Below are 57,671 nucleotides of genomic sequence, written 5' to 3' on the forward strand. Positions count from 1 at the left end.
AGCGGAACTGATTAACTTGTCGGTCTGGACATCCCAAAGCTCCAAGGTGAACTCTGGAATGTAGGTACTGGTATCGGTCGGATAGTAAATGTCCACATACAGACCGTCCGTTACAACCCCTTGACTATTGTCAGTCAACTGCTCGGGTTGAGTGGGTAGACTGGACTCACTAGTCGGAGTGGGATTGGTGGGAACTGTGGTCTCTGTGTTTCCGGTTGACTCAGCGGCGAAAGCTGAAGCTGAGAACAGCGAGAAACATAGAGCCAGTGAAGCCATGATGGTAAACAACTTCCTCATTCTCTCTTCTCCTCCTTGGGAAATCTTAGATTGGATCGGGATGCCTTGATGGTTGGCATTCAATCTCCCTGATAGATGTAAAATTGATTGGGATTTAGATCGAAAACGTGAATGAACTCCGTAAGAAATGTTGGGAATTGAAAAAGACGGTGCCGGGTGGGACACCGTCTCGGGATGCGGAGTAAAGTGTTTCTTCAGCAATATTCATTTTGCAAAATCCACTGAGTGCAATATCCTAAAATCTGGTGGGTATACCCCCAGTAAATATTGGTTCACGATTACGTTTAAAGTCTCAACCTGTTTATCAAGTCCGTTGTTCGCACTACTGAATATTAATCAGTCCTATCGTTACTACTTGTATTTTTTCTTAATTTCCATGTCCAAAAGAAGAAAAGATCTCTGAAAAAAATTTTCGGAAAATACTAAGGCGATGTCGCTCAAGACATCGCCTTAGTACTCACTATCCTATTCAAATAGAGTTCCAAAAGTGGGCTGCGAAATAACATATGATCCGTTGGATATGGCTTTTTTAGGATCTGCTTTCCTAAATGCCCCCGAACCCGTTTCCCACCATTCTCCGTTGATTTGAATCAACACTTCTGCGTGGTTGTTTCCACCAATAATCATGGTGTTAAAGCCTAGACTGTCGAAAACGGCTGAATACGTCTCGGCTATTGGATCACAATCAATTCTGTTCAAAATTAGTGCATCATAGAGAGAACGAGGTGTCCCGTCAAGCGGATCAGTCTTACCTTGGAGCAAGTCAATTGCAACTGTTGATGCCTTACTTACTGTTCTGATCACATCCTTACTGACACCCGCTTTAACAAGTTCACCGATACTTCCTTCAGCAATTTTAAGACCAATATTTCGTTCGGATCGATCCCTCCGGTCTCCTGACCATCTCTCACCTTCAAGAAATAACTCGTAATACTCGTTGTACATTCCACCAAAGACAACATCGTCAAACCCCTTTAAAGCGTCCTCTACAATCGCGAGAGACTGGTCATATTCAGATTGAGTTGATACTCCATACGTATGACGACCATACTTTACCTTAATTCCGTTAATTACCTGTTGTGAAGCTTGATCGGTATTTCCTGCACTTTCAATGTAAGCGGTCATTGTTGACCCATCCCATTTTACCGCTGCGCCAAGGGCTTCGCTGACGAAACGTAATGGAACCATCGTATTCCCGTTGATGGATTGTGCCTTGGCGGTCAGTTTCACCGGACTACCATTGATATAAGCAATGTCTCTATCTAACGTTAATCTTATTACGGTATTGCCCTTGGTTGCGGTGACTGTTCGGGTTTCCCCGTCCCATTTGATCTCGGCTCCCAATTTCTCAAAGATTGCTCTCATTGGAACCATCGTACTGCCCTCGATGATAACTGCAGGTTGGGGGAAGGATTGGATTTGACCGTCCATGACTACGGTGACGTTATTCTCGGCTACGGACGCGATTCGTACTTCAGCCTTTTTATAAACTGGCGGTGGGGAAGCATGATTTGAAGGAGTGGACATCCCCATTTTTGCCTCAATGCTTTGTAATGTCTCGTTGATCGAATTCCCTTTTCCCCTAAGCTCCGTCAAACCATCCCCGCCATATTGAGCAATCACTAACTTAGTGTCCAAAATGGCATCCTTCAATCCAAATGTGAACCTATAGCTGATATCGTCATTCAATTTGTCATCAATAGCATGAAGGCTATTCGATATCGCTTGCAGATTCTTGGGACTCCATCCAATGTCCTCGATGGCTTTGATCGCCATTCGTAAATTGATCACAAGCTCATCTTCTTGGACTTGGATTTGCTGTGAAGCTTGAACAGAGGTTGGGAAATTGGGTAGATCGGGTGAGGTCGCTGCAAAAGCGGATACCCCTCCCATAGCGATATTGCTCAGCATGAACGAACTTATCAGGATTCCCTTTATAACGAGATCGAATGAACGTTTCGGCTTACTATGTCGAGTATACGTAGCTTCCATCTGCAATTTAACATCCTCATTTACATATGGCTTGTTTCTCATTAGGCTGACCTCCTTCATCGAACGTGTACTTCATGTAATGTAACTTAGATCGATTTTCTTATCGAAAAATTTAGAAAAAATCCCTATCTAAAAAATATCCGCTCCTATATTACACACTTCACTCAAGATTATCTTCATCCAAGGACTTACGCTTAACCAAAAGGCAACATTCAATTATCTTCAATTATCTTCGATGATCTCGCATCGGACACTTCACCGTGATAAAGAATATACTTTTTGATCCCCTTTAAGGAGAGCAGTCCTTTGTCCATTGACCAAGTAAAGGTATCAAAGGTGGCAACGAATAGATTTGACCAAGTGATAAAACCTGTGCCATCAGAACCGAAATAAATACCTTCACCCTCCGTATGCATAAGTAACGATACCGCTTGTCCAGAAACCGATTAGATCGATCAAAAAATCTGACCACCATCAAGTTTTTCTAAAAAGGCGTGGTATCCTTAACTTACAGAAATTTTGATTATGTTTCAAGTCGGATTTTTGAAATAAATTTTTACTCGTTATAAAAAATAAATCGACCAAAAACTCAACCAACGAAAAGAAGGTGCCAATTTTTATTGCACCTTCAAATGCGAACTTCTTTTCAATCAGTCTTGAAAGGGCTGACTCCAAACCTTAACAGCATCTGGTAAAGCAGGTTTAAGGGTAACCCCATAATACTGTAGAAGTCCCCCTCAATTTTTTCAATGAATACCGCCCCAATCCCCTGTACGCCGTACGCGCCCGCCTTATCTAATGGATCGCCAGTCTTTATGTATGCTTCAATCTCTGCATCGCTCATCGGTCTAAACGTAACCTTGCTAACAGTGTGACCAACAATTATTTCCGGCTCTCCGCTTGGCGACTCAGATATGATACGATACTGACCAATGTCTCCAAGGTGCATTGTGGTGTCATAGCCCCCCGCCTTGTCCATGGGTTCCCCGGTGGCGATGTAATCATCGATCTCCGCCTCGGAGAGAGGCCGCATCTTAACCCGAGTAGAGGAGTGCCGGATCTGCTCCTTGCCGGAAGCCGCATGAACCAATGCGATGCCGGTATAGACGGTGTGAACTTTGCCCTGTAAGAAGCCCAGCATGCGAAAGGCTTCCGCCTCATCTTTCGGTTTTCCCAGCGCCTTGCCTTCCGCAACCACAAGGGTGTCGGAGCCGATCACGAGAGAGTCGGGATGGGAAGAGGCGACCTCCTTTGCCTTCATGAGAGCGAGCCTTTCCACCATCTCGCCGGGAGAAAGATGGGGATCGATCTCCTCCTCGACACGACTCGATTGTATGGTAAAATGTAGGCCCAGACCGGCTAACAGCTCCCTTCGCCGGGGCGAAGAGGAGGCGAGAAGAATGGGCAAAGCATGTGATCTTACTTCCAAGATTCATTCCTTCTCTCATATAAACCTACGTCTAGTTTGTCCAAACAGTTTCATTATATCGGATTTTGGCCGATCCACCAAGGAATTCGACATGTTTCGCGCATTTTTGGACAAAAAAAAAGAAGAAAAGGAGAGAATGTTCGTTTCCGGGGATATAGAATGTTTTATGAAGGGTTTTTATAGGCTACATTCACCCCGGCGCTGGCCAACAGTTTCCTGTACTGGTCGAAATAGGTGAGGAGGGCTTGCTGGGATTGAAGAAGGTAAGACATCTCCGGATTTTTCACATATTCCACCATCCCCGTGATGGCCGTGTTCATCTCGGTGGTCATTTTAGAGACGAAACCTTTCTGCTCCTCGGTGAGGATGGGCTCGATCTGTTTCGATTCCAGGAGGAAGAGGCGGTGGGTCTCTTTAAACTTCTTCCATTCTTCATCGGAGATGTTCGCCTTCCCGATCACCCCCTGACCGCTCCAGGAGGCGGTCTTCTCCAACAGGTAGGTGCCATGGGTGAGGAAGAGATTTAGGGTGTCCATCTCTTCCTTTTTCGCGCCTGGAAAGAGCATCTTCCCGCCGGGAACGGAATATTCCTTGAGATAGATCTCCACCCCTTTATTTTGGAAATACCCGGCCAAGTTGAGGGCATCCTCCTTCCGATAACTCATCCCAAGAAAAAGACGGAAGCTCTCGTCATCGAAGAGGAGGGCGGGAAGTCCCTTTTTCTTCGCCTCTTGGAGGGCGGCCTCTCCCGCCTTGGGATCGGTAAAGACTCCCCCCTGAATGGCGTAAAAGGTGCGATCCGCCAATTGCAACTCCCCAGCCGCCGCTATGCCGGCCTGGGAGGGATCAAGGGCAACCTGGGACGAAGGAATCACCTTGGTTCCTTCACCCCCTTGACTGCCTTGTGCCGAGTTGGCCGGGGAAGATGGGGGAATATTGGTGGTTTCCTTTAGCCAGTCCCCGGAGACGAGAATCATCAAGAGGAGATAGCCAAAGAGTGAACCGAGGAGGATCGCTCCCATGATGGACGAGACAAACTTCAACCAACCGAGATTTCTCCTCTTCCGGTAAGGAGGAATCCCCGGCGGCTTTTTCCCAATCCCCGGTTCGTCGAAAATGGGGCCCACTTCGTCGAGATCTACTTCGTTTCGGGGTATGGGATCTTTCGGGGACCGGGTCTCTTTTTTCGGCGAAAAAATCATCTCCTCTCGGGAATCCATTCCGGGAAAATCGGTGTCCTTATGCTCCGTTTTTGGATCCGCCCTCTCCTCTTCCGTCACCTTCTTCTGCAGAACCTCCCGGATCAGGGTATCTAAATCCATGTTCTCCTCGATGGGGGGAGGGTCGATGCCGATCCGAAAAGGAGGGAGCGATCCTTCGTCTCCCTTCGCTGGCTCGCCACTGTCGTTTTCCTTTACCGATGCCGGTTCTTTGAAGGATTCTACGGTCGATTCGTTCATCGATCCATGGATGGGCTGATTGGTCCCACGGCGAGGTTTACGGGAGGTTTCACGGACGAAATCGTTTAGGCTTTGATGGGAGTTTTCCCGGGTGGTTTGATGAGGCTTTTTTTCATGATCCGGATCTTTTGGCCATCTTCGAACCGCCTCTTTTTCGATGGGGCTAGCGGCTTCGTTCCATTGCCGATACGGGACTACGATTAATTTCTCCTTGGTTACGACGCGGGCATTCTCTTCATTTTGATAACGTTCGAGACGCTGCCGGGCTCCTTCCCGGGATTGGGGAGAAAAGGCAAGTTTATTTCCTGATCCGCTTTCCTCTTTTTTCGGCTGCAAAACCAATTTGGGCTTGTTCATCCTCATCCCTCCCATTGCGAAACCTTACGCCTTGGCAGGACGCAGGTTTTTTTGTACAAGTATATGGGGAGAAACGAAATTTAGAACAAGCCTGTCCCGGGACCGCCGATTTTGAAAAAAAAAGAGCCTCCATATCCAGGCTCATTCGTCAAATGATCTCCATCTTCGTCTTATGATATCCATTGGATCGGTTATAAAAGGTCTCTGTTTATTTTATGCCCGGCTCCACCTACGGCAGAGGATACTCCCGCCATTTTGGAGAAACCAGATCCCGGTTCGATGGGTCGTAGTAGGCACTTAGTTGGATCGAGGCGGTCAGCTTCGTTCCCTGGAGGAGATTTTCCCCTCCCGTCGCCGCCGTTCCGAAGTTGACGGAATTGATGATCATGAACCGGGGGGATTTTTCAATCTCCTCCAGAAAAGCGTGAATCGACGTGTAAGTGCCGGTCACCATCATGTTAACCTGTACCTCTTTCACGTTGGGGAAGAGGGGTGTTGGGGAGCCGCCGTACTCATTCAAGCGGTTGAGATCGCTGTTTTGGAATTGGACGTTGGTGAGGCTAACCCCCGTCTTTCCTTCCGATTTCTTAAATTCTAGAATCAATTGCTCCGTATTATCCCAGATCGGGAGGGCCGTCATCTCTTTCTCCAGATCGTCCTGCTTCGGCTGGGATTCCACTTTTTCCTTCACCAGCCGGTTGAGTTGCAGCACCATATCTCCCTTCTGCTTTATTTCCTGGGTAAGGCTCGCCAGTTTCTCCTCCTTTCCCTGGAAGAGAAAGAAATAGAGAAGATAAGCCCCTATGAAAAGGAGGAGAAGGAGGAGAATCAGGGGAAAGGTTTTAGTAAACCGCTCCATTGCTCTCTCCTCCTTTCAAGGTGCTCCAATTTTCTGTTTCGGACTTCTCCCCTAACGAAAGATTGCCGAAAGCATTGGGAGCATCGGAGTTCTCTCCCCCGGCGGGGATTTCTCCCTGGCCGGAACTTCCCCCTTGGACGGGAGCTCCTCCTTGGCCGGGAGTTCCACCTTGGTTGGAGGTTCCTCCCGGAGCCGCATTTTCACTCTGTGGGAGAGTTTTTGGAGCGATGGGAATCGTATAGACCGCCTGATAAAATCTCTGCCCCCCTCCGGTCGGAGAGGCCGTTCCTTCCACCCATTTGACCTCACGAAGGGAGATCCCTGACGCTGCAAAGGAGAGGTGGCGAAGTCGGTTCAGATAATAGGCCGCATCCTCCATCCTGGAAAATCCGACGGCAAGCTCAATCGCCCCGGGTCGGGCATAGGAGAGGGAAGCAATCCATCCGCCATCCGGAAGGAGGGAGAGGGTTTCGTCCAAAACCTTCGGCACACTCAGACGGGCCTTGGCAGCATAGTCAAGCACTTCCCGCGGGGTGGCTCCTTCATGTTTTTTCGCGTTACTCACTTCAATCAGCTGTGCTTTCAACCGCTCTTCCTGCTGCTTTAGGGCGGCAAGACGCGCGCCCTGATCCTCCAGGCTTCGGTCCAGCTGTTGGGATGCGTACAGGGTGTAGAGAATGAGAAGATTCCAAATGAAAAAGGCGATCAGGATGAGAAAGGGAAGAAATCTTTCTTGCCTCCTCTCTCTAGGCAGGAGATTAACGTTTCTCATGGATCTTCCCCCTTAGAACAAGGCCGAGAGGCAGGGCATAATCTTCCAATTCCCCGTCTCCCCCATTTTCCAACGTATAGGAGAGGGGAACTTCCCTCACCGTCACCCCATCAAACTCCTGACGCAATATCTGAAGAAATTCCTCTTTTCCCGAATGTCTTCCAAAAAAATAGAGATGGGTCACCCTCTTTTCTTCTTCATGCATGTTATATTGGTAGAAATTAAACATCCTCCGGATCTCCGTCAGGACATCGTTCCAGCGGAGCGCCGGATTTCCTTGGGCTAGAACGAAATTCTCTTGTTCCAAGGTAAGGCTCCGCATAAACTCAGGGATTCCCCGATCGTAGATATAGAGTTCCATTCCCTCCTGGGTGAGATAGAGAATCATCATGCCTTCCCCGGCTTCCTCCGAAGCAAACGTAAGGAAACGAAGGAGGGAGAGGGAGGGAAGGTCGATCGCGGTGACATGAAGCCCCAATTCCTCCAACACATCCAGGTAATCGTTCAGGATCTTTCCCGGGGTAATAAAGAGGATCGCCTCATCCTCCTCTCCGTTCTCCCCTTTTTCCAGCGTATAGTCGAAAACAGGGTTTTCAAAGGGAAGATAGAGGGAACCGGCAATCTCCAATTCCAGATAACGGTAAAGATCCTTCTCCTTCATGGGCGGTACCTTTAGTTTGCGTATAAAGATATGGGAGGTAGGCAGGGAGAGAATCACCTGCTTCCCTTTTAGACGCTCTTCTTTCACCCATCCCTTCATCACATCATAAAGGAGAGCGGGATCGGTTATCCCTTCTTCCCGGACCAGTTCCTTCGGGAGGGAGAGTTTCCCTACCTTTCTTACCATTTTTGTTTTTACATCCTTCAGTTGGCAGTAGCGTATGTCCTGAAGAGTGAAGCTCAGTCCTATTTGTTGCATGAATGAAAACATAGGGATCCCCCTTGCGATGTTTGATGGTCTGAGGAAGGCCGAAACTCTTCTTCTCTTTTTTCCACGGAGGGATAGAGTAATTTCTTTCTCCATTGGTGGAATGAGCGGATTGCTATAGGGAGAAGTAGAAGGAAAAGATCGCATCGCCGAACAGTTCCGCCAGCATCGCTCCCAGCGCCAGAAAAGGTCCGAAGGGGATGGGGTCTTTTCGCTTCATTTTTCCCCTCAGGATGAGGGTCCCCCCCACCAAAGCACCGGCCAGAGAAGCGAGAAAGAGGGCGAGAAAGGCGGAGAGGGGGCCAAGGGCTAGACCGTACAAGGCGAAGAGCTTCACATCTCCCATCCCCATCCCTCGTCGGCTAATGAGTGCCGCAGAGAGGAGAATTCCTCCTGCAAGCACCATCCCGAGGAGGTAAGTCCAATAAGATTCCTCCCGGATAAAGAGGCGCAAAAAGGCGAAGAGAGGGAGGAAGAAGAGAAGGACTTTGTTCGGAATGAGCAGATAGGCCAGGTCGGAGATCGTAATGATAACGGAGAGCCCGGCGAGGGCGGCTGCAACCACCGCCTCCGGGGAAAATCCATAGACCAGATAGATGGCCGCAAAAAGTAGACCTGTGCTTAGCTCCCCCAACAGGTAGAGGGGAGAAATGGGCGCTCCACAGTGGCGGCAGCGTCCCCGGCTGATGAGAAAGCTAAGAACAGGCACCAAATCCCGTACCCCCAGCTGCTTCCGGCAGTGGGGGCAATGGGAGGGTGGATATAGGATCGATTCCCCTTTCGGCACCCGTAGGGCAACCACGTTAAAGAAGGAGCCCAGGGTGAGGCCGAAGAGGAGGGAAAAGATTATTAAGAGGAAAGTCATAACTGACCCCTTTTCTCAATATCAGATTTTCTTCATTTTCAATTTCATGGGCCAATTTCTTGATTTTTAGAGTGTATCTTTCTTAAGTACCTGATGTTGATGAACCTGCGGGTTTATTAAAATCTTTATCAAAGTTTTTTGTTCCATCCGAGGTAGTGAAACTGACTGATTCTAAAGTACCATCTTTATCAAATGTAACCGTGGCTGCAGTAATTTCTTTTCCATTTCCATCTTTGATATTTGTTGGGAGATATTTTCCTTCAAGATCCGTAAGTGTAACGGTTGCATTGGAAAAATCACCATTTTTTTCAGCCGTCAGATAGAGCCTCGCCGCTTCGTAGAGCTGTTGTGCCGTAGCTTTGTCTGCATCATCCTTCGTCTTATTAATCAGCCCCCCAATGCTTGGTACCGCAATGGCAGCAATGATCCCAATGATGATGATGACGGCCAAGAGTTCGATGAGAGTAAAACCCTTTTCTTCCTTGCTTACCCGTTTCAAACCATTGAACATTTTTCCATCCTCCTTTGATTAAACTTGTCATCTGGATCTATGTGAAGGTTGATCCATTCAAGTAGGTCGGTAAAGCTCATTGCATATTGCCGATGTTTTGGTAGAGGGTGAACATGGGCAGAAGAATGGCTGCGACGATGATGCCCACCACGCCGGCGAGAAAGACGATGAGGAGAGGCTCGATGAGAGATTTTAGCCTGTCCACCGTATTCTCCACATCCCGCTCGTAGAAATCGGCCACCTTTTCCAGCATTTGGTCCAGGGAGCCGGTCTCCTCTCCCACGGCGATCATCTGGGTCACAAGCGGCGGAAAGACCCAGGAGCGCTTCAGCGGCTCCGACAGGGGCCGGCCCTGGCTGAGCGACTCCCTGGCCTTACGCAGAACTTCACCGATGACCCGGTTGTTTACCAGGTTTTCCACGATGGAGAGAGATTGAAGAACGGGAACAGAGCTGCCGTAGAGAGAGGCAAGCGTCCGGGTGAGCTGGGCGATCGCCCCTTTTTGATTCAACTTCCCGAAAACAGGAACCTTTAATTTGAGATAGTCAAACCAGTAAGCTCCCTGAGCCGTCCGTTTTAAGGCGATGAAAAGAAAGACGATGAGTGCCATACCCAGAAGCCACAGATACCATTGCCTTTCCACGCTCTGGCTCAGGGCGAGAACGAAACGGGTGACGGCGGGAAGCTCTGCGTGCATCTGTTCAAACATGCCCACAAAACGGGGGACCACGAATTTCAGCAGAAAGCCCACCACGATGATGGCGATCAGTCCCACGGCCACCGGATAGGTCATGGCCGATTTCACCTTTTCCCGGGTATCATGCTCCTTTTCGAAATAATGAGCGATCCGCTCCAACGTCTCATCCATCTTCCCCGATTCTTCCCCGGCACGGATCATATTGATAAAAAACGGAGGAAAAAATCTCTGTTCGCCTGCCGCCTGGGAGAAGGGAATTCCCTTTTTTAATTTGACGGTAATTTCCATAAGAGCCTTCTTCAAAGCGCGGCTCTCCGTCTGCTCGGCCAGGATCCGGTTGGCCTCCACGATGGGCACGCCGGCCCGGATGAGGGTGGCAAACTGCCTGCAGTAGATGACGAAATCGACATGCTTGACCGGACTTCCCAAATAAAACTCCTGATTTAGGAAAGTATTTCTCTTCTCCTCCAGGGAGAGGATGATCACCCCCCTTCGTTTTAATTCCTCCATGGCAACCGCTTTATCGGAGGCTTCAATTTTCCCTCGATACATCTTGCCGACCCGGTCTTTTGCCCGGTAGGTATACAGGGCCATCGGTTATCCCTCCGTCAGATAAAGTCCTGCCACCGCAGGGGAGATGAGGTGGGCGGCCAGTAGTTCCCGGATGTGCATTTCCATCGTATGCATGCCCATTGCCCTTCCCGTCTGCATGAGACTGCGCAGTTGATGAGACTTGCTCTGGCGAATCAGATTGGCTGCCGCCGGGGTGTTGATCAGAATCTCCGTCGCCGCCACCCTCCCTTTGCCCGTCGCCAGCGGCAAAAGGCGCATCGAAAGGATGCCGATCAAAACCTCCGCCACCTGCAGCCGGATCTGCCCCTGCTGTTCGGCGGGGAAGACGTCGATGATCCGGTCAACGGTCTGGGCCGCATCATTGGTATGCAAGGTGGCCAAAACCAAGTGTCCCGTCTCCGCGGCGGTGATGGCGGTGGAAATGGTCTCCAGATCCCGCATCTCCCCCACCAGAATCACATCGGGATCCTGCCGCAGGGAGGCCCGAAGACCTGAAGCGAAGCTCATCGTATCGTTTCCGATCTCCCGTTGCTCAACAATGGAACGCTTATGGGGGCGAAGATACTCGATCGGGTCTTCCAGGGTGATGATGTGCTTCGCCTGGGTTTCGTTAATATGATTAATCATGGCGGCCAGGGTGGTGCTCTTTCCGCTTCCCGTAGGACCTGTCACCAGGAAGAGGCCGTGGGGCTTCTCCGCCACCTCCCGCAGCACTTTGGGCATCTGCAGTTCCCCGAGGGAGGGGATATGGGACGGGATGACCCGGGCGGCAATGCTCACCCCTCCACGCTGGCGAAAAAGATTCACCCGATACCGAGAGATTCCGGGGAGGCTGTAAGAGAAATCTACCTCTCCGCTTTCTAAAAAGCGACGCTGTTGTAATTCATTCAAGAGAAGAGTAGGGAGTTCCTCCATGAAAGCGGCGGTGATCTTCTCCCCTTCCAGGGGAGTTAAAGCTCCATCGATTCGGAGAATGGGCGGGGAACCGATGCTGAGATGAAGATCGGAAGCACCAGCCTCAAAAGCCCTGCCCAGCCATTCTTCGAAGATCTGCTGCGTATTGCTCATACTGCCAAAATACTCCTTCCTCTGCCTAATCCAGGGTCTCTCGAATCACTTCCTGAAGTGTGGTTAGTCCCATCTCCGCCTTATATAAACCATCTTCCACCAGGGGAATCATCCCTTTTCGCTTTGCGGCCTTCCGCAATTCTTCCTGGGAGGTCCCATCGGAAATCATCCGCCTAAGTTCATCGTCGACGGAGAGCACTTCGTGGATGGCAAGACGCCCCCTGTAGCCGGTCTTATTGCATACCCCACAGCCCTTCCCCCGATAGAGGCGCTTAATGTCCACTCCCCGCCGCTCCAGGTAGATTCGTTCCTGCTCCGTCGGTTCATAACTCTCCTTGCATTCGCTGCAAATGGAGCGGACCAACCGTTGGGAGATAACCCCCAAGAGGGAAGAGGCGATCAGATAGGGCTCGATGCCCATGTCTTTCAGGCGGGTGATGGTGCTTACCGCATCATTGGTGTGAATGGTGGAGAGAACCAAATGCCCGGTAAGGGAAGCCCGGACGGCGATCTCGGCCGTCTCGTTATCCCGGATTTCTCCCACCATGATGATATTGGGATCCTGCCGCAGGATGGAGCGAAGCCCCGCTGCAAACGTGAGGCCTGTGGCAGGGTTTACCTGCACCTGGTTAATTCCCTCCAGTTGGTACTCCACCGGATCCTCCACCGTAATGATGTTTACATTCTCACGGTTTAACCGAAAAAGAGCGGAATAGAGGGTGGTCGTCTTTCCGCTTCCGGTTGGCCCCGTCACCAGGATCATGCCGTAGGGACGCTCGATCATGGATTTCACGAGGGAGAGATTCGATTCCTGAAAGTGGAGCTTCTCCAGTTCCTTCACGCCGGATTGGAGATCCAGGATCCGAAGAACCACCTTCTCTCCATGAATGGTGGGCAGCGTAGAGACGCGCAGGTCAATCGTCTTAAAATCGACCTGCATCTTAAAACGGCCATCCTGGGGAAGACGTCGCTCGGCGATGTTAAGATCGGCCATGATTTTGATACGAGCCACAATCATTCCCAGCATGGAACGGGCCAGGATCCTCTCCGTCCTCAGCTCACCGTCGATGCGGTACCGGATCTGCACGCGGCTCTCCTGGGGATCGATATGGATATCGCTTGCCTGAAGCTGAACCGCCTGCTGGAGCATCTGGTTGACGAGGCGGACCACGGGAGAATCCTCATTCATGATCTCCTGTTCGACAATCTGCTCCTCATCACCCACCTCCTGCAGCAGATTCTCCATCGATTCCTGCAAGCCGTAATAGCGGGCGATGGCTCGTCCCATCTCTTCCCGGGTGCAGATAGCCGGTTGGATGGAGAATCCTGTCACCATGCGGAGATCCTCCAGGCAGTAGTAATCCAGGGGGTCAACCATGGCGACCAGGAGTTTATTCCCATCTTTGCGAACCGGAATCGCCTGATAGCGTCGAGCCAACGCCTCCGGAATGAGGCGGACGATGGCGGGATCGATAGGAAGCTTAAAGAGATTGATATGGGGAATCCCCAACTGGAACTCCAGCACTTCAATCAATTGCAGTTCGGTGATGTATCCCTTTTGGATCAGGACATCCCCCAGTTTCTGGCGGCTTTTTTTCTGCTCCTCCAAGGCTTCCTGCAGCTGCTCCTGGGTGATGAGCCCGCTTTCCGCCAAGAGATCGCCTAACCGTTTTCGCACCAGCGACATCGTACCCCTCATCTCCACAATCCTATTTGCACCAAATGTATATGGAAAACAAGAAAAAAGAATAAATTATTTTCATCCACACACCTGGAATCCTACTCCAAGTATAAGACAAAAGTCCTATTTTTGCTACAATTTTTTGGTTACGTTTATGGCGATTTCTTGATATAATTTGAGAGAAAGAGGCTTCGTGCCTGACTTTTTAACATATCGATCAAAGAACACAGAAAACTTTACATTCTATCACATCTTTTTCACAAATTTGCATTTTATTCACCATTATGAAGGGGATTTTCGTATTTTTCAGAGGAAGACGTGAAAAGGGGAAGGGCTCGATGAAGCACACGAAGAAATATCCCATAGGCTTTATCTTGAAATGGAAGAATCACGAGAGAGGTTTCTCCCTCGTAGAAGTGACCGCTTCCCTCCTGATTATCACGATTATCGGTTTTTCTTTCATGGGAATTCTTTACCAAGCGATGTCCAATTCCAGCTTCTCCTCGGAGCGGCTCAGCGCAGTCCATTTCGCCAAGCTGGTCCTTGATTATTATAAGGCTAATCCAGCCGAGTTGGACCATATTCCGGCGGGAAATGAGGTTCCCCCAACCACATTTACCCAAAGCAAGCCTTTGCCCTACAACCCTTCTTCTTATCGAGTCCTGGTTATACCCCAAGAAAAGACTGCAGAAGGCTTAACTCCTGTCGAAGTAACGGTCCTATGGACAGACCATCAGGTTTCGATGACCGGGTATGTGGAAAAGGGGGAATGAGACATGAAGCGGGAATGGAGCAAATGGGAGAATGAAGAAGGGGTAACCCTAGTCGAACTATTGGTCGTACTTGCGATTTCCAGCCTCCTCATCGGCATCGTCACGATGATCCTCCTAAGCAGCCTGATGGCCTTCGATCGGCTTACCTCCGATACGGAACTTCGGAATGAAACCAATTTTATCACCACGGTTTTAAATCAAACCCTAAAAAATGTGGATAAAGTAGAAATCCTGGATCAGCCTGCCGATCCAAACCGGATCTATCACTTTCAAGCAACGGAAGTGGTTAAGAAGGTGGATCAGACGGAGGAAGAGCGAAGTCAGGAGATTCATATAACCGGGGATGACGCGACCGGATATAACCTTTTCATTGGTGGGAAAAGGATTAACAAAGAGGGGTATTCCTTAAAGGGAAGCTACTTCTGGATTGGGGATGGAGAACTGAAGGGAATGATACAAGTGGAGAAGATTGGAAGCCTGGCAAAGCCCCTCTATGTCTATCTCTCCCATCCCATCTCAGGATGAGCGCCTTCACTTCATTGAAGGTGAAGTCTCCTCAATAAATATTGAAAAAGGGGGGAGTAAGATGCTTAGAGAGAAAGAAAGCCGTTTGTTTGCGGGAAAAGTAAAAGAGAATCGGAATGCCTTAAAAGCTGATTTCACAAAGGAAGAAAAAGGATACACCCTGGTTACGGTCCTGCTCCTTTTCTTAGCGATCAGCTTCATTCTCATGTCGATGCTGGAACTCTCCGTCACCTCCCACTCATCGGTGGCTGCCCAGGAGAACCTCCTCCGCGCCCGCCAAAACGCCGAAAACGGTACCTTGGAGGCGACCGCCAAGCTCCGGAATGAGATCAACAATTTAAATCTTCACCTTTCCAACGCCAACATCGATGTGATTAAATCCCAGTTGAATGGTATCTATCAAAAGATTTCAGCCAATACCCCGGAGTATGAATATAAAATAGACAATACGACCAGGGAAGAATTGGGATATGACATCGCAAACGGACTCTACTCCGAAAAAGTGGAGATCGTTACGGTCGGCAAAAGCGGCGGTTCCCGACAAACTTATCGGAAAACCCTAGTCCTTACCACGATGGCTGATGTTTTTAAGTATGAATTAGTTACACCTGGGAATCTGGATTTAAATGGCGCAGCATATCTGGAGGGTGATGTATACGTAGGTGGGGATTTAACGACGCATAACCAGGCAAGCTTTAAATACACATTTTTTATATTTGATAGGACAGCTTGGGTCGACACCGCGTATCCCGCGATCAACGGCAACCTCACCCTTGATGGTCAACTAAAAGTGAAAGACGCAAACGGCACTAATCCTAGAACCGTTGAAAAGACTAAAGAGAACTTGAATAAATTTTTTTCAATCGCTCCTAATCTTAAACCTGCTTCCCTCACACTTCCCGATAACAATCTGGTGAATCAAGCTTTTCGCAACCCGAAGATTACAAGAATTCCTAGCACTTCTCACACAGCAGACGACTATGATTACGAAGAAGATAAGACTTTTACTAGTTCAACTAAATTTGATAATCTCTTTGGTTTTTTATATAACAAGTTTACCATACATCACGGGGTTACCATAAGAGTGCACGGAGATTTAGTGGTTGATGGTTCCCTTGAAATGGAAAGCAATAGTAAATTGATAGTAGATGGCGACATCTATATAAAAGGTCCCGCCGTATTAAGGGGAACAATACAGGTTGGACAAGGTAGACATCTGTATATTAAAGGGGATGAAACCTCTCTTCTTGGTATGATTTTTGATCTAATAAAGGACATTTTCGGCGATATTTTTGGTGATAAATCTTTCGTCACCGTTATTGATAACCTGACCTTTAATGGATCTATGTATGTCAATGGAAATCTGGCAGTCAACAAACATTTAAACGCCAATAGCGCCATCTACGCCAAAGGGGACATTGATATTAACGATCTAAACAACGAAGGAGGGGGGACGCTCATCCTCCTGAGTGGCAGAAATATAGGAATGTATAATAATAACCAATATGCAGATACGCCGAAAGAAATCAATGCCTATTTGTATAGCACCAATCAGTTAACGATTTACGGGGTAGGTTCCAATATAAAAATTAATGGAGGAGTTTTTGCAGCTTCAATTGAGCTAAATACCACAAAGGGGATAACGCAAGAGAGTGATTTTTCCGTGGATGGGAAAGATGCAATGCGTGTGGGGCCTTTATATTTCGACCCCCGTCAGCTCACGCTCCCCCCCACCAAATCCCGTCTTTCCATCTACTACAAAAAAGAGATGATTCTAAATCCTCCCAGCGGAATACCGACGGTAAATAAAGTAACCATCACCGAAGTCGATGGACGTTATGAGTAAAATATCGCATAGCAAAACGAAAAACCGGCATTAGCCGGTTTTTTGGCACCAAATTATTGAAAAACCTGCTCCTGATCCACCTCATCCCTGCTCCACGGTAGTCGCCGAAGGAGCGGAGGGACCCTTCGGAAGATGAGAAAAACGCCTTTTCTTCCCCAATTTTGGAGCGAAATAGGCGAAGGGAATGAAGAGAACGGCGAGAAGAGGAAAGGTAAAGTACCCGATCTTCTCCATGAGGAAAAAGAAGAAGAGATGAACAAGCCACAAGGGCGCGATCAACAGGAGAAGGCCGATGCTGCTTAGGCGGAAAAAATTCCGGAAATAGAGAAGAATCACGGTGAGAAGGGCTGCGGTCAAAATAGCACCGATTTCGTACATCATGGAAAGTGAACTCCTTTCCTCAAATTTACATGAACATAGGATCGTCTACCTTTATTCAAAGATCCCTCTTCTATCCTATCATATTTTCGCTCCCTGCTCCCATCTTTTTTTACCGACCGCTATCGATCACGGTTCATGGCAATCTAAATCACCAACCTATTCAGATGTTCCGGTTCTGTCGGTTAAAATCCCCACCTCTGTCAGCCCCAATGCATAAGCCATGAACCGCTCATGCCCATTGGCCCACGTTCATCCCATGAATAAAAGAGTGAGCAGGGCGAAAATCCCGTACATGATCCAGAGCTCCGCCGATGAACCGTACCGTGTGGGTTGTCCTGCCCAGTCCAAATGAAGAGAAATGGAGGAAGGCATACGGATCGAAAGTCGCCCGTTATCGACGATATATCGGAACGTTTTCGCAACCCACGAGAGATAAAGAGTCGGCGCCAACAGGATAAGAGCGAGAACGGTGAAGACAATCGATAGATTGACCGAGCTCCGTGGCGCGACAAAAAAGAAAATCACAATGCCCCACACTGCCCCCCTGCTTGGTAAAGGTTTTTAAAAATTCGCATCATACCTTCACCTTCCTCAAATATCACCGTTCCTTTTCATCCGTTTTTCCAATTGCCGTTTGTCGTACCCTGCGCACTTTTTCCTTCTATGACTATATCCGATCCCTCGATCCGATCATGTTCCTCCATGGTAGGTCTCACAGGTCTCTCTCCCCTACCCCACGTAGACGCAAACCCGGTTTCGCCCCGCTTGTTTCGCTCCCAGGTACATGGCCCGGTCTGCATTGCGGATTAACTCCATGGCCTCTTTTGCCTGGGATGGATAGGAGGCTATACCAATACTGACGGTGATATGGAGGATGATGGGGTTTTTCCCCTCTCCGATGGTATCCGTCACTTCAATGGGTAGAGAGGAGATCTGCCTTCGAAACTCTTCAGCCATGTGCAGAGCTTCTTTCTCTCCGATGCCCAGCATGAGGGCGGTAAATTCCTCCCCACCGTACCGAAAAACGCTTCCCTTTCCCTCAAAAAAGGAGGAAAGCTGAGTCGCCACTTTTTTTAACACCTGATCCCCTGCCAGATGCCCATAATTGTCGTTTATCTCTTTAAAGAGATCAAGATCAAAGAGAAGGAGGGTGAGAGGAATCCCTTTTTGATCCGCCTCTTCCATCATTCGATAGATGCTCGTGTCAAAGGCGCGATAATTGCCAAGGCCGGTTAATTCATCTTTATATACTTTCTGATAAGTTTTTTCATACTGGAAGGCATTGTAGAGGGCGTTTCCCGCCTGATTGGCCATCACTTGCCAAAGATACCGGTCTGTGGGGGATAGTTGAACCGACTTTTTAAAGATGAGAAGAAGAGCTCCAAGGGGTTCTCCGTTACGGATCAGAGGGAGGGAGAGAATCCCTTCATCATTCCCGGTAAAACGGAGCATTCTTCTCTCCTTGACGGTTTGCTTCATCATTTCCTCCCCTTCATCCCAGCTGTTTCCCTCCTGCAGGGCCTGGCTCACCTTCTCCGGTAAGGTCCCGCTCGTCCCAAGGATTCTCCCCTTCCCCTCTTCCGCGTGATAGAGAACGATTCCGTCCACCGGATAAAAGTCGTAGACGGCTTGAAAGATCGATTGCAATACCTCTTCCACCTTTAGTTTTGAGGTAAAAATGGTGATCAGCCGATTCAGCTCTTGAAGGCGATGGTTCATCCCTTGCATCTCGTAATAAAAACGGGTAAAGAGAGAGAGAACCAGAATAGGGATGGAAAAATAAAGGAGGGCTTCATGTTTATACACCTTAAAGGAGAGATAGAGAAGAATCCCCAACGGAGAAGTCATCAGAATGGTAATCACGTTCCATTTAAATTCCGAAAGGGAGGTCTTTTGGAAATGATCATAGATCACCCAACGAGCGATAAATACAAGAAATTCGTTGGATAGAAAGTAGACGACTACATAAGCCAGTACGGCGAGGTAGGAGAATTCCCCGACACCGGCGATGCTGTAATAGGCTAGGGCTGAAAAGGTCGAAATAAGGAGGAACATCATCATATTAACCAAATATCTGCGGTAGTTTCGGACACCGCTAAAAATAAAAACCAGAACCAAGGCGAATTGTGCCATCCATGCTTCGATATAAAAACCATAGATGAGGAAGACAGCTAACGAGAGGGCTAAATCGAGCGTGATGGTGGTATTCTTGAGAACGATGGGAAAGAGACTAAGAATCCCGTAGAGAAGGAGAAAACCAAGGATCATATAAAGGTCGTCTTGGGTAAAGGAGAACGATTGCCTTGATGTCCCATAAAGGAAAGCCCCATACAACCCTACAAAGGTTATTGTGATCAGAATATTCTTTCCTGTTCCCTTTCTCATCTCTCCACCCCCTCCATGTTCATATCTCCTCATTTGTATTTTTCTTACTTTTCTATCTCCTTCTTCTTCTTTGACGTTTTCACTCTTTAGGACTATCCTTACTATTCCTAGGTCGTTAGACCTATGCCTGAGGCGGATTACATGAGTATTTTATACTAGTCTTTTAGAATTATAAAGCATTTTTTTTATAAAAAAAACCTTACATTGCGAAGAAGTAAAAATCGCAAAGATGTAAGGTTCAGTGGTTGAATCGGATGAAGGACAACAAGAAAAAAATCTGTCCCTTCTTCGAGAATAAGGGGCTCTCAATGCGAGAGCTCTTCGATCAAGCGATGGGCTACCTTATAAATATCTCCGGCACCCAGGGTTAAGATGAGGTCCCCCGGTTTTGCTTCCTGCAAAAGGGCATCCACCATCTCCTCCTGTGAGGAGATGTATTGAACCTCTACCCCGCTTCCTTTCCGGATTTCTTCGGCCAGCTTTCCGGAATCGACTCCCTCTATTTTCTTGTCTCCCTTAGGGGAGTAGATTTCCGTAATATAAACCCGGTCAGCATCTTGAAAGGATCGCCCGAACTCCCCAAACAAATAATAAGCCCGGGTCACCCGGTGAGGTTGAAAGAGAGCCAAAACCCTCCTTCCCGTCTCTTTGGCCGCCCGCAACGTGGCCCGTATCTCCGTCGGATGGACGGCGTAATCGTCGACGATCCGGATTTGGTCTACCTCGCCAATCAGTTGAAAGCGACGTTTCGCTCCCCGAAATTCCTCCATCGCGGCGGCGATGGTATCAAAGGAGATTCCGGCGTATCGGGCTACGGCCAAAGCGGCGAGGGCATTATAGATGTTATGCTTCCCTGCTAAGTGAAGGGTAATTCTCCCCAGCTCCTTGCCCCGTTCCACCGCCAGGAAAGAAAGTCCGTCCCCCTGATCGATTTCTCTGGCCAGGTAATCTGCCTTCTCCTCTTTCATCCCATACGTAATCGTATCCGATTTGATGTGGCTTGCGATTTCCCGGATGTCCGGATCATCGAGGCAGATGACCGCTTTTCCCCCCGGTTTTACCTGATTGGCAAACCGGAGAAAGGCTTCTTTCATTTTCCTGTAATCTTCTTCGTAGTTCTCCAAATGGTCCGGTTCGATATTCGTTATCACCCCAATATGAGGATGATATTTCAGGAAGGTGCGATCGCTCTCGTCCGCTTCTGCCACCACATATTCCCCCTGGCCTGCCCTGGCGTTTCCTCCTCCATTCATCATCTCCCCGCCGATGATATACGTGGGATCCAAGCCCGCCTTTTCCAACAGGAAAGAGATAAGGGAGGTGGTGGTGGTCTTGCCATGGGAGCCGGAGACGGCGATTCCCTTTTTCCCGTTTAGGATTTCCGCCAACAGGTCGGACCGATGCATCACGGGAAGGAGAAGTCTCTTCGCTTCGACCAGTTCCGCGTTCTCCTCCGGGATATCGGAGGTGTAAACGACCAAATCCGCTTCTTTCACATGGTCGGGATGATGCCCGATATAAACCGTCGCCCCCATTTGTTCCAATTCTTTCACCAAATGTTTCCGCACCATGTCGGATCCGGAGACGGGATACCCTTGCTCCAGGAATACACGGGCCAGGGCGCTCATTCCAGAGCCCCCGATGCCGATGAAATGGATCCTCTTCTTGTCGCTCAATCTATGTCACCCACTTTCATCGCGATTTCCCGTTCCAGTTCGTCACGAATGCTTTCCAACAGATAGAGGGAACCTGTAATAAAGAGGAGGTCTTCCTTTTCGGTGAGATGGAGGGCACTCTTTACCGCTTCAGTTGGCTCTTCTACTATATATATGGGCATCCGGGGATTTATGTTTCTTATTTTTTCCGCCAGTTGTTCAGGATCTAAGGCCCGCTTGTTCCTGGCTCGGGTAACGACGACGGTATGGGCCAAAGGGATGAGGGCTTGCAGCATCTCATCGGCCAGCTTGTCCTGCATAATGGATAGAAGAAGAATCATTTTGCGATAGGAATAGAGGGCCGGAATGGAGTGGGCCACCGCACGCATGCCGTGGGGATTGTGGGCTCCGTCCAGGAGGATGAGGGGATGCCGGTTTACCACTTCCATGCGTCCCGGATTTGCGGCTTTAACCAATCCCTTCCGTATGCCCTCCTCTTCCAGATGAAAGGCAAAGTAGGTACGCAGTAACTCCGCCGCCATGAGAGCGGTGGCTGCATTGGCAAATTGATGCTCTCCCTTAAGTCCTAAGTCGAGACCTTTAAGCTCTCGAAAAGGACTTTGGAACGTAAAGGTTTGCCTCTCATGATTCATAACCGGATCCAGGATGCGAAACTCTTCTCCCAGGCGATAGATGGATGCGCGTTTCTCCTTCGCCTGCTCTTCGATGACCCGACCTGCTTCACCGCCATTCACCCCTGTTACCACAGGAACTCCCGGCTTAATAATCCCCGCTTTTTGGAATGCAATTTCTCCCAATGTATTTCCAAGGATATGCATATGGTCGAAGGCCACATTGGTAATGAGGCTAATGAGGGGATAAACCACGTTGGTGGAGTCATGGAGGCCCCCCAGCCCGGTTTCCCAAATCACCAGATCGGGATAGGTATACCTGGCAAAATAGAGGATGGCGATCATGGTGAGGATCTCAAATTCGGTTGGGGCGCCTTCCTCCGTAAGGGCTAATTCATCGGCCAACTCTTTTAAAGTCGTGGCGATTTCCACCAGCGCCCCTTCCTGAATCTCTTCGCCATTATAGGCGATGCGGCTTAGATAGGTGGTGTTCCCAGGGGAGATGTAAGTTCCTACATCGTACCCGTTTTCCCTGAAGATCGAAGCAAGAAAGGCAACATTTGACCCCTTGCCGTTCGTCCCGGCGATGTGGACGAATTTAAGCTGACGTTCCGGGTGGTTCAACCGTTCAAGCATCCGGACCATGCGATCCGTTCCCGGCTTATAACCGAAGGGGCGCAAACTTTTGATCCAGTCTACCGCTTCCTGTCTGTTTTTCATGTGGATTCTTCTCCCTATTTTCCTTGAAGTTCCTGTAAGCGGGCAAGTACTTTTTCCCGTTTCTCCAGGTAATCCCGTTCTTTCTCTCGTTCCTCTTCCACCACGTGGGGAGGAGCCTTCTCGACGAAATTCCGATTGGCCAGTTTTTTCGCCACCCTCTCCACTTCACTGTCGAGGCGTTTCAGTTCCCGGCTGAGGCGCTCCACTTCTTGATCAAGATCAATGAGCCCCTCCAAGGGCAGGAATACTTCTCCTCCGGTAAAAACGGCGGCGACGGCCTTTGCCGGTTTTTTCACATCGGTGTCGATGGTAAGCCGTTCCAGATTGAAAAAGCGATCCAGGTATGCCCGGTTCCGGGCGATTCGCTCCTTCATCTTCTCATCATCGACGTGGATGAGGAGTTCGATCGGGCGGCTCACGGGGACATTCATCTCCGCCCTGAGGTTTCGAACCTGGCGGATCAATTCCATCATGGTCTTCATCTCTTCCACCGCTTCTGGGAAGCGGAATTCTTCCCTCTCCTCAGGCCACGGCGCAATCACGATGCTCTCCCCTTCATGGGGAAGGGCTTGCCAGATTTCTTCGGTGATGAAGGGCATAAAGGGGTGAAGCATGCGAAGGGCTTGATCCAGTACATAACGGAGGACCTTTTGGGTTTTTCGTTTGGCGCCTTCATCTTCCCCATAGAGGGTTGGTTTCGCCAATTCGATATACCAGTCGCAGAAATCATCCCAGATGAAGTCGTAGAGGAGGCGTCCTGCCTCACCAAACTCGTAGGCGTTCAAATTTTTGGTGAGCGCTCCCGCCGTTTCATTAAGTCGGTGAAGGATCCATCGATCCACGGTATCCAAGCCTTCCGGCTCGATTTTAGCATCATCCATCTTGAAATCTTCCAGATTCATGAGGGCGAAGCGGGATGCGTTCCAAATCTTGTTGGCGAAATTCCGGGCCGCCTCCACCCGCTCCCAGCGGAAACGGCTATCCTGTCCCGGGGTAATGCCTGTGGAGAGCATAAACCGCATGGCATCCGCTCCGTACTGTTCAATCACTTCCATGGGGTCTACACCATTCCCCAGGGACTTGGACATCTTCCTCCCTTCCGCATCCCGGATGAGACCTGTAATAATCACCGTTTTGAACGGATTTTTCCCGGTGAATTCAAGGGCTGTAAAGATCATACGGGCCACCCAGAAGTAGATGATGTCATAGCCCGTCAGCAAAACATCGGTGGGATAGAAGTAACGGAAATCTTCCGTATCCTCAGGCCAGCCCAGAGTGGAGAAGGGCCAAAGGGCGGAACTAAACCAGGTGTCCAACACATCCTCATCCTGATGAAGATGGGTGCCTCCGCAGCGGGGACATTTCTCTACCTCCTCCCTGGAGACGGTCATCTCCCCACAATCGTCGCAATACCAAGCCGGAATGCGGTGCCCCCACCAGAGCTGCCGGGAGATGCACCAGTCGTGGACATTCTCGATCCAGTTCAGGTAGATCTTCTTAAAACGGTCGGGAACAAAGCGAACGGCAACCTGATCCTCCCCCTCCATCAACGCGTCATCGAGATGGGCTTGCCGAATCGCCTGTTCCGCGAGCGGCTTCATCTTCACAAACCATTGGGTGGAGAGATACGGCTCCACCACGGCTCCGCTCCGTTCGCTGTGGCCGACGGCATGGGTATGGTCTTCCACTTTAAAGCAGACTCCCATCTCGGTCAGGTCTTCCACGATCCGTTTGCGGCATTCGTACCGGTCGAGCCCTCTATATTTTCCTGCATTTTCATTCATATGGGCCGTTTCATCCATGACGACGATGGCTTCCAAATGGTGGCGAAGCCCCATTTCAAAGTCGTTGGGGTCATGGGCAGGGGTTACCTTTACCGCACCGCTTCCAAACTCCCGGTCCACGTAATCATCGGCAATGATGGGGATTTCCCGTCCCACAATGGGGAGGATGACGGTTTTCCCAATCAGGTGTTTATAGCGGTCATCGTCGGGATGGACGGCAACCCCCGTGTCGCCCAGCATCGTCTCCGGCCTGGTGGTGGCCACCTCGATGAAACCTTCTTCTCCTTTTAAGGGATAGCGAAGGTGATAAAGCTTCCCTTGGACCTCTTTATGAATCACTTCGATGTCGGAGATGGCGGTGCGGGCAACCGGATCCCAGTTGATGATGTATTTCCCCCGATAGATGAGGCCCTTCTCGTAAAGGCGGACGAAAACCTCCCGAACCGCCCTGGAAAGTCCCTCATCCATGGTGAAACGTTCCCGGGTGTAATCGACGGAGACGCCCATCTTCTCCCACTGATCCCGGATCACGGAGGCATATTTTTCCTTCCATTCCCATACTTTTTCAACAAACTTCTCCCTTCCCAGGTCGTACCGGGTTAACCCTTCTTTGCGGAGCATCGCCTCTACCCGGGCTTGGGTGGCAATTCCGGCATGGTCCATCCCAGGCAGCCAAAGGGCGGCATATCCCTGCATCCGCTTGAAGCGGATCAAAATGTCCTGCAGGGTGTTGTTCAGGGCATGGCCGATGTGAAGGTTTCCGGTCACATTGGGGGGAGGGATCACGATGGTGAAGGGTTTCTTCTCCGGATCCCGGGACGGGGTGAAGAAACCCTTTTCCACCCACCAGCGGTACCATTTCTTTTCCGCTTCTTTCGGTTGATAGGTCTTGGGTAGCTCTCTCTTCGGGGTCGTCATCTTCTCCAATATAGTCCCTCCTTCTTACACATAAAAAAACCTCCATCCTAAAAAGGACGAAGGGTTGCTTCGCGGTACCACCTTAGTTCGCAAGGAATTTCCATCGGGTCAAACACCATTCGCCTGGATGATCCCCATAGGGAAAGGGTACGCTCCTTGCGCTCTCCTTTGGATAACGGCTTTTTTTGCCGGGCCGCCTTACTTATGTTCAGGCGACCAACTCCAGGGCGACTTCAGGCATTGCCTCCAGAGGTCTTTCAGCCCAAGGACCTCCTCTCTTCAGTGAGGATCAACCTTACTCCTCCCCTTCCCTGCTGTTCGCTGATTCACAATCCCTGTTTATCCTATACTATATTCATTTTAAAATGGATTGTCAATCTGCGTGAAAACAGAGGCGTTTAACCAAGCAGGAACGTCCGGCCGAACCCCTTCATACGATAAGAAAGAGAGGTTCCGAATGGAAAGAGACGAATCGGGATTTGAGGATGTCCGGTTCCATCAGGGGGATCATCATGAAGAAAAAAATTACCGAGTGGTTGATCAAATCGAAAAAAGGAATTAAAGCCTTTATGTTGCCTGTATTAATTCTCTATTTTATCCGTACCCTTTTCATTCCAACGTTTATCGACGTTTTCATCCTCTTCATCCTCTTCCTTCTCTATATTGGATCCATTCTGGAATGGTATTAAGCGCTAGAACGACCGGGGAGGAGCGACCACAAGGCGAAAGAAAGCTTGCTCATCCAACAGCTTTTCAAAACGGCGGACAAGTTCGATCTCAAACCAGGAGCCTTTCATTTTTCCTTCATAGTATTGTTCCAGGAAGCGGGTGACCTCGATCGGATAGAGGAAGGAAAGGGGAAGAAGCCTGCGCTGGAAAGGGTCCAGCTCATTTTTCGCCAGGTAGGCGCTGAGCCATGACTCCAGCTCTTCCTTCCTCCTCGTTTTCCGGAGGAAGTGGCGGAGGAAATAAACGAGGTCTCTGACGGGAAGATCATAGACGGAATGAGTAAAGTTCAGAAAGTAAGGATGCTCCGCCACCAGCACATGATCGGTGGAGAGTCGTCCATGGCAAAAGGTGATGACCGATTCCTCCTCTTTTTCCCATTCCAGGATTCCTGCTTCTAATTCGGCCGCCGCCTTCCCCGACATTTCAAGCAGATCCTCCACATTGGCCATGAAGACGGCGTCAACGGGTGAGGGATAGGCATGTTTAGCCACCCTCTCTTTCCATGCGATCATTTGCTTCATGCGCCGGTTCCAGTTTTTTAAGAGTTCCTGCCCCGCCGGGAGGAGCGTCTCCCTCGTCTTCACCTCCTGGCGCATTACCCGGTGAATGCGGGCAAGGCGCTCCATCGCCTCCTTCACCCAATCGGTTTCTGCGAAAAGCTCTTCTCCGGTTCTCCCCTCGATCCAGGGAGTGAGCAGATAATTTCCTTCTTCACGCTCTAAAAAGAGTCTCCCCCCCCTTTCCGGCAGCGGGTAAATGGGGCCATCCACCTTAAACCGGGCCAGACCCTCGAGGGAGGCGGTGATTCGTTCAAGGCGGGTGGAGGAGGCTTTTGTTTTTTTAAGGGCAAAGGTGCCCCCCAGCGTAGTAATCTTCCATACCTCCCTCTTCTTTTGCAGTGAGGTTGGATGAAGCCCGTACGCTTCTAAGACAGGTTTCAATTCTTTCTCCATGGTTTTATCTCACTTTGCGTACCGGAATTTTGATCACACCTTTGATTTCTCTTCCGGAACTGAGCCCGTTGTATCGGAGGATCTCCTCCGCCTTCATCTGGAAACGTTCTGCGATTTCTTCAATGCTCTCATCCGGTTGCACGAAGCATAACCTCATCTGAGCCTTTTCTTCCTCTTGTCCAGGGAATAATTTCTTAAACAGGGAGATGCCTATTTTCTCCGGTGTCAGGGCTTCTTTCATCATCTTTTGAGGAAGGGAAACCTTCGGATCTTCATTGAGCCCCCCCTTCTCTTTTGCTACAGGCGCTTTCTCTTTCTCTGGCGCGATGGCCCCTTTTAAGAAATCATCGGAGGGTTCGGGGATGGGTTTCGGCTCTTTCTCAAGGGGAATTTCTTTTTCAGGCTTTTTCACTTCCTTTTCTACTTTTTCTACTTTGGGAGGTTCTTCTTCAAACGCTATTTTTCCTTCAATCTCTATTTCGATTTTCACCTCCTCTTCTTCCACCTTTTCTTCTACGGGAGGCATTTCCTTTAGAGGCGGCTTTTTCTCCGCCCGGTCTTCAGGATGAGCAGCAGAGGCGGGAAGGACTTCGATGTTCTGATCTTTCGGGAGAGGTTTAGCTTCCGTGATCGGATACGTCTCCTGCTCATAGGGATCCTCCTCCTCGAAACCCGACGGTTCCTCCTCTTTCTCAGCCGATACGGCAGCCTCCTCTTTTTTCTCAGGAACCGTCTCTTCCTCCCCCTTCTGGTTAAATCCTCGCTCCCAATGGGAGGTTTTTTCTACCAGCGGCTCGCCTGCGTGATCCAGGAGCGGGTAGATTTCCTCTCTTTTCTCATTTCCGCTCTTTATGCCGTCCAACTCCACTTCCGCAGTCACGAGGAGACGGTTAGAGGCTATAAGCTCATAATCAAGGCTATTAATCTGGAGAATCACGCCGTTTTCATCCACCCGATAGGCAGGAAGGGAGATATCTACCGGAATGCGGTAATAGATTTTTCGCAATGCCCTTCGATGGTAGACCTCTTTTTCCGGAAGGTAAGGAGGGGTGATCCCTTCCGACATTTCCCCGATTTCATATTCCCCGCTAAAGGTGAGAAATCCCCGAATCCGATAAGCATTTTGTACTGCCACCATCTCGATTTCCGGAAGAAGCTCTACATTTACGATTTGGGAGGAATCCTGCAGGTTATCCTCCAGGGGGATTCTCTCCTGAAGCTCAAAGGTAATTCGATTCCCCTTTTCCATGATCAACATGTCCTCCTTTTCCCACATTTCCCATACGTTTGGCCTTATATCCCCTATACTATATGGGTTTCGTCCCCGGATTATGACGGGCAAAAGGCGACAAAAAAACCGCTGCCTTCTCTCGTTTTAAACAAGGCAACGGCGTTCCAAACCGAGCGTTTCGATCGGGTCCATCCCTTCAGGAAAGAGTTGTGGAGGGAGGGGATGTAGGTCTCTCCTCTTTTTTCTTCCGAATGGGAGGAAGGATCTTCCCCGTCTCCACCCTTCTCCTTCTTTCCCAGGTGGAGGGGTCTTCGGGATTAAATTGCTCCAGGTAATCGATCACTTCTTTTGTGATGGGGGTCGGCGTGGAGGCTCCGGAGGTGACCGCCACCTTTTTCTTATCGAGAAGCCACTCCGGTTTGATTTCCGTCACATCGGCTACGCGGTATGCCTTAACACCGGCGATTTCTTCACTCACCTGGGCGAGGCGGTTTGAATTATTGCTCCGGGGGTCTCCCACGACGATGGTTAAGTCTGCCTCCTTCGCCTGCGCAGCTACCGCCTCCTGCCGAATCTGGGTGGCCATGCAGATCTCGTTATATACCTCGGCATGGGGGTATCGCTCGACGATCTTATCCATGAGGTGCTTAATATCCCATTGGCTCATGGTGGTCTGGTTCGTGACGAGGAGTTTCCCGTCGGGTAAACGGAGTTTCTCCAGATCTTCCTCCTTCTCGATCAAGTGAACATGGGCCGGGTCGATCCCCACCGCTCCTTCCGGTTCCGGATGCCCTCTTTTCCCAATATAGAGGATCTCATACCCCTGCGCCCTCTTTTCTTCAATCAGGCGATGGGTCTTCGTCACATCGGGACAGGTGGCGTCTACCACGGTAAGTCCCTTCACCCGCGCTCTCTTCCTCACCTCCGGTGAAACTCCATGGGCGGTAAAGATGACGGTTCCCTTTTCAATCTTCTCCAAGATGGAGAGGCGATCCGGGCCATCTAAGGTGATGATGCCAACTTCTTCGAACGCTTCTACCACGTGCCGATTATGGACCAGCATGCCGAGAATGTAGATGGGGCGGGGGAGGCTTTTATCCATCGCCACCTGTTGGGCCAAGACCATCGCATCCACCACCCCGTAACAATATCCCCGGGGAGAGATTTTGATCACTTCCATCGGTCCACCTCCTTATTTCGCACAGAATAGGAATACTCCTTCATGAAAGATTATAGGGATCTGAAGGCAATTCGCGCCGCCTCCAAGGTTCTTTCAATCTCTTTCTCCGTATGGGCGGTGGAAAGGAAGAGAGCCTCAAAGGCGGAAGGAGGCAGGTAGATGCCTTGATCTAACATTTTCCAGAAAAAGCGAATGAAGTGTCCCTGGTTTTGTCGGTTGGCCGTCGCAAAGTCGGTGACTTCTTCATCGGTGAAGAAGAGGGTCAGCATCGCTCCTACTTGGTTAACGGTGGCGGGAACCCCGGCTTCCCTTGCCGCTTCCAGAAGGCCCTCTTTCAGGAGGAGACCGTTCTTCTGCAACCCTTCGTAGACTCCTGGCCTCTCCAGTTCTTCCAGAGTGGCAAGCCCTGCGGCCATGGCCAAGGGATTCCCGGAGAGGGTGCCCGCTTGGTAGACAGGCCCTGCGGGGGCGACGTTTTCCATGATTTCCCTCTTTCCTCCATAGGCGCCCACGGGAAGGCCACCGCCGATCACCTTTCCCAGGGTGGTTAAATCCGGCGTTATACCGTAATGGCCTTGCGCCCCTCCCAGGCTCACCCGAAATCCGGTCATCACTTCATCAAAGATGAGGAGCGCGCCGTACTGCCGGGTGATCTCCCGCAAACCTTCCAAAAAGCCCGGTTTTGGCGGGACGACCCCCATGTTGCCGGCCACCGGTTCCAAGATGACGGCGGCCAGCTCTTCTCCGTGCCTTTGGAAGGCAAGCTTTACCGCTTCCAGATCGTTATAGGGAACGGTGATGGTATGTTCGGCCGTCTTCGCCGGGACGCCCGGGCTATCGGGCAGTCCAAGCGTAGCAACCCCTGAACCTGCCTTGATGAGGAGGCTGTCTGCGTGGCCATGGTAGCAGCCGATAAACTTCATGATGAGATCCCGTCCCGTGTAGCCTCTGGCGAGACGAAGAGCGCTCATGGTGGCTTCCGTTCCCGAGTTCACCATGCGCACCATTTCGATGGAAGGGATCAGCTTCGTCACCTTTCGGGCCAATTCGATTTCCAGGGAAGTGGGAGCCCCAAAGCTGGTCCCCTTTTCCGCCGTCTTCGTAAGCGCTTCGATCACCTTAGGATGGGCATGCCCCAGGATAAGAGGTCCGTAGGATAAGACATAATCGATGTATTCATTGCCGTCTGCATCATAAATCCGGGAACCTTCTCCCCGCTCGATGAACAGGGGGCTTCCTCCCACCGATTTGAAAGCCCGGACCGGACTGTTTACTCCCCCAGGCATTACCTCTACCGCTTCTTTATACCGTTCCTTTGAACGTTCAAAGCTCCGCTGCATGGTTCCACCTCGCTTCAGGATTCGCACCGCTAAAATCCTCATTTATTCTTTCGTACAGAGATTCCGTATTCCCCTTGATTGTATCATTTTTAGAAAAAAACTTCATTTCCCGCGGAGTTTCTCGATCTCCGCCGCCCATTCCTTCCCGAGGGATCTCTTCACTTCATCATAAAGAGGTTCCAGCCGTTTCGCCCAAATGTCCCGTTCTTCCGGGGTTTGCACATGAATCGCAATGGCGGAACGTTTCATCTCTTCCAATTGCTCTTGGTTCATTTGCTCAGCCAGACGATGCTGAAAAGAGGTGGCCTCCGCCATCGCTTCCCGGATGATTTCCTGATCCCCTTTGGAGAGGCGCTCCCAAAAACTCCGATTGATAAAAACAGGATAGCCTAAATAGCCGTGATTGCTTAAGGTCATATACTTCTGCACGGTATAGAAGCGTTTGGTATAGATGTTGGAGATGGTATTCTCTTCCCCGTCCAACTGGCCGCTTTTGAGCAAAAGATAAACCTGGTTAAACGGGGCGCTCGTCGTCTTCACGCCGAAAAGGGAGAAATGGGATGCGATCACAGGGCTAGGCATGATGCGAAAGTGGAGCCCCTTAAAATCTTCAGGAAGGATGAGGGGCCGGACATTGTTGGTCACCTGCTTCAGCCCGTTATGCCAGAAAGCAAGGCCCACCATATTCTCCTTTTCCATCGTTTTTAACAGCTTCTCCCCCAAAGGGCCGGATAAAGCCTGATCTAAAGCTTCATAGTTGGGAAAAAGGTAAGGAAGGTCCAGAATTCCCCATTCCGGGAACGGGCCGGACAGATTGGCGGAAGCCGGAGCGATCATCTCGACGTGCCCCTTTTTTAGTTCGTCAATCTCTACCGCATCCGTATAGAGAGAGCCGTTGGGGAAGACCTCCACCTTTATCCTCCCCCCGCTTCGCTCGTAAACCAGATCCGCAAAGAGACGCGCGGCCCGTCCCTTCGGCGTGTTTTCCGCCACCACGTGGCTGAAGCGGATTAAAATCTGTCCTTTTAACCCCGCCTGTTCCGGATCGGCGGCATAGGGGGTGAAGTAGGGAAAGCCAAACCCTAAGTAGAGGGCGGAAAGGATTCCGATGAGAAGAAAAAGAAAGGTCGGCAAAAAGGAGCGCATATCGACCACCTTCGCGGTTTTTCTTTATGATACCACGTCATTCTGTTACAATAATAGTGTCAATTCGGAGGACTTGAGAAGGAAGGAGATAGGGCGGGGCTATGCGATTTCAAACCTTCCCCCTTCAATGGAAAATCACCCTTTTTTCCACCGGCATCGTGATCTTCTCCCTCCTCCTCGCAAGCCTTATCTATCTTGGAAACGTAACCCAGGTAAAGGAACAGGAATTGGGAGAACGGGCCATGATCACTTCTCGGACCATCGCAGAGCTTCCTGAGATACGCCACCTGATCGAAAGCGGCAATCCTGGGAATAAGGTTCAAGAGATTGTCGAACCGATCCGCATGATTAACAAGATGGATTATGTGGTGGTTTACAATATGCAGAAGGAACGGCTCTCCCATCCCGTCTCCCGGCGCATCGGAACGATCCTCGAAGCCGATGAGGATGATAAAGCCTTCGCAGAGCATATTTATCTGAGCAAAGCCAAGGGGGAACTTGGCGTTGCCATCCGGGCTTTCGTCCCCATCAAGAACGAACGATTAGAGCAGATTGGCGTGGTGGTATCGGGAAAGATCCTGCCCACTCCCTATGAGCTTTTTTGGGAACAGCGAAAACAATTTCTCACCATCTTCCTGCTCGCCTTCCTCTTCGGGCTTTGGGGGTCATGGTTGCTAGCCCGCCATATTAAAGAACAGCTCTTCCGATTGGAGCCCCATCAGATCGCCCGCATGTTGACGGAACGAATCGCCACCTTTGACGCCATTCATGAAGGGGTGATCGCCATCGACACAGAGGAAAGGATCACGGTGTTTAACAAAGCCGCCAGAATGATGCTGGGGGTTAACGCGGACCCCATCGGGAAAAAGATCCGGGATGTGCTTCCGGATACGAGGCTGCCGGAAGTATTGGAAAAGGGGGCTGCGTTTTACCAGCATCAATTTCATATCGGACCCACCCTCATCTTAAGCAATCGCATGCCCATCCGCCTGGAGGGGAAGATCATCGGCGCTTTGGCCGTCTTTCTTGACCGGACGGAAGTGACGCAAATGGCGGAAGAGCTGACGGGAGTCAAAGAGTATGTAGAAGCTTTGCGGGTGCAAGCCCATGAACATAAAAACAACCTGCACACGATCGCCGGTTTGATCCAATTGAAGGAATACGAGAAAGCGCTCAACTATCTGATGAATGTCCATGAGATCCGGGAAGAAACCTCCCAGATGCTGACGGAGAAGATCCAGATTCCTAGCCTCTCCGGTCTTATCCTGAGCAAAATAAATCGGGGAAAAGAATTGGGCATTACCGTAAGAATCGATCCCCACTCCCGCCTGTCCTCTCTCCCGGAAGGGCTAGAACCCCATGATTTGGTGGTGATCGTTGGAAATCTGGTGGAAAATAGTTTTGATGCCTTGGTAAAAACGGAGAAGGAGAAAAAGTCTATCCTCATTTATATGGAGGAAATGGAGGAGGAAGTCCTGATCGTGGTGGAGGATAACGGCCCAGGGATTCCGGAGGCAATCCGGGAAGCGGTGTTTGAGAAGGGCTTCACCACCAAAGACCCGAAAAAACGAGGGTTAGGCCTTTTTCTCGTCAAGCAGATCGTCGATCAAATCAATGGAAAAATTGAGGTCGACAGTGATTCGGAGAGAGGAACCAGTTTTACGATCCATCTGCCAAAACGGAAGGGGTAAGTCTTTCCTCGATTCGCTTCAGTTTTAGTCTCCGAGAAAGAAAGGGGGAAGAATACATGGCATCGCAGGATTTCATCCGCATCTTGCTCGTCGAAGACGACCCCATGGTTTTAGAGATTAACCGTTCCATGGTGCAAAAGATCCCCGGATTTCTCATAACCGGCACCGCCAACAACGGGGTGAAAGCCCTGCAGCTCATCCCTTCTCTAAAACCGGATCTCTTGCTGTTGGACATCTTCATGCCTGAGCAGGATGGCCTAAAAACCCTTAAGAAGATCAGGCAAGGAAATCCCTCGCCCGATGTGATCCTCATCACCGCCGCAGAAGAGAGTCGTTTTATTCATGAGGCGTTGCAAAACGGGGCTTTTGACTATATTATCAAACCTTTCACCTATGAACGGCTTAAGCAGGCTTTATTAAAATACAGGGAATATCGAAAACTCCGCTCCCACAAAAAGGTGAGCCAGGAGGAGCTGGACCGGCTTCTTTTCTCCTCGGTGAAGAAGGAAGAGGAATTGCCGAAAGGCCTTACTCCTCTTACCCTTTATCAGATTCGGTCTTTTCTCGCCCAACAGCGGAAATCGCTTTCTGCCGAGGAAGTGGCCCAAGCGATCGGCATCGCCAGGGTTACCGCCCGTCGTTATCTCGACTATTTGGTACAGCAAGGCGATGTGGAACTGGAGATCCAATACGGCAGTGTGGGCCGACCCATCCACCGTTATCTCTGCCTTCGCTGTGACCAATATGATCAAAATTAAAACGAAATGTTCATATTATTTTCACCTCCCCCTGCAAGCGTTATCATAGTGTTGTATAACAAAACAACGGGGGTAGGATGAAATGGAACAGAAAAGTAAAAAAGAAAAGAAGAAGAGATGGTATACCAACCTCTACTTCCAAGTTCTTGTCGGAATTGCCGTGGGGATTCTCCTTGGTTTTTTCAACCCCGATTTGGCGGTGCAGATGAAACCGCTGGGGGATGGTTTCATTAAGCTGATTAAGATGTTGATCGCTCCTATCATCTTCGCCACGGTCGTCGTAGGCATTGCGAACATGGGGGATCTGAAAAAAGTAGGCCGGGTAGGGATTAAAGCCATCATTTATTTTGAAGTGATTACGACCCTGGCTCTGATCATCGGCTTAATCGTGGTGAAGCTTTACCAGCCGGGAGCAGGGATTAACGCCGATCCCGCCACCCTGGACACAAAGGCGATTGAAAACTACACCACCGCGGCGGAGCATCTCACCTTTACCGATTTTGTTCTGAATATCATCCCGAATAACGTGGTCGATGCCTTTGCCAAAGGGGAGATCTTGCAAGTTCTGCTCTTCTCCATCCTCTTAGGGGTATCCCTCTCCGCCCTGGGGGAGAAGGCAAAACCTTTCGTCCGATTCATCGATATCTTCTCCCAGGGCATGTTCGGCATCGTCGGCATGATTATGCGCCTCGCCCCGATCGGCGCTTTCGGTGCCATGTCGTTCACCATCGGAAAATTTGGGATCGACACCCTGAACCAATTGATCAAGCTGATGGCGGGCGTCTATACGACGAGTATCCTCTTCGTTTTCATCGTCTTAGGCTTGGTGGCTAAGATGAACGGCTTTAGCATCTGGAAATTCCTAAAATATATCAAGGAAGAGATCTTCATCGTCCTCGGCACCTCTTCTTCAGAGTCTGTTCTTCCCAGGATGATGAACAAAATGGAGAAGTTGGGCGCCTCCAAATCGGTGGTCGGGCTCACCATCCCCATGGGATATTCCTTCAACCTGGACGGAACCTCCATCTATCTGACCATGGCCGCCGTTTTTATCGCCCAAGCGACCAATACTCCTCTGTCTTTCGGGGAAGAGCTCACCATCCTGGCCGTCCTCCTCTTAACTTCTAAAGGGGCAGCCGCCGTTACAGGCGGTGGATTTATCACCCTGGCCGCCACCCTTTCCTCGATTCATACCTTGCCCGTCGCCGCCTTAACCCTTCTCCTCGGAGTGGATCGTTTCATGTCGGAAGCCCGGGCCATCACCAACCTGATCGGCAACGGGGTCGCCACCGTCGTCGTGGCCAAATGGGAGAAGGAGTTTGATCAGAAGCGGGCAGACCGGATTCTAAATGGAGAAGAAGTAGAAGAGGTGGAGGAGATTTCCCAGAAAATTGAGGCTCATTCTCTCTCCACCGTCCGATAAATCACCTTGAACCGTGGTAGGGAAATTAAAAAAAACTAAGCAGCAGAGGGGCCGTCCAAAGGATGGCCCCTTTCAAATTATCCAACATCTTTTCACAAGTTAAGGGGGTTACAAATGAGTTTGGTTAAACCGCATCAGGCTTTGCCACGTCAAAGTAACGGCCGTAGAAAAACCCAAGGGCATCGCCGTCCCGGTAAAAGTAACGCTTCACTTCTCCCAAAAAAATGAGATGGTCGCCGCCATCATACTCTTGCCATGGTTGACATTCGATCACGGCAAGGCTTCCTTCTAAATAAGGAGCATGTTCTCCTTCTCCCCAGGGAATTAGAAGATCAAGGATCGGCTTTCCGGCAAAGTGATTGGATAAATCCTTCTGCTCTTTGGATAAAATGTTGACTGCGAAAGAGTTTCCTTTTAAAAAGTCGGCAGCCTTGGTTGTGCGTCCAATCGATATGAGGACAAGGGGAGGATCCAAAGAAATGGAAGTAAAGGAGTTTGCGGTGAGTCCCCGTTTTCCCTCCGGACTGTTGTAGGTGATGATGGTCACTCCTGTGGCAAATCTCCCGAGGCAATAGCGAAAATCTCTTGTGTCAATCATGGACTCTACCCCCTGCTTTCGCCTCCGAATTTGCTTGGATGTAGTGTGAGGCCGTCGAATTGAGCGCTCTTTCCTCCATGGTGATCCCCCCTACGCTCCAATGGGATTTGGGCAGTTCATAAATCGCTATGCGAATCGACTCTACGGGGGCATTTAACGTACGGGCGATGGCTTCCGTCACTTCAACCATCATTCGTTTTTTCTGCTCCTCCGTTCTTCCTTCCAACATATGAATCTGAACCAGCGGCATCTTACGACCTCCTTCCTTATACGAAACGGACCGAAACATTCCCTAAGCGAGCAAAATGGGCCTCCACAACGTCTCCCGGCTGAACCGCCACCGCTTCCGTGATCCCACCCGCTAAGATGATTTCGCCCGCTTTCAACCCTTCCCCTTTCCGTGCGAGCATGCCCGCAAGCATCGCCACCGACCTGGCGGGGTGACCCAAAATATTGGCGGGGGTCCCCAACGCCTTTACTTCCCCGTTAATGCGAAGGGTCATCCCCAACGTAGATACCTTATCCATTCCCGTCGTAAGCAAGAGGGTACCTACCGCAAAGCGCGACGAAGAGGCGTTATCGGCAATCACGTCGGCCATCGTAAATTGAAAATTTTCATAACGGCTGTCGATGATTTCGATCGCCGCCATCAGGTGATCCGTGGCGGAAAATACCTCTTCCTCCGTGAGACCTTCCCCTTTTAGATCCTTTCCCAGCAAAAAGGCGACTTCTGCTTCAACGCGGGGATGGATAAATTGGGAATGAGGGAGAGCTTCCCCGCTATCAACGTACATTCCCGCCAGAAGTTTTCCATAGATCGGCTCCGATACCTTCATCTGCTTCATCTTAGCGGGGCTCGTAAGCCCCATCTTATATCCGATGAGGCGTTCCCCATCCCTTATTTTGCGGGAGATCCAGGCCTCTTGGATCGCATAGGCTTCTTCTATATCAAACGGGTGCGTCAACGTTAGGCGCCGGATCGCCTTTCTCCCCTTTTCTGCAGCCTCCAGGATATCGACCAACTCGGCCCACTTTTCCTGTCCCACTCTCATTCCTCCTCTCCTTTGCCGGTTCACCATTCGTCTAAAATTGGACCGTCAAAGTTTCCAGATCCGCAAATTCGACTTTCACACGATCTCCTGGATGAACTTCCACTGCGGCCGATAAGGCCCCGGAGAGGACCACCTCCCCCGCTTCCAGGGGGATGTCGAAACGGCCCAGGAAATTGGCCAGCCAAGCCACGCTGTACAGGGGATTCCCCAGCGCCGCCGCACCCACGCCCGTATTGACCAGGGTATCGTTCACATAGAGGGCCATCCCGATTTCCGTCACATCAACGTCCCTGAGGGGAACTTTTTCTTTTCCCAGGAGAAAAAGTCCCGATGAGGCGTTGTCGGCGATGGTGTCCGGTAGTTTAATCTTCCAGTCGCGGATGCGGCTGTCGACGATCTCAATCGATGGAACCATTTGATCCACCGCCTTGATCACATCCAGCGTCGTCACCCCGGGCCCCTTTAGCCTCTCTTTGAGGATAAAGGCGAGTTCTCCTTCCACTTTCGGTTGTAGAAGTTTTTCCCACGGCGCACGGCTTCCCGCCTCGATCTCCATCGTGTCCAGCAGATGGCCGTAATCCGGTTCATTTACGCCCAGGAGGTGTTGCATCGCTTTCGAGGTAAGGCCGATCTTTTTCCCCACCACCCGTTCCCCTTGGGAAATTCTGCGGCGGATGTTGATGAGTTGAATCTCATACGCCTCTTCCGGGGTGAGGGAGGGCATGAGGTCGGTAAGCGGGCGTATTCCTTCTTTTTTTTCTTCCGCCTCTCTGAGGCGGAGCGCCATTTCTTCCAGTGTGTACATCAACGGGCTCCTCCTTTTCCCTCCGCACCTAACGGGTTGCCCCGGATGCAGCTGCGGCCTTTTTTCTCTTCAGCTCCAAGGCGACGTCGACGATCATGTCTTCTTGTCCGCCCACCACTTTTCGCTTTCCGAGCTCGACTAAGATGTCCCGGGCATCCACCCCAAATTGTTCGGCGGCCCGGAAGGAATGAAGGAGAAAGCTGGAGTAGACGCCGGCATAACCCATTGTAAGGCTCACCCGGTCCACCTGGATGGGACGGATCATTTTCGGCTTCACGATATCTTCCGCCGCGTCCATCGCTTGATAGAGATCCACCCCGGTCTCTATGCCCCGTTTATCGGCCGCCGCGACGAATACTTCCAGAGGTGTGTTGCCCGCCCCCGCCCCGAGCCCTGCCAGGCTGCAGTCGATGCGGGCCGCCCCCGCGTCGATGGCGGCGAAGGAGTTGGCGATGGAGAGGGCCAGGTTGTGATGGGCGTGAAAGCCCACTTCTACGTCCCGGGATAAGGCTTGCCGCAATGCTCCCACCTTTTCCCCCGCTTCTTCCGGAATCATGGCGCCGGCGGAGTCGACGATGTAGACCACATCGGCCCCATAGGACTCCATCTTTATCGCTTCTTCCACCAATCTTTCTTTGGAAACCATGTGGGACATCATGAGAAAGCCGACCACTTCCAGCCCCAGGCGCTTCGCTTCTTTCATATGTTGCTCGGAAATATCGGCTTCGGTGCAGTGGGTGGCGATGCGAATTGTATCGATGCCGATCTCCCGGGCCCGCACCAAGTCTTCCAGGATGCCGATGCCGGGAAGGAGCAGGGCCGCCAGTTTCGCCCGCTTGATCGATTCCCTCGCCGCCCTTAACAGGTCCTCTTCCTTTTCTTTGGAAAATCCATATTGGATGGTGGATCCGCCCAGCCCGTCGCCGTGGGTCACTTCAATGTGGCTTACGCCCATTTCATCCAGCCTGGAGGCGATTTCCCGGACGTCTTCCACGGAAAATTGGTGTTTCACCGCATGCATCCCATCGCGCAAGGTGACATCGGTTACCTTGATCCTTTTCTTTTCCATCCTTTCCCCTTCTTTCTCTAGTTTTTCTCTACGACGGATAGGCGGTGCTTCGCCATCTCCTCCGCCACCTTCACCGCCGCCGTCGTGATGATGTCCAAGTTCCCCGCATATACCGGGAGGAAGTCGCCGAGACCTTCCACTTCCACGGAGGCGCTCACCACCCCGTCCCGGAACACGATCTCCCGGTTGAGGCGATACCCGGGGACATAGGTTTGAATGAACCCCACCATCTTTTGAATCGATTCCACAATCTTACCTTCGATCTCTGTTCCCACATCCCCTACGTTGCAATAGACGGTGTTGCGCATCATGATGGGCGGTTCGGCCGGGTTTAAGATGATGATCGCCTTCCCCTTTTTGGCTTTTCCCACCACCTCCAGAGCCTTTGAGGTGGTTTCCGTAAATTCATCGATGTTTTGCCGGGTGCCGGGCCCGGCGCTCTTGCTGGCAATGGTGGCCACGATTTCCGCGTATTCCACCGGGGTGATCTGCTGCACGGCATAGGCGATGGGCACCGTCGCCTGTCCGCCGCAGGTGATCATGTTGACGTTTAACGCGTCGATATGCTCCCCCAGGTTGACCGCGGGACAAACGTAGGGTCCCCGGGCGGCCGGGGTCAGGTCGATGGCCTGGATCCCAAGCTCCCGTAACGTTTTGGCGTGGCGCACATGGGCTTTGGCGCTGGTGGCATCAAAGGCAATGTCCGGTCGCACCCCTGCCTCAACAGCCTGTTTCAATCCTCCGTCGAAGGTGGTGAGCCCCTTGCTTCGGGCCCGTTTTAGCCCTTCCGACTCCGGATCGATGCCGATCATCCAAACCGGCTCCACCCATTCGCTGCGAAAAAGTTTATACATGAGGTCTGTGCCGATGTTCCCCGAACCGATGATGGCTGCTTTCAACTTTTTTACCGCTGCCATCTTTATCCCTCCTTCACCCATTCATTAAAGTTTGACGGTAATATTGGTCAGTTCCGAATAAAACTCGACGCTGTGGGCTCCCCCTTCGCGACCGATGCCGCTATGCTTCATCCCTCCAAAGGGAGTGCGTAAATCACGTAAAAACCATGTGTTAATCCAGATGACCCCCGCTTCAATCTGGTGAGCTACCCGGTGTGCCCTCCTTAAATCATTGGTCCAGATCGTAGCGCTTAGTCCATATTCCGTGGCGTTTGCCCTGGCAATCACTTCTTCTTCCGTATCAAAGGGTAAGATGCTGGCTACAGGGCCGAATACCTCTTCCTTAACTACACGACATTGTTCCGGCAAATCTACGACGATTGTAGGCTCCAAATAATACCCCTTTTCCATGCCTTCGGGACGCTTCCCACCAAGGAGGATGCGCCCTTCATTCCGGGCAATGTCAAGATAACCATTGACCCGTTCCAAATGTTCCTTGCTGATCAATGCCCCCACATTGGTTTTCGGGTCAAAGGGATCCCCTACAATGAGCTGTTTCGTCCGCTCCACAAATCGTTCCAGAAACTGATCGTAAATCGGGCGCTGGACATAGATGCGGGAACCGGCTAAACAAACTTCTCCTTGGTTGGAGAAGCTGGACTGAATCGTCGTCTCAATCACTTCATCTAAGTTCGCATCTTCAAAGATGATATAAGGGTTCTTTCCTCCCAATTCAAAGGAAAGGCGTTTTAAGGACTTAGATGCTGCGGCCATGATGATTTTTCCCGTGTGCGTCTCCCCGGTAAAGGAAATTGCATTCACGTCCGGATGCTCCGTTAAGAAACTGCCGGCTGAATTGGGGCCAAAACCGTGAACCACATTGACGACACCATCCGGCACGCCGGCTTCTTTGATCACTTCCGCAAGAAGCGTTGCCGTCATGGGGGTTAATTCCGCCGGCTTGGCGACAACCGTGTTCCCCATGGCGAGCGCCGGTGCCATCTTCCACGTGAGGAGAAGAAGCGGTAGGTTCCATGGATTGATCAGACCAACGACTCCGATCGGCCGCCTGATGGCATAATGAAGCTGGCCGGCATCCATTTGATAGCTCTCCGTCCCTACGGAGTGGAGATAATCGGCAAAGAAATGGAAGTTGTAAGCCGCCCGGGGAATATCCAGGTTAAGGGATAACGTATATGGTTTTCCCGTATCGAGGGATTCGAGGCGGGCAAACTCTTCTTTCCGTTCCAGGATCAGATCCCCGATGCGGCGAACGACCGCGATGCGATCGCGGATGGAATACCTTCCCCATTCCCCTTTCAGCGCACGCCTGGCCGCCTCTACCGCCCGGTCAATCTCCCTCTTTCCCCCTTCGGCGACCCAGCCGATCTCTTCCTCCGTTGCCGGATTTACATTTGTGAAACGCTTCCCATCCTCGGATTCTACAAATTGACCATCAATAAAGTGCAAGCAATTCTTTGTGAAACTCATCTCTTTTTCTCCTTTCCCTCTCTTTGTTATCCCGTGCAACACCAGGTTCTGTGATCAGAATCTCTTTCTATCCATCCTATGAGGTTTCCTTTCACACATACTATAGATTTTATCATATATTTTATATGATAAAATCTAAAAATACAACCGTCAAAAATAAAAGTAAATGAATGACCGAATATACGTTTCTCTTTTTCGTGTGATCCCTATTCAGAAGAATTGGATTGAATTGTAAATCGTGACGACTTCAAATTCGCAATGATTTAGCAAGCTCTTCATTCGAAGTTTGTTTCAAAGTTGAAATATAGGTTTTAAACGCTCTTTCTTTTTGGGTGCGCATCCACCTCTCCATTTTATCCTCATCGCGTTCAATAATCGCTTTAATCATTTCCCTATGTTCTTTTTGGGATTCCATCATCGCTTGTGGCGTCTGCACAAATACCCAACGGGAACGGGCTGATTTTTCCCAAACTGTGGTTACAATGCGGTGAAGTTCCTTCCACGGGGAAAAGTCATACAAAACCCGATGAAATTCATAATTTAATCGACTGTATTCATTCGGATTGTTTTTCTCTATGCTTTCATCCATCTCATTAACAAGCCGCTCCAGTTCTTCAATCGCTTCCTGGGTGACTCTTTTTACGGATGTCCTCGCTAAAATCGGTTCCAAAGCCAATCGTATGGTAAACAGCTCTTCTAACTCTTCCAGTTTCACGTGGGAAACCCTTGCACCCACAAAGGGTTTGCTTTCTACCCAGCCTTCCGCTTCTAACCGACGCAGCGTCTCACGGACAGGAATCGGACTGGTCCCAAGTTCGCGGGCCAGCTGGTCCACCACAAGCCGTTCTCCCGGTGCTATTTTTCCAGAGAGGATCGCCTCCTTTAACTGTTCATATACCCACTCGGTCCGCGTCATCGGCTTTCTTTCCATCCATTTTCATCCTCCCTCAATTGGTTCCGGAACGATCGTACACTCTAAATATCTTCTCCTCAAAGGATAAGGTATCATATAACATGTATTATAATGAAAATATCTCCTCATATCAATTCTTTCTTTAATGCGCGGACTCAGTGGGCCACAACTGCAAAAGTCAGGCTTAGTGCACATTCGGCTTAGTGCACATTCTCTTATTCGAAGCCCTTTGTAGATAACGAAAAGCAAATCATTTTGATCGTTTGGGAAATGGATGAGAGAAACCAAGAGGAGACACGAACATCCGCTCCGCCTCTTGGTCACTCACCCGGACTGAACATGTACGATTTTTTCGTGATATTTTGATTTGGAACACATAATCTCTCGATTTTCTCGTCTTATTTGATATTATATCCAATTAAATCCCAAACGTCAATGGCCACGCTTCGCCGGATCACCTCTATGAACGCATTGCTTCCATACCCATGTCCGACAGGATCGATCCAAACGTAAGACCGTTTTTCGCTCGCTCTCATGCCCTTTTTAAAACGGCGCTTACGTCGTAAGGATTGAAGAGATCAGGCACTTTCCAGCCTTCCAGATCGTACTCAGCCATGCAGCGCTCTGCAAATTCTTTAAATCGATCTGCATCACCGGTATTCAAAGCGGTAAGGAGTACCTCGAGGCGGATATTTTCGTGGTTACCAGCGTAGTTACGCTCGTAGAGCTCGTGACGACCACCGAACTCTGTTCCTACCACGTCCCAAAGAAGCTTAAGCAGCTTCACACGATCTTTCGCATCATAGCCGTTTGTCCCTCTGACGTATTGGTCTAGGTAGGGACGGATCTCAGGATCGAGGAAATCGACTGCATGAGAGGGAAGATAAATCAGGGCACTAGCCAAGTCTTTTTCGATAATATCCTTGATCTTAGGATAAGCTTCCGTGGCAAACACCCGGTAGGCCAAGCCCGCAGCAAGATTGGGGAGCACATAATCGCCCACCCACGGCTCGGGATTCCTCACCTGGGCCTCGGATAGCGACCAAAATAGATGGCGCCAGGCCAAAAGTTCCCCTACGCGAGCTTGGACACCGCGAAAGTCCTTGACACCTGTGGCTTCGACGGCTTTGAGAACCACTCCGGCGATGAAGTCCAGCTTAACCGCCAACCGTGTCAGACCGTGGAGGGTGAAACGGTGAACGAAACCGGATGCGGGGAAAAACGAGTTCACTTTCTCTACATCTCCATAAACAAAGATATTTTCCCATGGAACGAGAACTTTATCAAAAATTAAGATCGCATCATTCTCGTCCAAACGGCTGGAAAGCGGATAGTCAAAGGGGCTGCCCGTAGTGGCGGCGATAAACTCATAGGAAGTCCGGCTGATGAGCTTTACTCCTTTGGCATTCATAGGCACAGTGAAGATCAGGGCGAACTTCTTGTCCTTGATCGGCATAGGACCATAGTGACCGATAAAGTTAAGGTGGGTGAGGGCACTGCCGGTAGCCACCACCTTAGCCCCGGAAATCACGACACCTGCATCGGTTTCCTTTTCCACATGCATATAGACATCGGATACTTCTTCAATCGGTTTGTTGCGATCAATCGGCGGATTGACGATGGCGTGGTTCCAAAACCAGAGGCGCTCTTGGGTTTCTTTATACCATCTTTTGGCATTTTCCTGGTAAGGAGCATAGAAATCGCTGTTTGCCCCCAACGTCCCGACAAAGGCCGCCTTGTAATCCGGAGCCCGTCCCAACCAACCGTAAACGACCCGCTGCAGCTCGGCAATGGTGTCGCGCCCTTTGATCAAATCATCGGCGCTCTTTGCTCCGATGAAATAGGGATGGGTCCATCCGCCGCTTCCAGTATCTGTGGGTACCGTCCACTTCCAATTCTCCGGCCCACCACGTTGCTCATCTTCGGCGTGTAGTTGATTGATTCGATCATACCAGCGGGCAAACATGCGAGCCGAATTGCGGTAGGCGGGATGGGTGGTGATGTCCTTAATCCGCTCGCCGTAAATCCAAACTTCCCGACCATCGCGCAAGCTTTCTAAATATTCCTCTCCCGTAAATGGACGAAGGGCTTGTTTTGCAATCGCCATATTCATTCCATCCTTTCTCTTTTTCATGTTTTCGGGTTTCAACCGTGTTTCCCTGTAACAAGTAACCAACCTCCGATGATAGCGCTCACATTCCACCGCATACTTATTCCAATCCCATAACCACCTCCCTTTAAGAATCTTCTTCCGTCGGGTTTCTTCAACCACTCAATCTTCCTAAAAGAATAGGTGCCATTTCACCTCCTCTGAGAAACAGTTTTTTAAATACAAAAATATTTTATCTTATATTTTATATTATTACAATATAAAATAAATTCGATTTTCATTTTTTCGATTAATCCGGTGATGCATAAACGCTCGTTCATCAAAAAGATCATGATACATCTTTTATTCCTTTTTGGACGCTCTTAATAGGAGATCGAGGAAACTCTCCCTTTCCAACATGCGAAGGGTGAGATGGGAAAGAGGCTTTGACTGACAAGCAAGTATAAAATTCCTTTCCCGTTCCTCCACCGGGAGTGCGGCGCGGGAATAGACCTCATTGTGATGAACGTTTCCCGAAAGGAGTTCCATTTTGCAAAAGGCACAGCCTCCTCTGCGACAGCCTTGAAAGGAAGGCTGCCCTTCCCGTCCATAAAATTCTCTCCGGAGAATCTCTAATACGGTCTCCCCGGGGGTGGCAACCACCTCTTTCCCATACGGTTCTATGCGAATGAGAAACTTTTCTTCCACGAAGGCGCTAACCCCCTCTCCTCTTTTCAACAACCCTTATTTCCCCTGATCTCATACCTGGAGAACGACTTGACCCAATGGCCCAAAGTCTCCCTCGATCCGTGTTCCTGGAGATAAGACAAAGGGAGCTGTCATCCCTCCGGTAAGAATCACCGAGCCACCTGGAAGAGGGTGACCGCGCCTAGTTCGTTCCGCTACTAGCCAGGATACCGCTGCCAAAGGACTTCCCATCACAGCCGTGCTAAATCCTTCTACCTCCTGAACCCCGTCGCTCATTTTTACCCACAAACGATCGGGATCCACATGGGATATATCCCGCCATTCTCCTAATACGACTCCGGCTGCCGATGAGTTATCCGCGGTATTATCTAGGAAAGTAAAACGAAAATGCTCGAAACGGGAATCAACGATTTCCAGTGCAGGTGCCACATGGGTAATCGCATCTCTTACTCTTGCTAAGGTGATGTCGGTCCCTGACAATCTGTATCCTATGCGCATCGCAATCTCCGGTTCGACCCGCGGATGAATCAAGTTATCATTTGCCTTGGCAGGAGAGAGTTGGATCATGCTCGCCAAAAGGATGCCATAATTGGAATCATGAATTCCCATGGCACGGCGCATCTCAAGGCTTGTAAAACCAAGTTTAAACCCAACCGGGCGATCTCCATTGGCAAGGTAAAATTGGATCAGCCAATTCTGGATCGCATACGCATCATCCACCGTCATATCGGGCCACAAGGCGGTCAATGGTTTGATGGGGTTCCGTTTAAGACGCGCCTCCCACAACAATTTGGCAAACTCCTGATGTCTTACTCCCGATCCAAACATGTCCCTCTCCTCTCCTTCTATTCCTTCATAAATAACATAACCCAATAACATAACCCTTAAAAAAGTCCCCTATCTTTCCACTCACCCTTTCTCCATACGCACCAGAGCCCAAACTGCTGTAGACCGAACCAATTTGTAACCATGGTGTCGTCCTCTCACTCTTTGCACACACCCGTTCCTCATACAAATTTATTGAAGAGAGAAGCCCCGCAAACCGGAGAGCCCGCGGGGTTCTCGTAAGGGAAACTTCTTCACGGTTTGCTCCAAAGGTTCATCAGGTGGTCACTCCGGTAAATCCTGCAATCCATTCGGAGCGATGGTTGAAGTAGAAGATCCCCCGTGCCAGTTGATCCGCCGTCCACTTCACCACCGGCATGTCCGGATAGGCAATGTAACCGCCCGTAAAGACCTCATTCCGGTTCCCCGATGGGTCAAAATAGTAGATGGTCTGTCCCCGTGTGATTCCGTGGCGCTCAATCCCTACATCCACGGGAACATCGTTTTTAGAGAAGACGTCGCCTGCCTTACGCAAATCCGTAAATTCATCCAACCAGAAGGCGAAATGGTGGAGCCCTTCATCTTTCCCCGGAATAATCGCGATGTCATGGGGTGTATAGCTCCGGAACAGCCAGGCCGCAATCGGCGTCTCCGACCGCTCGTTCTCAACCACTTTCTCACTCATGTAAAAATTAAGGGCTTTCATTAGAAAATCGACCGTTTCATGGGGCTTTTCCGCCGTAATCAAGAGATGATCGATGCGCGGTGCGCCAACTCCAAGCAGACCATCCGGCCACGGTGCAGGGTTCACTTGAGAGAGGGCTTTGCCCTTATATTCCATGTCCACATAAAGTTCCATCGTATGTCCTGAGGGAGCACGAAACCGTAAACCCTCCCCCACCTTGTGATTCTCCCCCTTGGAAATACGCGTCACCGAGGCGCCGTATTGTTGTAGATTCTTTTCCAATTGCGCCAAATCTTCGTAGGTGTGTACCTTAAAGGCCATCTTCTCCAATCCCGCTTTGTCGGATTGGCGCAAGACGATGGAATGATGGTCGTATTCGTCCCATCCCTTTAAGTAAATCTCCGTATCGGTGCGGTCCGTCACTTCCAAACCCATCACTTCCACATAATGCTTCCTCGCCGCTTCCAGGTCCGTCACCCTTGTGACGACATAACCCAGACGCATGATGCCCTCTCCCACGTTCCATTCCTCCTTTTTTAATAATTTTTAATTAGTTTTATTGAATCAACCGGCCTGTAATACAGGCTGGAAGATCCACGCATTCAGGTTTTTTTCTTCAAGTGAAACCTTACATCTTAAGATTCACTCACTTCGTTATATCGAATGCCGCCAAACCGATCCTCTCATCTTCTTCCTCGGAACCTCCACTTACACCGATCGCTCCGATGACCTCCCCTTCCACTTCCAAAGGGAAGCCTCCGCCAAAGATGACAAGATCAGGGGTATGGGGAATTCCATGCAAGAGAGATGGATGATCCTTAATCATGTCATACCATTTCCCCGTTGGCATGCGGAACGCGGCGGCACTGTATGCTTTGCGCTGGGCAATTCCTACCGAAAGCAGAGGCGCTCCGTCCATTCGACGAAATGCCTTTAGCTGCCCTGCTTCGTCTGTGATGGCAATATTCACGGCAACGCCTAATTCTTTGGCCTTCTTAACTGCCCGGTCCAGCATCTCTTCTGCCAGCTCCAACGTGATGCTCTTCTTTAGATGAAATTGATTCACCTTTACACCCCCTGAGCCACCCTCACATCCAACCGTGTGTGATTTTTAGAAAAGGTTCACGTCACTACACAATTTGGTAACGGTTACATCGAAGGCCACTATCCGATTCCTTTTTCACTTGCATGTCCACGCTACCTTTTCATGAAACAGGTACGCTGATCTAAAGGCGGATTACGGGCATGTTTACGGTTTTATGAAACGATTTTTAACCCCCCCCCTTTTATCTACCGAAAAAAGGGGACTACGCACGAGCCTTGCAACTGCCACATCCATTGCATCCTCACTAAACCCAATACCACCTCCTCCCCCGGAAGTACACTATACTCGTTTAAAGGCTTTTATTTTCTAAAATTTCAATTTCATATATATGATATTATATTAAATATTTTGTGTCAATAGATTTTTTTTATTCTCCGGCGCTCTTTTTGCAGCCGAAAAGAAATCTGCAAATGAATCAATATCTTCCAATGGGCAAGGAGATCATAAATTAAAACGAAGCTTCTAATAGACTACATCCGCCTTAGAGACTTTGATTAAAAAAATGAAGGAGTAATGAGTGAAAACTATCCTTGTATTCAATTTGTGTCCAATGACTGCACTGGCCGTAAATCATCATCTTAACCCGGGGAAGGTAGTGGGAAAGATAATAACTGGTCTTGACCGGGACAATGGGGTCATTCAACCCATGAACGAGCAGGACCGGTTGCTGGATGCGACGTAGGGTTGCAACCGGTAGAACGAGATCATCCACAATCTGCTGGCGAGGACCAGGAAACATCGATTCATAGGAACGCCGCACCGCCGGATCCATGGCTGCCTCAAAGCGCATTCTGCTAATCTGCTCCAGCTGTCCTTCTATGAACCTTTCATCATACGCAAACCAGCGGATGATTTGCGCCATCGCTTCCTCAGAAGGATCATCGTAAAATCCCCAGATGCGGTCCAACTCGGGCGTTAAGCGAAAAGGGGCGCCTGCCGGTCCCATCAAGACAACGCGTTCAATTCTCTCAGGCGCTTCTGCCAACAAATGGAGCACAACGGCACCACCCAAAGAGTTGCCCACCAAATGGACTCGTTTGATTTCCAGGGCATCAAGCAGATTTTTTATCTGATCGACCCATTTCCTCATCCAAGAGCGCGTACCCTTAGGAAGATCGCTTGGATGCGTCGAACTTCCAAATCCGATCAAGTCCGGTGCGATGCTGTCAAATCCCTTTTCTCCAAAAAAAGGGAGGGCATATTGCCAATTGGACCATGCCGTTGCTCCTGGACCGGAGCCGTGAATAAAGAGAATGGCCTGATGATTTCCCTGGCCGGAACGATAGACGTATGTTTCGTAATTTCCAGTTTTCACGCGGGTACTTATCACCTTGTCCATCTTCATCCCTCTCCTTTTTGAGTAAATTTATCCTCAAAGCGCCAAGCAATCAATAGCCACCAGAAAGATTAATACGCCGTCATAAGAACCTCCGCTTAACCGAAAAATTGAATCAAAATAACCAAACAAAATGAAGAAAGCGATTACATTTACGAACCGATTGAATGACTCCTCCGCATCCATTGCACCCTTGGGAAAGAGTTCATCCATCCGACGCATCACTCTCTCAATCGAATTCATTTTTTTGAGGCATGATCACCTCGATTCGTAGGAAAAACAACTTGTTTGACTCCCTTTGTATGAGATGCAAAAATCATTCATAATTATATGATATTATATACTATCAGTATCGTCAATTCTTTTTATCTTCTTTTTTTATAATCTCTGAAAGATTGACAAGTACTTTCGCTTCCTCCATCCCCATCTCAGTCCGATCTATCAACACAAGAATCATTGTCTCATTGGCAACGGCGGGACCACCGTGGTAATGGCCAAGAAGAAAGGGGAGTTTTGGCGATCCAACTTGAAAAAAAAAGAGACGGATACATGTGAGAAAAAAATGAGGGACGGTCAACTTCCATGGACCGCCCCTTTTCCCCCATTTCATCTCTTCGAAACCCTCCCCGAGGACTCCTGCCTCTAAAGGAGGGAGTAGTTTATCCGTATCATCCGTCCACATTGCAAAGACTCACTTTGGGTGGGAATGGATGGAATTGAAAACAATGCTTAGATATCTTCTTCAATGATCTTCCGCGTTAAGTGATCCAAAAACATTTTGGAATTGGAAAAATTGGAAGTGTTGCTATCCCAATACCACCCGGTCGTCGGCAAATTTTTCCCCGCGAACTTGTTCAAAGGCGTCGATGAGATCCCTTACCCGCATCTTCCCTTTCTCTTCCTGGGTAAGGTTAATTACGATCTCTCCGGCGTGCATCATGACGAGACGGTTTCCCATCCTGAGCGCATGCTCCATGTTATGGGTGATCATGAGGGTCGTCAGGTGATGACGCTCAATAATCTTCTTCGTCAGACCCAGAATCAGTTCTGCCCTTTTCGGGTCGAGGGCGGCGGTATGCTCATCAAGAAGAAGAATCTTCGGCTCGGTAAAGGTGGCCATGAGAAGGCTTAACGCCTGCCTTTCCCCTCCGGAGAGGGTCCCTACCTTTGTCTCCATACGATCCTCCAGCCCGAGTTCCAATTCCCGGAGAGCTTCCCGAAACCGTTCTCTATTTTTCCGATGAAGGGAAGAGGTGAGGCTGCGTCGTTCCCCTCGCCGGAAAGCCATGGCCATATTTTCTGCGATGGTCATGGTAGGCGCGGTCCCTGCCATCGGATCTTGAAAGACCCGCCCCACATAACGGGCCCGTTGGAATTCCTTTTTGTGGGTCACATCTTCTCCGTCGATATAAACCTTCCCCTCATCTACTGGAAAAACACCGGCCACCACATTCATCAAGGTCGATTTTCCCGCCCCGTTGGAACCGATGACAACGACAAAGTCTCCTTTTTTCAGGGAAAGGTGAATGTTGCTTAAGGCTCTCTTTTCATTGACGCTATTCCGATTGAAGGTTTTGCTCACATTTTCGATGACCAGCATCACCCGTTCCCTCCCTTCGTGAGAGCTCTCCCATTCTTTTGAAGCACACCTAAGTAACGGGGCAAGGTGAGGGCGAGCACCACCAGGATGGCGGTAACCAGCTTCATATCGGTCGGTTTTAAACCCAACCAGAGGGCTGCCGCTATGACGAAACGGTAGAGGATCGCCCCTCCCACCACGGCAATGGTTGCCCTGTAGATGGATCGACTTCCGAAAACGACCTCTCCGATAATGACGGAAGCGAGGCCGATGATGATCATCCCGACTCCCATTTGGGCATCGGCATACCCTTGGTACTGGGCCATCATCCCTCCCGCCAACCCGACCAATGCATTGGAAAGAATAAGTCCAATCATGATGGTATGATCCGTATTGACACCGAGGCTCCGGATCATCGCGGGATTGTCCCCGGTCGCCCGCACCGCCATCCCTAAATCGGTGTGGAGAAACCAATCCATCCCCCATTTAATCAAGAGAACGATGAGGAGAAATGCCAAGGTTAAGATTCCCTTCTGCACGGATCCCAAGCTCTGCGCCACGGGATTTTCCGTCAACTGGCTGGTGATCGTATCTGCGTTCAAAAGAGGAACATTGGCCTTTCCCATTACGCGCAAATTGATGGAATAGAGGGCAATCATGGTGAGGATACCGGCCAGAAGACCATTAATCCTACCCTTCGTATGGAGAATCCCTGTGATGGCTCCGGCTGCGCCTCCGGCAAGAAGAGAAAGAAGGGTGGAAATCCACGGATTTCCACCACCGGTGATCAAGGAGGCAGCCACCGCCCCTCCCAGGGCGAAGCTTCCATCTACAGTCAAATCGGGATAGTTTAAAATGCGAAACGTTAAATAAACCCCAATGGCCATAATTCCAAATATGAGCCCTTGTTCAATGGAGCCAAAGATGATAATGTCAAGTTCCACGGGGTCACCTCATTTACCTGCTTTGATGATCTGGATGTGTTGATGCAAGATTAATATTTTTCGTCGGCCTTATCGAGGAGATCTTGGGGAATCTCAATTCCCACCTTTTTCGCTTCCGTCTCATTGACATAGAGCTTCAGGTTCTTCTGACTTTCTACAGGCATGTCGGCCGGCTTGGCCTCTCCTTTCAGGATCTTCACCGCCATCTCTCCGGTTTGGTAACCTAACTGGTAATAGTCGATCCCGTACGTGATGAGCCCACCCCGCTTCACGGAATCGCCTTCGCCCACCACTAACGGAATCTTCTTCGCCTCCGCCACCCCGATGACGGCTTCTAAGGCGGAAACCACCGTATTATCGGTTGGAACGTAGAAAGCATCCACTTTGGAAGATAAGCTCTCGGCGGCAGCCTTTACTTCGGAACTGTTCGTCACCGCCGACAGTTCAACCGTAAGTCCCAGTTCCTTGGCCGCATCCTGGGCCATTTTCACCTGAACCTCGGAATTGCTCTCTCCGGAATTATAGAGGATACCGAGCCGTTTCCCCGTGGTGAGGCGCGTCACCAGCTGAAGCTGCTCCTTGACCGGGTTCATGTCGGTGGTTCCCGTCACATTTCCCCCCGGCTTCTCCATGGAGGCGACCAACCCAGCCGAGACGGGATCGGTAACTGCAGTAATCACGATGGGAATATCCTTCGTCGTTTGTGCTGCAGCCTGGGCAGTGGGGGTTGCGATGGCGAGGATGAGATCCACCTTGTTGCTTACAAACTTGTCGGCAATGGATTTGGCGGTATCTTGGCTCCCCTCCGCATTCTGAAAGTCATAGGTTACATTTTTTCCTTCCTCAAATCCATTCGCTTTCAGGGCATCCACAAATCCTTGCCTTGCCCCGTCCAACGCAGGATGAGAAACGATCTGGGTTACGCCGATCTTAAAGCTCTTCTCCGCTCCATTGGTCGGCGTTTGTTGGGAGGTCGGCGCCGTTGTTCCATCCGTACCTGTCGTCTGGGATGTTCCACACGCAGACAACGTAAATCCCACCAATAAAATGGCCATCAATAAAAGCGTGGTTCGTAAATATTTTTTTTGACATCTCATCCTACGAATTAACCCCCTCATTTACTTTACCGCATAGAAGCGTTTAATGGATAAAATATTTATCTATAACTATAGCAGTTTCGGCCTTTTCTGACAATACTCTATCTGCGGAAATTTAAACCCCTCCTTAACACCGAATAAGGAGGGGTTCGAAAAAATGGTACAATAAGGGAATGAAATCCATCGATTCTTTAAACAACGCGAAGAGGTTACCTTCCCTCTTTTAACCAGCGGGCCGCATCTTTGGCGTGATACGTTATGACCAGGTCGGAGCCGGCCCGCTTCAAGCCGGTGAGGAGTTCCAGGACAACCTTCTCTTCATCGATCCAACCGTTTAGAGCGGCCGCCTTGATCATGGCATATTCGCCGCTTACGTTATAGGTAACGATCGGGAGAGCGTACCGATCTCGGACCGCCTTAATCACGTCCATATAAGCCATGGCCGGTTTCACCATGAGGAAATCGGCACCCTCCGCCACATCGGAAGCCGCTTCCCGCATCGCTTCCCGGATATTGGCCGGATCCATCTGATAGCTCTTCCGGTCGCCGAAAGCGGGAGCCGAGTGGGCCGCTTCCCGGAATGGACCGTAAAAAGCGGAGGCATATTTGATGGCGTAGGACATGATGGGGATGTGGTGAAACCCTGCTTCGTCAAGGCCTTGGCGGATGGCAGCGACGAAACCGTCCATCATGTTGGAAGGGGCGATGATATCGGCTCCTGCCTCCGCTTGGGCAATCGCCGCTTTCGTGAGAAGTTCCAGGGTGGGATCGTTTAGGACTTCACCATCTAACACGATTCCGCAGTGGCCATGGGTCGTATATTCACAGAGGCAGTTATCTGCGATGAGGATGAGCCCCGGAGCCTTCTTCTTTATATAGCGGAGAGCGCGCTGCACGATTCCCTCTTCCTTATAGGCTTCGGAACCCCACTCATCCTTGTGTTGCGGAATTCCAAACAGGATGACGGCCGGAATGCCAAGCGCAAGAATCTCCTCTAGCTCTTCATCGAGGCGGTCGAGGGAATATTGATACACCCCAGGCATAGAAGGGACTTCGCGTTTTATTCCTTCTCCATCTGCAACAAAGAGGGGATAGATCAGATCTTCAACCCGCAAATGGTTCTCCCGTACCATGCTGCGCAATGTTTCGTTCCGGCGTAAACGGCGATGGCGAATAAAGTTCTGCATTCCTTTGACGCCTCCTCATAAGTCCGTATGGGATAAAATTCCTTACATCTTTTTTATCATTCTACACCCAATTATGAAAGAGTTCCAGTTTTTTAATCTGGTCACCGGTTCGTCGTTCGATCCGCCGCTTCAGGAGACCGATTCTCATAAGGGAGGGATGCGGAAAAAACAACGGTTCAAGTTGCATTCTCAGTTTTTTCGGTCTTCGGCCCATTTTTGTATGGCCAGGATCAGCCCATCTACGGTATATTCCTCGGCCACGATCTCCACAGGGAATCCACAAGAACGAACCGCTTCTGCCGTCACAGGACCGATGCAGGCAAATCGCGTTCCATGGAGGAGATGTTCCTCTCCCTTATTTGCCAAAATCGCATGGAGATTTTTAAACGTTGAAGGGCTGGTAAAGGTGATGAGGTCAATTTCACCACGGCGGAGAAGGGAGAGAAGCTCCTCTGCCCCCTCCTCATTGGGAAGATTCCGGTAAACGATCGGGTCTTCTACATGAACCCCCCACTCCCGCAATGCGCGGATCGCCTGATCCCTGGCCAAATCCCCTCTGGGGAAAAGGAGGAAGTCCCCTTCCTTCACCTTCCCCTCCAACGCTTCGATGATTCCTTCTTGGCGAAATTCCCGAGCTTCTATGACAGAGGCGAAACCCCGTTTCGCCAGGGCTTTCGAGGTCTTTGGACCGACCGTAACGATGGCAGCCCGAATCGCTTGATGGGGAATCGCAAATTTATCCATAAAATGGAAGAAATAGTTGACCCCGTTCGCACTGGTGAAGAGGAGCCAAGCGAATTGTTCCAGACGAGAAAGGGCATCCCTGATCGCATGCTCATCCTGTGCCGGCAGGATGCGGATCATGGGTATCGCGATGGGAATCCCCCCCAGTTCCCTCACTTTTTCAGAAAAACTCCCCGCCTCTTCCGCCGACCGGGTAATGACAAGCTTAAGTCCTTTCATCCCCTTATCCCCCGAATCGTTTCAGGACCTCTCCGGCCCCTTTTTCCAACAGCTCTTCCGCCAGCATTTTCCCAACACGTTCCGCCTCTTTTCCCCATCTTTCCCCCCGGAAGATTTCTTTCCCATCAGGAGAAGCAACCAAGCCCTGAAGGTGGATTTCCCCCTCTTCCCACCGGGCAAAGGCCGCGATGGGAACCTGGCACCCTCCTTCCAAGCGGTACAGGAAGGCCCGTTCGGCTGCAGTGGTGACTGCCGTTATCGGGTCATGGATCGACTGAAGGAGGGAGGTTGCTTCTCCTTCCCACCTCCCTTCGATCCCAAGCGCTCCCTGTCCTACGGCGGGAAGCATGATCTCGGTGGGGAGGATTTCCGTCACCTCTCCCGTCCATCCCATCCTCTCCAAGCCTGCAGCCGCCAGGATGATGGCATCAAGCCCCTCTTCTCTTAACTTCCTGAGACGGGTATCGATGTTCCCCCTGAGGGGTAGAACCGTAAGATCCGGGCGATAGTTAAGGAGCTGGGCCTGTCTCCGCAAGCTGCCGGTCCCGACCTTTGCGCCGAAAGGCAGTTCATCCAGCTTCTTCCCATCTTTGCTGATGAGGACATCATTCGCCGTTACCCGTTTGGGGATGGAGAGGATGGCCAATCCCTCCGGCAGTTCTGCAGGCACATCCTTCATGCTGTGAACGGCAAAATGGATCTCCCCGGAAAGGAGCGCCTCCTCAATTTCCTTCACGAACAGGCCCTTTCCTCCCACCTGGGATAATCGTACGTCCTGAATGCGGTCCCCTTTCGTCACGATTTCCTTAAGGGTGAAGGTAATCTCCGGGTGTGCCGCCTGTAAGGTTTTTAGAACACCTTTGGTCTGTGTTAAGGCAAGTGGGCTCCGCCGTGATCCAACTCGTATCTCTTTCATATAAAGGCCTCCAATTCTTTAAACATCAGAACCATTGGTGAAACATGGAAATCGTTCTGGAACTGATATAATTGACTACCACAAGCAGGAAAAAAATGAGATTCCAGGTGGCCAAGGGAATGGCACCCCACCCCTTTTTCATCGCCGCATAAAGATAGAAGCTGTATACTCCCAAGACGATGAAGGAAAGCCAAACCTTCACGTCCAGGTAATAAGGCGTTTTCAGAACCAACCCGGCCCAAATCAGCCCCAGAATGATCGAAATCAGGTAGATGGGCACCCCGAAGAGGATCAGGAGGAAAGAGGAACGGCCCAACCGATCCAGGTTCGGTAACCGTCGCAGGAGAGCATTCCACTTCTTCCCTTTCAACATCCGGTGCAACAAAAGGGTCATCCCGGAGAGAACGGCCGAAGCGAGGAAAGCCACATAACTTACGAGGGCGAAGGAGATGTGGATCACCATGAGCCGGGAGGTTAAAATCTCACCGGGAAAGACCGCAGCGCTTGGGCTGGCAAAGAGGTTAATGACGAAAACAATAAAGCCGGCTACATTTAAAAAGAAAAGGAAAAAATCAATGCGAAATAGGAAGTTTAACAAAAGCGAAAAGGTGATGAGGAGCCAAGAGTAGAAAAAAAGCGCCTCAAATTGAGTAACGATCGGAAAGTGACCCACTCGGACCATTCTCAGGATAAAGAAAAAAGTTTGCAGACCCCATACCACGGTCAAAATCCAGAAGGCGATGCGGTTCACCTTCCGATTTTGCTTCATGAAGTCTGCAAAGTAAAGGACGATGGAGGCTCCATACAGATAGACGATCCATTCGTACAATCGCAGTTCCAACGGCTGAACCTCCTCCTTCTAAGGGCCAACAGGGGAACCTGCCTGCAAGAGCGTAAAGGATAAGGAAGATTCCGGTTCACCTTCCGACTTGGGATCTGCTGGGGCGTTTCTCTCCTCTTCCATATATTCTTCCAAAGCGAAGAGCTTGGTGAGGAGTAAGAGCGCTTCCCGGGATTTCTCCTCCCCTGCCATTTCCTTCAATTGCATGATGGGATCTTTCAGCAATTGATTGATGATGCTTTTCGTATGCTTCTGCAGTACCTTGCGCTCCCGTTCATCCAAATCGGGAATCTTCCGCTCGATGCTCTTCATCGTCTCCTCTTGGATGTGCAACGCTTTTCTCCGTAAGGCATCGATGACCGGTATGAGGTCCAGCGTTTCAAACCAGCGTTCAAAAGCTTCTCTGTCTTCCTCAATCATGAGGCGTATCTTTTCGGCGGCCTTCTTTCTCTCCTCCAGGTTGGCTTCGACGATCCCCTGCAGGTCATCGATGTCATAGAGGTATACGGATTCCAGCTCATGAATTGACGGATCTAAATCCCTCGGAACCGCGATGTCGATCATGAAAAGCGGGTGCCCCTTCCGTTTTTTCATCACAGCCTCTACCCTATCCCGCGTTAGGATATAGCCCGGGGCTCCCGTGGAACTGATGACGATATCGGCCTTACTTAGAGCCACTGGAATTTCTTCCAGGGTGATGGTTTTCGCCTGAAAGAGAGCGGCCAGTTTTTCTCGTTTATCCGGAGAGCGATTCGCCACGATCACTTCTCGGCTTCCCAACTCTGTGAAATGCTTCGCCGTCAACTCCCCCATCTTTCCCGCGCCAATGATCAGAACCGTTTTGTCTTGGAACTGTCCAAACACCTTTTTCGCCAAAACCACGGCTGCATAGCTGACCGAAACCGGATTTTCGTTAATCTGGGTCTCGCCATGCGCCCTCTTGGCCAATGTTACCGCTTGCTTAAACAAGGTATTAAAGATTTTTCCGGAAGCTTTCACCTTCTGGCTTAAAG

53 protein-coding genes and 1 other annotated feature (2 of these 54 only partly in view) are annotated in these 57,671 nt (G+C 50.3%); of the genes, 7 read left to right on the top strand and 46 right to left on the bottom strand.

From position 1 onward, the window contains the following. The 12 genes from THEAE_RS0110610 to THEAE_RS0110675 all read right to left on the bottom strand — a co-directional run. Window positions 1-297 carry the beginning of a hypothetical protein gene (locus tag THEAE_RS0110610; RefSeq protein WP_028987455.1) on the bottom strand. Its footprint begins 4,650 nt before the window's first position, so the window shows 297 of its 4,947 coding nt (coding positions 1-297); the start codon lies at window positions 295-297; its stop codon lies off the left edge, out of view. A 465-nt stretch (window positions 298-762) separates the two neighbouring features. Further along, window positions 763-2,331: a copper amine oxidase N-terminal domain-containing protein gene (locus THEAE_RS22060; protein ID WP_028987456.1), complete on the bottom strand. Its 1,569-nt coding sequence runs from the start codon at window positions 2,329-2,331 to the stop codon at window positions 763-765. Between the two features lie 604 nt (window positions 2,332-2,935). Then, the gene (locus tag THEAE_RS0110625; protein WP_028987458.1) at window positions 2,936-3,718 is read right to left on the bottom strand and encodes a Maf family protein; all 783 of its coding nucleotides are present in this window, start codon (window positions 3,716-3,718) and stop codon (window positions 2,936-2,938) included. A gap of 164 nt (window positions 3,719-3,882) precedes the next feature. Then, window positions 3,883-5,535 carry a hypothetical protein gene (locus THEAE_RS0110630; RefSeq protein WP_028987459.1) on the bottom strand — a complete coding sequence of 551 codons (1,653 nt, stop codon included), beginning with the start codon at window positions 5,533-5,535 and terminating at the stop codon, window positions 3,883-3,885. Window positions 5,536-5,764: 229 nt separating this feature from the next. Next, window positions 5,765-6,394 (bottom strand): type 4a pilus biogenesis protein PilO, encoded by a 630-nt coding sequence (gene pilO, locus THEAE_RS0110635; protein WP_028987460.1) that lies wholly within the window; start codon window positions 6,392-6,394, stop codon window positions 5,765-5,767. Beyond that, window positions 6,378-7,166, bottom strand: coding sequence for a PilN domain-containing protein (locus THEAE_RS0110640; RefSeq protein ID WP_028987461.1), 789 nt, complete (start codon window positions 7,164-7,166; stop codon window positions 6,378-6,380). Before THEAE_RS0110640 ends, pilO begins: the two co-directional genes overlap by 17 nt. Beyond that, entirely contained in the window at window positions 7,153-8,097 is a 945-nt protein-coding gene (pilM, locus tag THEAE_RS0110645) for a type IV pilus biogenesis protein PilM (protein ID WP_028987462.1), read from the bottom strand. The genes THEAE_RS0110640 and pilM overlap by 14 nt, the downstream gene beginning before the upstream one ends. A gap of 112 nt (window positions 8,098-8,209) precedes the next feature. After that, complete coding sequence (locus THEAE_RS0110655) at window positions 8,210-8,959, bottom strand: prepilin peptidase (RefSeq protein WP_028987463.1); 750 nt, start codon at window positions 8,957-8,959, stop codon at window positions 8,210-8,212. A gap of 82 nt (window positions 8,960-9,041) precedes the next feature. Next, the gene (locus THEAE_RS0110660) at window positions 9,042-9,470 is read right to left on the bottom strand and encodes a type II secretion system protein (protein ID WP_028987464.1); all 429 of its coding nucleotides are present in this window, start codon (window positions 9,468-9,470) and stop codon (window positions 9,042-9,044) included. A gap of 76 nt (window positions 9,471-9,546) precedes the next feature. Further along, entirely contained in the window at window positions 9,547-10,761 is a 1,215-nt protein-coding gene (locus THEAE_RS0110665) for a type II secretion system F family protein (RefSeq protein ID WP_028987465.1), read from the bottom strand. A 3-nt stretch (window positions 10,762-10,764) separates the two neighbouring features. Beyond that, on the bottom strand, window positions 10,765-11,808 hold the full coding sequence (locus THEAE_RS0110670; protein ID WP_028987466.1) for a type IV pilus twitching motility protein PilT: 1,044 nt from the start codon (window positions 11,806-11,808) through the stop codon (window positions 10,765-10,767). 25 nt (window positions 11,809-11,833) lie between these two features. Further along, a complete protein-coding gene (locus THEAE_RS0110675) occupies window positions 11,834-13,495 on the bottom strand; it encodes a GspE/PulE family protein (protein WP_028987467.1) in 1,662 nt (553 codons plus the stop codon). A 332-nt stretch (window positions 13,496-13,827) separates the two neighbouring features. Here THEAE_RS0110675 and THEAE_RS0110680 point away from each other — a divergent pair, with 332 nt between their 5' ends. The 3 genes from THEAE_RS0110680 (at window position 13,828) to THEAE_RS0110690 (ending at window position 16,633) form a co-directional block, all read left to right on the top strand. Further along, entirely contained in the window at window positions 13,828-14,262 is a 435-nt protein-coding gene (locus THEAE_RS0110680) for a type IV pilus modification PilV family protein (RefSeq protein WP_028987468.1), read from the top strand. A 3-nt stretch (window positions 14,263-14,265) separates the two neighbouring features. Next, a complete protein-coding gene (locus THEAE_RS0110685) occupies window positions 14,266-14,787 on the top strand; it encodes a prepilin-type N-terminal cleavage/methylation domain-containing protein (RefSeq protein ID WP_028987469.1) in 522 nt (173 codons plus the stop codon). Window positions 14,788-14,848: 61 nt separating this feature from the next. Continuing rightward, window positions 14,849-16,633, top strand: a complete 1,785-nt coding sequence (locus THEAE_RS0110690) for a hypothetical protein (RefSeq protein WP_028987470.1) — start codon at window positions 14,849-14,851, stop codon at window positions 16,631-16,633. 81 nt (window positions 16,634-16,714) lie between these two features. Here the strand turns inward: THEAE_RS0110690 and THEAE_RS0110695 are convergent, their stop codons facing one another. From THEAE_RS0110695 to THEAE_RS0110725, 6 genes are all read right to left on the bottom strand, one after another. Next, window positions 16,715-17,014, bottom strand: a complete 300-nt coding sequence (locus THEAE_RS0110695) for a hypothetical protein (protein ID WP_028987471.1) — start codon at window positions 17,012-17,014, stop codon at window positions 16,715-16,717. A 249-nt stretch (window positions 17,015-17,263) separates the two neighbouring features. Continuing rightward, window positions 17,264-17,539 carry a hypothetical protein gene (locus THEAE_RS0110700; protein ID WP_156920601.1) on the bottom strand — a complete coding sequence of 92 codons (276 nt, stop codon included), beginning with the start codon at window positions 17,537-17,539 and terminating at the stop codon, window positions 17,264-17,266. A gap of 204 nt (window positions 17,540-17,743) precedes the next feature. Beyond that, window positions 17,744-19,399 (bottom strand): sensor domain-containing diguanylate cyclase, encoded by a 1,656-nt coding sequence (locus THEAE_RS22065; protein WP_028987473.1) that lies wholly within the window; start codon window positions 19,397-19,399, stop codon window positions 17,744-17,746. A gap of 305 nt (window positions 19,400-19,704) precedes the next feature. Then, window positions 19,705-21,075: a UDP-N-acetylmuramate--L-alanine ligase gene (gene murC, locus THEAE_RS0110715; protein ID WP_028987474.1), complete on the bottom strand. Its 1,371-nt coding sequence runs from the start codon at window positions 21,073-21,075 to the stop codon at window positions 19,705-19,707. Continuing rightward, entirely contained in the window at window positions 21,072-22,406 is a 1,335-nt protein-coding gene (locus THEAE_RS20695) for a bifunctional folylpolyglutamate synthase/dihydrofolate synthase (protein WP_052329923.1), read from the bottom strand. The genes murC and THEAE_RS20695 overlap by 4 nt, the downstream gene beginning before the upstream one ends. A 14-nt stretch (window positions 22,407-22,420) precedes the next feature. Then, the gene (locus tag THEAE_RS0110725; protein ID WP_028987475.1) at window positions 22,421-25,108 is read right to left on the bottom strand and encodes a valine--tRNA ligase; all 2,688 of its coding nucleotides are present in this window, start codon (window positions 25,106-25,108) and stop codon (window positions 22,421-22,423) included. A gap of 49 nt (window positions 25,109-25,157) precedes the next feature. Then, window positions 25,158-25,429, bottom strand: a binding site (T-box leader). A 191-nt stretch (window positions 25,430-25,620) separates the two neighbouring features. Here THEAE_RS0110725 and THEAE_RS23280 point away from each other — a divergent pair. Further along, entirely contained in the window at window positions 25,621-25,797 is a 177-nt protein-coding gene (locus THEAE_RS23280) for a hypothetical protein (protein WP_169729984.1), read from the top strand. A gap of 3 nt (window positions 25,798-25,800) precedes the next feature. Here THEAE_RS23280 and THEAE_RS0110735 read toward each other — a convergent pair whose 3' ends face one another. The 5 genes from THEAE_RS0110735 to THEAE_RS0110755 all read right to left on the bottom strand — a co-directional run bounded on the left by THEAE_RS0110735 (window position 25,801) and on the right by THEAE_RS0110755 (window position 31,687). After that, the gene (locus THEAE_RS0110735) at window positions 25,801-26,790 is read right to left on the bottom strand and encodes a phosphotransferase (RefSeq protein ID WP_005587749.1); all 990 of its coding nucleotides are present in this window, start codon (window positions 26,788-26,790) and stop codon (window positions 25,801-25,803) included. A gap of 4 nt (window positions 26,791-26,794) precedes the next feature. Next, a complete protein-coding gene (locus tag THEAE_RS0110740) occupies window positions 26,795-28,039 on the bottom strand; it encodes a LysM peptidoglycan-binding domain-containing protein (protein WP_005587750.1) in 1,245 nt (414 codons plus the stop codon). Window positions 28,040-28,217: 178 nt separating this feature from the next. Then, window positions 28,218-29,201: a 4-hydroxy-3-methylbut-2-enyl diphosphate reductase gene (locus THEAE_RS0110745; protein WP_005587752.1), complete on the bottom strand. Its 984-nt coding sequence runs from the start codon at window positions 29,199-29,201 to the stop codon at window positions 28,218-28,220. A gap of 50 nt (window positions 29,202-29,251) precedes the next feature. Continuing rightward, window positions 29,252-30,541: a glutamate-1-semialdehyde 2,1-aminomutase gene (gene hemL / locus THEAE_RS0110750; RefSeq protein ID WP_028987477.1), complete on the bottom strand. Its 1,290-nt coding sequence runs from the start codon at window positions 30,539-30,541 to the stop codon at window positions 29,252-29,254. Window positions 30,542-30,643: 102 nt separating this feature from the next. Further along, on the bottom strand, window positions 30,644-31,687 hold the full coding sequence (locus tag THEAE_RS0110755) for a DctP family TRAP transporter solute-binding subunit (RefSeq protein WP_005587754.1): 1,044 nt from the start codon (window positions 31,685-31,687) through the stop codon (window positions 30,644-30,646). Between the two features lie 101 nt (window positions 31,688-31,788). On the opposite strand from THEAE_RS0110755, the gene THEAE_RS0110760 reads away from it, so the two are divergent. The 3 genes from THEAE_RS0110760 to THEAE_RS0110770 all read left to right on the top strand — a co-directional run bounded on the left by THEAE_RS0110760 (window position 31,789) and on the right by THEAE_RS0110770 (window position 35,559). Continuing rightward, window positions 31,789-33,378 (top strand): ATP-binding protein, encoded by a 1,590-nt coding sequence (locus tag THEAE_RS0110760; RefSeq protein WP_028987478.1) that lies wholly within the window; start codon window positions 31,789-31,791, stop codon window positions 33,376-33,378. 56 nt (window positions 33,379-33,434) lie between these two features. Continuing rightward, on the top strand, window positions 33,435-34,136 hold the full coding sequence (locus THEAE_RS0110765) for a response regulator (protein ID WP_005587756.1): 702 nt from the start codon (window positions 33,435-33,437) through the stop codon (window positions 34,134-34,136). Between the two features lie 82 nt (window positions 34,137-34,218). Continuing rightward, window positions 34,219-35,559 carry a dicarboxylate/amino acid:cation symporter gene (locus tag THEAE_RS0110770; protein WP_028987479.1) on the top strand — a complete coding sequence of 447 codons (1,341 nt, stop codon included), beginning with the start codon at window positions 34,219-34,221 and terminating at the stop codon, window positions 35,557-35,559. Window positions 35,560-35,683: 124 nt separating this feature from the next. Here the strand turns inward: THEAE_RS0110770 and THEAE_RS0110775 are convergent, their stop codons facing one another. The 23 genes from THEAE_RS0110775 to hemA form a co-directional block, all read right to left on the bottom strand. Further along, window positions 35,684-36,157 carry a flavin reductase family protein gene (locus tag THEAE_RS0110775; RefSeq protein WP_005587760.1) on the bottom strand — a complete coding sequence of 158 codons (474 nt, stop codon included), beginning with the start codon at window positions 36,155-36,157 and terminating at the stop codon, window positions 35,684-35,686. Further along, on the bottom strand, window positions 36,150-36,407 hold the full coding sequence (locus THEAE_RS20705) for a 4-oxalocrotonate tautomerase (protein ID WP_084213528.1): 258 nt from the start codon (window positions 36,405-36,407) through the stop codon (window positions 36,150-36,152). The genes THEAE_RS0110775 and THEAE_RS20705 overlap by 8 nt, the downstream gene beginning before the upstream one ends. Window positions 36,408-36,423: 16 nt before the next feature. After that, window positions 36,424-37,209, bottom strand: coding sequence for a 2-keto-4-pentenoate hydratase (locus THEAE_RS0110785; RefSeq protein WP_052329926.1), 786 nt, complete (start codon window positions 37,207-37,209; stop codon window positions 36,424-36,426). Window positions 37,210-37,240: 31 nt separating this feature from the next. Next, window positions 37,241-38,014 (bottom strand): 2-keto-4-pentenoate hydratase, encoded by a 774-nt coding sequence (locus THEAE_RS0110790; protein ID WP_005587762.1) that lies wholly within the window; start codon window positions 38,012-38,014, stop codon window positions 37,241-37,243. A 28-nt stretch (window positions 38,015-38,042) separates the two neighbouring features. Continuing rightward, the gene (gene dmpG, locus THEAE_RS0110795; RefSeq protein WP_028987481.1) at window positions 38,043-39,083 is read right to left on the bottom strand and encodes a 4-hydroxy-2-oxovalerate aldolase; all 1,041 of its coding nucleotides are present in this window, start codon (window positions 39,081-39,083) and stop codon (window positions 38,043-38,045) included. Between the two features lie 17 nt (window positions 39,084-39,100). After that, window positions 39,101-40,000 carry an acetaldehyde dehydrogenase (acetylating) gene (locus THEAE_RS0110800; RefSeq protein ID WP_039944432.1) on the bottom strand — a complete coding sequence of 300 codons (900 nt, stop codon included), beginning with the start codon at window positions 39,998-40,000 and terminating at the stop codon, window positions 39,101-39,103. 24 nt (window positions 40,001-40,024) lie between these two features. Then, the gene (locus THEAE_RS0110805) at window positions 40,025-41,470 is read right to left on the bottom strand and encodes an aldehyde dehydrogenase (RefSeq protein ID WP_028987483.1); all 1,446 of its coding nucleotides are present in this window, start codon (window positions 41,468-41,470) and stop codon (window positions 40,025-40,027) included. A gap of 247 nt (window positions 41,471-41,717) precedes the next feature. After that, window positions 41,718-42,401 carry a GntR family transcriptional regulator gene (locus tag THEAE_RS0110810; protein WP_005581725.1) on the bottom strand — a complete coding sequence of 228 codons (684 nt, stop codon included), beginning with the start codon at window positions 42,399-42,401 and terminating at the stop codon, window positions 41,718-41,720. A 514-nt stretch (window positions 42,402-42,915) separates the two neighbouring features. Further along, on the bottom strand, window positions 42,916-44,490 hold the full coding sequence (locus THEAE_RS0110820; protein WP_169730013.1) for a 4-hydroxyphenylacetate 3-hydroxylase family protein: 1,575 nt from the start codon (window positions 44,488-44,490) through the stop codon (window positions 42,916-42,918). Window positions 44,491-44,835: 345 nt separating this feature from the next. Next, window positions 44,836-45,213, bottom strand: a complete 378-nt coding sequence (locus tag THEAE_RS0110825) for a 2Fe-2S iron-sulfur cluster-binding protein (protein ID WP_028987485.1) — start codon at window positions 45,211-45,213, stop codon at window positions 44,836-44,838. An 18-nt stretch (window positions 45,214-45,231) separates the two neighbouring features. Continuing rightward, the gene (locus tag THEAE_RS0110830) at window positions 45,232-46,059 is read right to left on the bottom strand and encodes a 2-keto-4-pentenoate hydratase (RefSeq protein ID WP_245605550.1); all 828 of its coding nucleotides are present in this window, start codon (window positions 46,057-46,059) and stop codon (window positions 45,232-45,234) included. A 223-nt stretch (window positions 46,060-46,282) separates the two neighbouring features. Next, the gene (locus tag THEAE_RS0110835) at window positions 46,283-47,209 is read right to left on the bottom strand and encodes a catechol 2,3-dioxygenase (protein WP_005581729.1); all 927 of its coding nucleotides are present in this window, start codon (window positions 47,207-47,209) and stop codon (window positions 46,283-46,285) included. A gap of 127 nt (window positions 47,210-47,336) precedes the next feature. Continuing rightward, window positions 47,337-47,756, bottom strand: coding sequence for a GlcG/HbpS family heme-binding protein (locus THEAE_RS0110840; protein WP_005581731.1), 420 nt, complete (start codon window positions 47,754-47,756; stop codon window positions 47,337-47,339). A 520-nt stretch (window positions 47,757-48,276) separates the two neighbouring features. After that, window positions 48,277-49,134, bottom strand: a complete 858-nt coding sequence (locus THEAE_RS0110845) for an alpha/beta fold hydrolase (RefSeq protein WP_028987486.1) — start codon at window positions 49,132-49,134, stop codon at window positions 48,277-48,279. Between the two features lie 352 nt (window positions 49,135-49,486). After that, window positions 49,487-49,813 carry a hypothetical protein gene (locus THEAE_RS0110855; RefSeq protein ID WP_028987488.1) on the bottom strand — a complete coding sequence of 109 codons (327 nt, stop codon included), beginning with the start codon at window positions 49,811-49,813 and terminating at the stop codon, window positions 49,487-49,489. 123 nt (window positions 49,814-49,936) lie between these two features. Continuing rightward, the gene (locus THEAE_RS0110860) at window positions 49,937-50,731 is read right to left on the bottom strand and encodes an ABC transporter ATP-binding protein (protein WP_028987489.1); all 795 of its coding nucleotides are present in this window, start codon (window positions 50,729-50,731) and stop codon (window positions 49,937-49,939) included. Continuing rightward, the gene (locus tag THEAE_RS0110865; RefSeq protein ID WP_052330235.1) at window positions 50,731-51,597 is read right to left on the bottom strand and encodes an ABC transporter permease; all 867 of its coding nucleotides are present in this window, start codon (window positions 51,595-51,597) and stop codon (window positions 50,731-50,733) included. The genes THEAE_RS0110860 and THEAE_RS0110865 overlap by 1 nt, the downstream gene beginning before the upstream one ends. A 107-nt stretch (window positions 51,598-51,704) precedes the next feature. After that, complete coding sequence (locus THEAE_RS0110870) at window positions 51,705-52,751, bottom strand: ABC transporter substrate-binding protein (protein WP_005581736.1); 1,047 nt, start codon at window positions 52,749-52,751, stop codon at window positions 51,705-51,707. 209 nt (window positions 52,752-52,960) lie between these two features. Further along, window positions 52,961-53,938, bottom strand: a complete 978-nt coding sequence (hemB, locus tag THEAE_RS0110875; RefSeq protein WP_005581737.1) for a porphobilinogen synthase — start codon at window positions 53,936-53,938, stop codon at window positions 52,961-52,963. Between the two features lie 189 nt (window positions 53,939-54,127). Further along, window positions 54,128-54,901 (bottom strand): uroporphyrinogen-III synthase, encoded by a 774-nt coding sequence (locus THEAE_RS0110880; protein WP_005581738.1) that lies wholly within the window; start codon window positions 54,899-54,901, stop codon window positions 54,128-54,130. A gap of 4 nt (window positions 54,902-54,905) precedes the next feature. Continuing rightward, window positions 54,906-55,817, bottom strand: coding sequence for a hydroxymethylbilane synthase (gene hemC / locus THEAE_RS0110885; RefSeq protein WP_028987491.1), 912 nt, complete (start codon window positions 55,815-55,817; stop codon window positions 54,906-54,908). Window positions 55,818-55,842: 25 nt separating this feature from the next. After that, the gene (locus tag THEAE_RS0110890; RefSeq protein WP_005581740.1) at window positions 55,843-56,658 is read right to left on the bottom strand and encodes a cytochrome c biogenesis protein; all 816 of its coding nucleotides are present in this window, start codon (window positions 56,656-56,658) and stop codon (window positions 55,843-55,845) included. 18 nt (window positions 56,659-56,676) lie between these two features. Next, on the bottom strand, window positions 56,677-57,671 hold the 3' portion of the coding sequence (gene hemA, locus THEAE_RS0110895; RefSeq protein ID WP_005581741.1) for a glutamyl-tRNA reductase. The gene runs 376 nt beyond the window's last position; only the last 995 of its 1,371 coding nucleotides appear in the window; its start codon lies beyond the right edge, outside the window — the gene reads right to left on this strand; its stop codon occupies window positions 56,677-56,679.

Origin of the sequence: Thermicanus aegyptius DSM 12793, from assembly GCF_000510645.1 — a bacterium.
GTDB lineage: Bacteria > Bacillota > Bacilli > Thermicanales > Thermicanaceae > Thermicanus > Thermicanus aegyptius.

Excerpts from the sequence above, each read along its gene's own strand:
- THEAE_RS0110865 (WP_052330235.1), bottom strand. The coding sequence starts at position 51,597 with ATGGCCATTGGGGTTTATTTAACGTTTCGCATTTTAAACTATCCCGAT.
- THEAE_RS0110880 (WP_005581738.1), bottom strand. The coding sequence starts at position 54,901 with ATGAAAGGACTTAAGCTTGTCATTACCCGGTCGGCGGAAGAGGCGGGG.
- THEAE_RS0110630 (WP_028987459.1), bottom strand. The coding sequence starts at position 5,535 with ATGAACAAGCCCAAATTGGTTTTGCAGCCGAAAAAAGAGGAAAGCGGA.
- THEAE_RS0110640 (WP_028987461.1), bottom strand. The coding sequence starts at position 7,166 with ATGAGAAACGTTAATCTCCTGCCTAGAGAGAGGAGGCAAGAAAGATTT.
- THEAE_RS0110790 (WP_005587762.1), bottom strand. The coding sequence starts at position 38,014 with ATGTACACACTGGAAGAAATGGCGCTCCGCCTCAGAGAGGCGGAAGAA.
- THEAE_RS0110685 (WP_028987469.1), top strand. The coding sequence starts at position 14,266 with ATGAAGCGGGAATGGAGCAAATGGGAGAATGAAGAAGGGGTAACCCTA.
- THEAE_RS0110765 (WP_005587756.1), top strand. The coding sequence starts at position 33,435 with ATGGCATCGCAGGATTTCATCCGCATCTTGCTCGTCGAAGACGACCCC.
- THEAE_RS0110680 (WP_028987468.1), top strand. The coding sequence starts at position 13,828 with ATGAAGCACACGAAGAAATATCCCATAGGCTTTATCTTGAAATGGAAG.
- THEAE_RS0110660 (WP_028987464.1), bottom strand. The coding sequence starts at position 9,470 with ATGTTCAATGGTTTGAAACGGGTAAGCAAGGAAGAAAAGGGTTTTACT.
- THEAE_RS0110855 (WP_028987488.1), bottom strand. The coding sequence starts at position 49,813 with ATGTGGACGGATGATACGGATAAACTACTCCCTCCTTTAGAGGCAGGA.
- THEAE_RS0110695 (WP_028987471.1), bottom strand. The coding sequence starts at position 17,014 with ATGATGTACGAAATCGGTGCTATTTTGACCGCAGCCCTTCTCACCGTG.
- pilO (WP_028987460.1), bottom strand. The coding sequence starts at position 6,394 with ATGGAGCGGTTTACTAAAACCTTTCCCCTGATTCTCCTCCTTCTCCTC.
- THEAE_RS0110760 (WP_028987478.1), top strand. The coding sequence starts at position 31,789 with ATGCGATTTCAAACCTTCCCCCTTCAATGGAAAATCACCCTTTTTTCC.
- pilM (WP_028987462.1), bottom strand. The coding sequence starts at position 8,097 with ATGTTTTCATTCATGCAACAAATAGGACTGAGCTTCACTCTTCAGGAC.
- THEAE_RS0110820 (WP_169730013.1), bottom strand. The coding sequence starts at position 44,490 with ATGGCGATTGCAAAACAAGCCCTTCGTCCATTTACGGGAGAGGAATAT.
- THEAE_RS0110740 (WP_005587750.1), bottom strand. The coding sequence starts at position 28,039 with ATGGAAAAGGGGAATCGAATTACCTTTGAGCTTCAGGAGAGAATCCCC.
- THEAE_RS0110655 (WP_028987463.1), bottom strand. The coding sequence starts at position 8,959 with ATGACTTTCCTCTTAATAATCTTTTCCCTCCTCTTCGGCCTCACCCTG.
- THEAE_RS0110785 (WP_052329926.1), bottom strand. The coding sequence starts at position 37,209 with ATGAGAGTGGGACAGGAAAAGTGGGCCGAGTTGGTCGATATCCTGGAG.
- THEAE_RS0110845 (WP_028987486.1), bottom strand. The coding sequence starts at position 49,134 with ATGGACAAGGTGATAAGTACCCGCGTGAAAACTGGAAATTACGAAACA.
- THEAE_RS22065 (WP_028987473.1), bottom strand. The coding sequence starts at position 19,399 with ATGAGAAAGGGAACAGGAAAGAATATTCTGATCACAATAACCTTTGTA.
- THEAE_RS0110735 (WP_005587749.1), bottom strand. The coding sequence starts at position 26,790 with ATGGAGAAAGAATTGAAACCTGTCTTAGAAGCGTACGGGCTTCATCCA.
- hemL (WP_028987477.1), bottom strand. The coding sequence starts at position 30,541 with ATGCAGCGGAGCTTTGAACGTTCAAAGGAACGGTATAAAGAAGCGGTA.
- THEAE_RS0110755 (WP_005587754.1), bottom strand. The coding sequence starts at position 31,687 with ATGCGCTCCTTTTTGCCGACCTTTCTTTTTCTTCTCATCGGAATCCTT.
- THEAE_RS0110870 (WP_005581736.1), bottom strand. The coding sequence starts at position 52,751 with ATGAGATGTCAAAAAAAATATTTACGAACCACGCTTTTATTGATGGCC.
- dmpG (WP_028987481.1), bottom strand. The coding sequence starts at position 39,083 with ATGGAAAAGAAAAGGATCAAGGTAACCGATGTCACCTTGCGCGATGGG.
- THEAE_RS20695 (WP_052329923.1), bottom strand. The coding sequence starts at position 22,406 with ATGAAAAACAGACAGGAAGCGGTAGACTGGATCAAAAGTTTGCGCCCC.
- THEAE_RS0110830 (WP_245605550.1), bottom strand. The coding sequence starts at position 46,059 with ATGTTATTGGGTTATGTTATTTATGAAGGAATAGAAGGAGAGGAGAGG.
- hemB (WP_005581737.1), bottom strand. The coding sequence starts at position 53,938 with ATGCAGAACTTTATTCGCCATCGCCGTTTACGCCGGAACGAAACATTG.
- THEAE_RS0110725 (WP_028987475.1), bottom strand. The coding sequence starts at position 25,108 with ATGACGACCCCGAAGAGAGAGCTACCCAAGACCTATCAACCGAAAGAA.
- THEAE_RS0110670 (WP_028987466.1), bottom strand. The coding sequence starts at position 11,808 with ATGAGCAATACGCAGCAGATCTTCGAAGAATGGCTGGGCAGGGCTTTT.
- hemC (WP_028987491.1), bottom strand. The coding sequence starts at position 55,817 with ATGAAAGAGATACGAGTTGGATCACGGCGGAGCCCACTTGCCTTAACA.
- THEAE_RS23280 (WP_169729984.1), top strand. The coding sequence starts at position 25,621 with ATGAAGAAAAAAATTACCGAGTGGTTGATCAAATCGAAAAAAGGAATT.
- THEAE_RS22060 (WP_028987456.1), bottom strand. The coding sequence starts at position 2,331 with ATGAGAAACAAGCCATATGTAAATGAGGATGTTAAATTGCAGATGGAA.
- THEAE_RS0110675 (WP_028987467.1), bottom strand. The coding sequence starts at position 13,495 with ATGTCGCTGGTGCGAAAACGGTTAGGCGATCTCTTGGCGGAAAGCGGG.
- THEAE_RS20705 (WP_084213528.1), bottom strand. The coding sequence starts at position 36,407 with ATGCCGCTGGTTCAGATTCATATGTTGGAAGGAAGAACGGAGGAGCAG.
- THEAE_RS0110745 (WP_005587752.1), bottom strand. The coding sequence starts at position 29,201 with ATGGAAGTGATCAAAATCTCTCCCCGGGGATATTGTTACGGGGTGGTG.
- THEAE_RS0110860 (WP_028987489.1), bottom strand. The coding sequence starts at position 50,731 with ATGCTGGTCATCGAAAATGTGAGCAAAACCTTCAATCGGAATAGCGTC.
- THEAE_RS0110690 (WP_028987470.1), top strand. The coding sequence starts at position 14,849 with ATGCTTAGAGAGAAAGAAAGCCGTTTGTTTGCGGGAAAAGTAAAAGAG.
- THEAE_RS0110800 (WP_039944432.1), bottom strand. The coding sequence starts at position 40,000 with ATGGCAGCGGTAAAAAAGTTGAAAGCAGCCATCATCGGTTCGGGGAAC.
- THEAE_RS0110770 (WP_028987479.1), top strand. The coding sequence starts at position 34,219 with ATGGAACAGAAAAGTAAAAAAGAAAAGAAGAAGAGATGGTATACCAAC.
- THEAE_RS0110775 (WP_005587760.1), bottom strand. The coding sequence starts at position 36,157 with ATGATTGACACAAGAGATTTTCGCTATTGCCTCGGGAGATTTGCCACA.
- THEAE_RS0110805 (WP_028987483.1), bottom strand. The coding sequence starts at position 41,470 with ATGAGTTTCACAAAGAATTGCTTGCACTTTATTGATGGTCAATTTGTA.
- THEAE_RS0110665 (WP_028987465.1), bottom strand. The coding sequence starts at position 10,761 with ATGGCCCTGTATACCTACCGGGCAAAAGACCGGGTCGGCAAGATGTAT.
- THEAE_RS0110810 (WP_005581725.1), bottom strand. The coding sequence starts at position 42,401 with ATGGAAAGAAAGCCGATGACGCGGACCGAGTGGGTATATGAACAGTTA.